Origin of the sequence: Paenibacillus sp. 79R4 (assembly GCF_013393165.1) — a bacterium.
Taxonomy (GTDB): Bacteria; Bacillota; Bacilli; order Paenibacillales; family Paenibacillaceae; genus Fontibacillus.
The window spans coordinates 1-55551 of sequence record NZ_QJOT01000025.1 but is presented as its reverse complement, the minus strand read 5'-3'; the positions used below and the strand labels follow the sequence as shown (position 1 = coordinate 55551).

General features: G+C 48.4%; 53 protein-coding genes. 44 read left to right on the top strand and 9 right to left on the bottom strand.

Annotation, left to right across the window (positions count from 1 at the left end; genetic code table 11):
- The 12 genes from DMN77_RS22650 to DMN77_RS24070 all read left to right on the top strand — a co-directional run.
- A partial coding sequence (locus DMN77_RS22650) for a DNA mismatch repair MutL family protein (protein WP_483874241.1) occupies nt 1-688 on the top strand: 688 nt, incomplete at its 5' end.
- A gap of 17 nt (nt 689-705) precedes the next feature.
- On the top strand, nt 706-1485 hold the full coding sequence (locus DMN77_RS22645) for a class I SAM-dependent methyltransferase (RefSeq protein WP_179016363.1): 780 nt from the start codon (nt 706-708) through the stop codon (nt 1483-1485).
- Nucleotides 1478-2449 (top strand): tRNA (adenosine(37)-N6)-dimethylallyltransferase MiaA, encoded by a 972-nt coding sequence (miaA, locus tag DMN77_RS22640; RefSeq protein ID WP_179016362.1) that lies wholly within the window; start codon nt 1478-1480, stop codon nt 2447-2449. Before DMN77_RS22645 ends, miaA begins: the two co-directional genes overlap by 8 nt.
- A 24-nt stretch (nt 2450-2473) precedes the next feature.
- On the top strand, nt 2474-2713 hold the full coding sequence (gene hfq / locus DMN77_RS22635) for an RNA chaperone Hfq (RefSeq protein ID WP_068781586.1): 240 nt from the start codon (nt 2474-2476) through the stop codon (nt 2711-2713).
- Nucleotides 2714-2890: 177 nt separating this feature from the next.
- Nucleotides 2891-5473: a PBP1A family penicillin-binding protein gene (locus DMN77_RS22630; protein WP_179016361.1), complete on the top strand. Its 2583-nt coding sequence runs from the start codon at nt 2891-2893 to the stop codon at nt 5471-5473.
- A 210-nt stretch (nt 5474-5683) separates the two neighbouring features.
- Nucleotides 5684-6244 carry a ribonuclease FAU-1 family protein gene (locus DMN77_RS22625; protein ID WP_068781585.1) on the top strand — a complete coding sequence of 187 codons (561 nt, stop codon included), beginning with the start codon at nt 5684-5686 and terminating at the stop codon, nt 6242-6244.
- Complete coding sequence (locus DMN77_RS22620; protein WP_256872549.1) at nt 6244-6921, top strand: YdcF family protein; 678 nt, start codon at nt 6244-6246, stop codon at nt 6919-6921. Before DMN77_RS22625 ends, DMN77_RS22620 begins: the two co-directional genes overlap by 1 nt.
- Before the next feature lie 247 nt (nt 6922-7168).
- Complete coding sequence (locus DMN77_RS22615) at nt 7169-8143, top strand: AAA family ATPase (RefSeq protein WP_179016360.1); 975 nt, start codon at nt 7169-7171, stop codon at nt 8141-8143.
- A gap of 303 nt (nt 8144-8446) precedes the next feature.
- A complete protein-coding gene (locus DMN77_RS22610) occupies nt 8447-9700 on the top strand; it encodes a methionine gamma-lyase family protein (RefSeq protein WP_179016359.1) in 1254 nt (417 codons plus the stop codon).
- 93 nt (nt 9701-9793) lie between these two features.
- Complete coding sequence (locus DMN77_RS22605) at nt 9794-10207, top strand: MerR family transcriptional regulator (RefSeq protein WP_068781581.1); 414 nt, start codon at nt 9794-9796, stop codon at nt 10205-10207.
- A gap of 18 nt (nt 10208-10225) precedes the next feature.
- Entirely contained in the window at nt 10226-11554 is a 1329-nt protein-coding gene (gene glnA, locus DMN77_RS22600) for a type I glutamate--ammonia ligase (RefSeq protein ID WP_068781580.1), read from the top strand.
- A 266-nt stretch (nt 11555-11820) separates the two neighbouring features.
- On the top strand, nt 11821-11946 hold the full coding sequence (locus DMN77_RS24070; RefSeq protein WP_256872548.1) for a hypothetical protein: 126 nt from the start codon (nt 11821-11823) through the stop codon (nt 11944-11946).
- 292 nt (nt 11947-12238) lie between these two features.
- On the opposite strand, the gene DMN77_RS24350 is transcribed toward DMN77_RS24070, so the two are convergent.
- From DMN77_RS24350 to lexA, 3 genes are all read right to left on the bottom strand, one after another.
- Complete coding sequence (locus DMN77_RS24350; protein WP_483874242.1) at nt 12239-12418, bottom strand: DUF6199 family natural product biosynthesis protein; 180 nt, start codon at nt 12416-12418, stop codon at nt 12239-12241.
- A gap of 537 nt (nt 12419-12955) precedes the next feature.
- Nucleotides 12956-13255, bottom strand: coding sequence for a DUF2642 domain-containing protein (locus tag DMN77_RS22595; protein WP_306294287.1), 300 nt, complete (start codon nt 13253-13255; stop codon nt 12956-12958).
- A 299-nt stretch (nt 13256-13554) separates the two neighbouring features.
- Nucleotides 13555-14178, bottom strand: a complete 624-nt coding sequence (gene lexA, locus DMN77_RS22590) for a transcriptional repressor LexA (protein WP_068781579.1) — start codon at nt 14176-14178, stop codon at nt 13555-13557.
- A gap of 350 nt (nt 14179-14528) precedes the next feature.
- Here lexA and DMN77_RS22585 point away from each other — a divergent pair, with 350 nt between their 5' ends.
- The 22 genes from DMN77_RS22585 to DMN77_RS22480 all read left to right on the top strand — a co-directional run bounded on the left by DMN77_RS22585 (nt 14529) and on the right by DMN77_RS22480 (nt 37500).
- Nucleotides 14529-14774: a LysM peptidoglycan-binding domain-containing protein gene (locus DMN77_RS22585; protein ID WP_372776443.1), complete on the top strand. Its 246-nt coding sequence runs from the start codon at nt 14529-14531 to the stop codon at nt 14772-14774.
- Nucleotides 14775-15025: 251 nt separating this feature from the next.
- A complete protein-coding gene (locus tag DMN77_RS22580) occupies nt 15026-15199 on the top strand; it encodes a DUF896 domain-containing protein (RefSeq protein ID WP_082790141.1) in 174 nt (57 codons plus the stop codon).
- A 120-nt stretch (nt 15200-15319) separates the two neighbouring features.
- Nucleotides 15320-15853, top strand: a complete 534-nt coding sequence (locus DMN77_RS22575) for a hypothetical protein (RefSeq protein ID WP_068781577.1) — start codon at nt 15320-15322, stop codon at nt 15851-15853.
- Nucleotides 15854-15917: 64 nt separating this feature from the next.
- On the top strand, nt 15918-16712 hold the full coding sequence (locus tag DMN77_RS22570) for an HAD family hydrolase (RefSeq protein WP_195714284.1): 795 nt from the start codon (nt 15918-15920) through the stop codon (nt 16710-16712).
- Between the two features lie 40 nt (nt 16713-16752).
- Entirely contained in the window at nt 16753-17163 is a 411-nt protein-coding gene (locus DMN77_RS22565) for a FixH family protein (protein ID WP_179016358.1), read from the top strand.
- Between the two features lie 453 nt (nt 17164-17616).
- Nucleotides 17617-21054 (top strand): methionine synthase, encoded by a 3438-nt coding sequence (gene metH, locus DMN77_RS22560; RefSeq protein WP_068781574.1) that lies wholly within the window; start codon nt 17617-17619, stop codon nt 21052-21054.
- Between the two features lie 80 nt (nt 21055-21134).
- Nucleotides 21135-22085 (top strand): ribonuclease Z, encoded by a 951-nt coding sequence (rnz, locus tag DMN77_RS22555; protein WP_068781573.1) that lies wholly within the window; start codon nt 21135-21137, stop codon nt 22083-22085.
- A 243-nt stretch (nt 22086-22328) separates the two neighbouring features.
- A complete protein-coding gene (locus tag DMN77_RS22550; protein WP_068781572.1) occupies nt 22329-23138 on the top strand; it encodes a TIGR01457 family HAD-type hydrolase in 810 nt (269 codons plus the stop codon).
- 113 nt (nt 23139-23251) lie between these two features.
- The gene (locus DMN77_RS22545; protein ID WP_179016357.1) at nt 23252-24070 is read left to right on the top strand and encodes an Fpg/Nei family DNA glycosylase; all 819 of its coding nucleotides are present in this window, start codon (nt 23252-23254) and stop codon (nt 24068-24070) included.
- Entirely contained in the window at nt 24060-24914 is an 855-nt protein-coding gene (locus DMN77_RS22540; RefSeq protein ID WP_068781570.1) for a deoxyribonuclease IV, read from the top strand. The genes DMN77_RS22545 and DMN77_RS22540 overlap by 11 nt, the downstream gene beginning before the upstream one ends.
- A gap of 31 nt (nt 24915-24945) precedes the next feature.
- Complete coding sequence (locus DMN77_RS22535) at nt 24946-25299, top strand: cyclic-phosphate processing receiver domain-containing protein (protein WP_068781569.1); 354 nt, start codon at nt 24946-24948, stop codon at nt 25297-25299.
- A gap of 15 nt (nt 25300-25314) precedes the next feature.
- A complete protein-coding gene (locus DMN77_RS22530; protein ID WP_218653098.1) occupies nt 25315-26385 on the top strand; it encodes an SAM-dependent methyltransferase in 1071 nt (356 codons plus the stop codon).
- Nucleotides 26386-26777: 392 nt separating this feature from the next.
- A complete protein-coding gene (locus DMN77_RS22525) occupies nt 26778-28286 on the top strand; it encodes a serine/threonine protein kinase (RefSeq protein WP_256872552.1) in 1509 nt (502 codons plus the stop codon).
- 21 nt (nt 28287-28307) lie between these two features.
- Nucleotides 28308-29204: an SAF domain-containing protein gene (locus tag DMN77_RS22520; protein ID WP_068781567.1), complete on the top strand. Its 897-nt coding sequence runs from the start codon at nt 28308-28310 to the stop codon at nt 29202-29204.
- Nucleotides 29205-29256: 52 nt separating this feature from the next.
- Complete coding sequence (locus DMN77_RS22515; RefSeq protein WP_068781566.1) at nt 29257-29970, top strand: hypothetical protein; 714 nt, start codon at nt 29257-29259, stop codon at nt 29968-29970.
- Nucleotides 29967-30791: a hypothetical protein gene (locus tag DMN77_RS22510; protein WP_068781565.1), complete on the top strand. Its 825-nt coding sequence runs from the start codon at nt 29967-29969 to the stop codon at nt 30789-30791. The genes DMN77_RS22515 and DMN77_RS22510 overlap by 4 nt, the downstream gene beginning before the upstream one ends.
- Before the next feature lie 2 nt (nt 30792-30793).
- Nucleotides 30794-32635 (top strand): ATPase, T2SS/T4P/T4SS family, encoded by a 1842-nt coding sequence (locus DMN77_RS22505; protein ID WP_179016355.1) that lies wholly within the window; start codon nt 30794-30796, stop codon nt 32633-32635.
- A complete protein-coding gene (locus tag DMN77_RS22500; protein ID WP_179016354.1) occupies nt 32625-34715 on the top strand; it encodes a hypothetical protein in 2091 nt (696 codons plus the stop codon). Before DMN77_RS22505 ends, DMN77_RS22500 begins: the two co-directional genes overlap by 11 nt.
- Nucleotides 34716-35089: 374 nt before the next feature.
- A complete protein-coding gene (locus DMN77_RS22495) occupies nt 35090-35575 on the top strand; it encodes an ABC transporter permease (protein WP_068781562.1) in 486 nt (161 codons plus the stop codon).
- On the top strand, nt 35575-35985 hold the full coding sequence (locus DMN77_RS22490; protein ID WP_179016353.1) for a hypothetical protein: 411 nt from the start codon (nt 35575-35577) through the stop codon (nt 35983-35985). Before DMN77_RS22495 ends, DMN77_RS22490 begins: the two co-directional genes overlap by 1 nt.
- Nucleotides 35982-36533 (top strand): DUF2059 domain-containing protein, encoded by a 552-nt coding sequence (locus DMN77_RS22485; RefSeq protein WP_179016352.1) that lies wholly within the window; start codon nt 35982-35984, stop codon nt 36531-36533. Before DMN77_RS22490 ends, DMN77_RS22485 begins: the two co-directional genes overlap by 4 nt.
- On the top strand, nt 36520-37500 hold the full coding sequence (locus tag DMN77_RS22480; protein WP_179016351.1) for a hypothetical protein: 981 nt from the start codon (nt 36520-36522) through the stop codon (nt 37498-37500). Before DMN77_RS22485 ends, DMN77_RS22480 begins: the two co-directional genes overlap by 14 nt.
- A 54-nt stretch (nt 37501-37554) precedes the next feature.
- Here the strand turns inward: DMN77_RS22480 and DMN77_RS22475 are convergent, their stop codons facing one another.
- The gene (locus DMN77_RS22475; RefSeq protein WP_068781558.1) at nt 37555-38304 is read right to left on the bottom strand and encodes an SDR family NAD(P)-dependent oxidoreductase; all 750 of its coding nucleotides are present in this window, start codon (nt 38302-38304) and stop codon (nt 37555-37557) included.
- A gap of 192 nt (nt 38305-38496) precedes the next feature.
- Here DMN77_RS22475 and DMN77_RS22470 point away from each other — a divergent pair, with 192 nt between their 5' ends.
- The 4 genes from DMN77_RS22470 (at nt 38497) to DMN77_RS22455 (ending at nt 43698) form a co-directional block, all read left to right on the top strand.
- The gene (locus DMN77_RS22470; RefSeq protein ID WP_068781557.1) at nt 38497-39378 is read left to right on the top strand and encodes a LysR family transcriptional regulator; all 882 of its coding nucleotides are present in this window, start codon (nt 38497-38499) and stop codon (nt 39376-39378) included.
- A gap of 218 nt (nt 39379-39596) precedes the next feature.
- Complete coding sequence (locus DMN77_RS22465) at nt 39597-41144, top strand: ABC-F family ATP-binding cassette domain-containing protein (protein ID WP_179016350.1); 1548 nt, start codon at nt 39597-39599, stop codon at nt 41142-41144.
- A 702-nt stretch (nt 41145-41846) separates the two neighbouring features.
- On the top strand, nt 41847-42869 hold the full coding sequence (locus tag DMN77_RS22460; protein ID WP_372776435.1) for a MoeB/ThiF family adenylyltransferase: 1023 nt from the start codon (nt 41847-41849) through the stop codon (nt 42867-42869).
- A 157-nt stretch (nt 42870-43026) separates the two neighbouring features.
- A complete protein-coding gene (locus DMN77_RS22455) occupies nt 43027-43698 on the top strand; it encodes a winged helix-turn-helix domain-containing protein (RefSeq protein WP_068781590.1) in 672 nt (223 codons plus the stop codon).
- Nucleotides 43699-43849: 151 nt separating this feature from the next.
- Here DMN77_RS22455 and DMN77_RS22450 read toward each other — a convergent pair whose 3' ends face one another.
- Nucleotides 43850-44371 carry a C40 family peptidase gene (locus DMN77_RS22450; RefSeq protein WP_068781554.1) on the bottom strand — a complete coding sequence of 174 codons (522 nt, stop codon included), beginning with the start codon at nt 44369-44371 and terminating at the stop codon, nt 43850-43852.
- A gap of 300 nt (nt 44372-44671) precedes the next feature.
- Complete coding sequence (locus tag DMN77_RS22445; RefSeq protein WP_179016349.1) at nt 44672-45313, bottom strand: thiamine diphosphokinase; 642 nt, start codon at nt 45311-45313, stop codon at nt 44672-44674.
- Nucleotides 45314-45455: 142 nt separating this feature from the next.
- Here DMN77_RS22445 and DMN77_RS22440 point away from each other — a divergent pair, with 142 nt between their 5' ends.
- Nucleotides 45456-46127, top strand: coding sequence for a trimeric intracellular cation channel family protein (locus tag DMN77_RS22440; protein WP_179016348.1), 672 nt, complete (start codon nt 45456-45458; stop codon nt 46125-46127).
- A 107-nt stretch (nt 46128-46234) separates the two neighbouring features.
- Here the strand turns inward: DMN77_RS22440 and DMN77_RS22435 are convergent, their stop codons facing one another.
- Nucleotides 46235-46963, bottom strand: a complete 729-nt coding sequence (locus DMN77_RS22435; RefSeq protein WP_068781551.1) for an alpha/beta hydrolase — start codon at nt 46961-46963, stop codon at nt 46235-46237.
- Nucleotides 46964-47206: 243 nt separating this feature from the next.
- On the opposite strand from DMN77_RS22435, the gene pdhA reads away from it, so the two are divergent.
- From pdhA to lpdA, 4 genes are all read left to right on the top strand, one after another.
- A complete protein-coding gene (gene pdhA / locus DMN77_RS22430) occupies nt 47207-48277 on the top strand; it encodes a pyruvate dehydrogenase (acetyl-transferring) E1 component subunit alpha (protein WP_068781550.1) in 1071 nt (356 codons plus the stop codon).
- Between the two features lie 68 nt (nt 48278-48345).
- On the top strand, nt 48346-49323 hold the full coding sequence (locus tag DMN77_RS22425) for an alpha-ketoacid dehydrogenase subunit beta (protein WP_068781549.1): 978 nt from the start codon (nt 48346-48348) through the stop codon (nt 49321-49323).
- A 30-nt stretch (nt 49324-49353) separates the two neighbouring features.
- Entirely contained in the window at nt 49354-50643 is a 1290-nt protein-coding gene (locus DMN77_RS22420; protein ID WP_068781548.1) for a dihydrolipoamide acetyltransferase family protein, read from the top strand.
- 4 nt (nt 50644-50647) lie between these two features.
- Nucleotides 50648-52066: a dihydrolipoyl dehydrogenase gene (gene lpdA, locus DMN77_RS22415; RefSeq protein ID WP_068781547.1), complete on the top strand. Its 1419-nt coding sequence runs from the start codon at nt 50648-50650 to the stop codon at nt 52064-52066.
- A gap of 76 nt (nt 52067-52142) precedes the next feature.
- Here the strand turns inward: lpdA and DMN77_RS22410 are convergent, their stop codons facing one another.
- Nucleotides 52143-52439 carry a hypothetical protein gene (locus tag DMN77_RS22410; protein ID WP_068781546.1) on the bottom strand — a complete coding sequence of 99 codons (297 nt, stop codon included), beginning with the start codon at nt 52437-52439 and terminating at the stop codon, nt 52143-52145.
- The gene (locus DMN77_RS22405; protein ID WP_068781545.1) at nt 52432-53010 is read right to left on the bottom strand and encodes a MarR family winged helix-turn-helix transcriptional regulator; all 579 of its coding nucleotides are present in this window, start codon (nt 53008-53010) and stop codon (nt 52432-52434) included. Before DMN77_RS22405 ends, DMN77_RS22410 begins: the two co-directional genes overlap by 8 nt.
- A 210-nt stretch (nt 53011-53220) precedes the next feature.
- Between DMN77_RS22405 and DMN77_RS22400 the strand changes: the two genes are divergently transcribed.
- Nucleotides 53221-55425 (top strand): penicillin-binding protein, encoded by a 2205-nt coding sequence (locus tag DMN77_RS22400; protein ID WP_179016347.1) that lies wholly within the window; start codon nt 53221-53223, stop codon nt 55423-55425.
- Nucleotides 55426-55551: the final 126 nt, after the last annotated feature.

The following is a 55551-nucleotide window of genomic DNA, read 5'->3' as shown; positions in this document are numbered from 1 at the left end:
CCCGGGCAGCTATGCCCCGGGCGGCCGGGGGCAGGCCGCGCCAGCGGCAAGCGGCGCGGCGCCGCAGGCACTATACGGCGCTCCGCAGGAGGCGCCGGAATTGCCGGCCTTCCCGGAGCTGGAGCTGATCGGTCAGCATCATGGCACTTACCTGATTGCACAAAATCAGGAAGGCCTGTACTTGATCGATCAACATGCCGCACACGAGCGTGTCAATTACGAATATTACTATGAGAAATTCGGGCATCCAGCGGATGCTTCCCAAGAGCTGCTGCTGCCGATTACCCTTGAATTTACGCCATCTGACAGTGAAAAGCTGAAGGAGAGATTATCCTGGTTCGAAAAGGTCGGGGTGATCCTAGAGCACTTTGGCGGGGGAACCTTCCGCGTCGTGTCACACCCGTACTGGTTCCCGGGCGGGGAAGAAGCTTCGATCATCGAGGAGATGGCGGAATGGGTGCTTAGCGAACGTGCGATCGACCTCTCCAAGCTGCGGGAGAAATCGTCCACCTTAGTATCCTGCAAGGCGTCGATTAAGGCGAATCAGAAGATTACGGCAGAAGAGGCAGATACTTTATTGCAGCGGCTTGCCGCCTGCAAGCAGCCTTATACTTGTCCGCACGGACGGCCGATCATTATTTCATTCTCGAATTATGATCTGGAGAAGTTGTTCAAGCGGGTTATGTGAACGGAGGAATTTATGTTTTGATTATAACAACAGGTGAACATAGCGCTGAGGAGTCGGTGCAGCGTGCGATGGCCCTCTCCAAGCAATCAGGGGCCAGATTTGTTCCGCGAAATCGGATGTCACTGACCAAATTGGCCGAGCGCTACGGAGATGACGATATTCTCGTTATTCTGGCAGGTGGTGCAAGACTGCATCGGACAGGGGCGGAGCCGCTCTCCTTCCATCCCAGCATGGCTTTCGTCCGGGGGAAGCGCCTTCTTCGCGGCGAGCCGGATGCGATGCTCGAAGCGGCTGGCGTACGCCCGGGCGATACAATTATTGATTGCACGGCTGGTCTGGGCGCTGATTCTTCGGTGTTCTCTCTGGGCGCGGGGCCTTCCGGGCGAGTTCTCGCCCTGGAAGATTCCTTACCTCTCTGGGCGCTCCTAACGGAAGGTCTTGCGTATTATGAGTCGAGCGTGGCTGACTATAACGCGGCGCTGCGGCGGATCGAGACCAGGCATGTCCATCACTTGCAGGCGCTTCGGGGGATGTCGGACAAGAGTGCGGATGTCGTCTATTTCGATCCTATGTTCCGCCATCCGATTATGGAATCGGCAGCGATCTCCCCGCTTCGTACTTTTGCCAACAATGAAGGGTTAAGTCAGGAGGCGGTCAAGGAAGCCTGCCGGGTTGCCCGCAGAAGCGTTGTGCTGAAAGAAAAGATGGGGAGCGAAGAGTTTGCAAGACTTGGCTTCCGGGAGGCCCGGCGCGCTCATACCAAAATTGTCTACGGAGTGATTTCACTTGATGATTAACGACAGACCGAACTTGCTTGTACTGGTCGGCCCGACAGCAGTCGGCAAGACGAAGCTGAGCATTGAGATTGCCAAGGCCTTCTCCTGTGAGATCATATCCGGTGATTCCATGCAAGTTTATCGTGGTATGGATATCGGTACCGCCAAAATACAGCCTTCTGAAATGGAAGGAATCCCCCACCATCTGATCGATGTGCTCAATCCGGATGAACCGTTCTCGGTAGCGCAGTTTCAGGATAGCTGCCGGCAACTGATTCCCGCGATTGGGGAGCGGGGCAAGCTGCCGTTCATTGTCGGGGGAACGGGCCTGTATGTGGAATCTGTCTGTTATGAGTATCAATTCACAGATACAGGCGGCGACGAAGGATTCCGCTCGCAGATGCAATGTATAGCAGATGAGGAAGGGAACGAAACGCTGCACGCCAGATTAGCAGCTGTCGATCCCAAATCTGCAGAGAAACTGCATCCTAATGATGTGCGCCGGGTAATCCGGGCTTTGGAAATATATCATCTGAGCGGGACAACTTTATCCTCGCAGTTGGAGTCACAGAATAAGCAGTCTCCATACAACTTATGCATCATCGGTTTGACAATGGACCGTCAAATGCTTTATAACCGTATTGAGCAGCGAATCGATGAGATGATGGAAGTCGGACTTGTAGATGAGGTCAGAAGCTTGCTTGGCCAAGGCTTCACCCGAAACCTTATTTCTATGCAGGGTTTGGGTTACAAGGAAATCCTCGAGCACTTGGAAGATGGGGTTCCCTTGGAGGATGCTGTGACCAAGCTGAAGCGGGATACGAGACGATTCGCGAAGAGACAGCTCTCCTGGTTTCGGCATATGAAGGACATATCCTGGGTGGATGTGACCGATCATAAAAATTTTTCCGGGAATTTAGAGGCTGTACGTGCTATAATAGCAGGAAAGTTTCAGTTAAATCTTGAATATAAATCTAAATACTAATTGATCCTATTGGGGGTACGACGAATGAACAAATCCATCAACATCCAAGATACATTTTTGAACCAGCTTCGCAAAGAGAGTATACCCGTAACCGTATTTTTGACGAACGGCTTCCAAATTCGCGGAACGATCAAAGCCTTTGATAATTTTACGATTGTCATTGACAGCGATGGACGCCAGCAAATGGTGTATAAGCATGCGATTTCTACCTTCCAGCCACAGCGCAATGTATCCCTGATGCAGGAGTCTGCGGGAGAGGTATAATTTGGAGTTTGAAACTTTTTGACCTTCAGTACGTTTAAAGGTATAGGACTAAGAGTGGAGCAACCTGATCAAAGGTTGTTCTTTTCTTTCCGACTAAGAATACTGGTCATTAGAGAAAAACAATCATCTGTCGATTTTGCTGTCAAGTGAGACTGGTATGAAGGGAGTCAGAGAAAAATGTCTACTAAGAGACCTTCCAGACTGGAAAGGAGCAGCAACCCGAGTCACAAGCCGGCCAAGCCGAAAGGAACAAAAAAGAGAAAACTTACGGCAAGACGGATTATGTGGACGTTATTTTTCACTGTAGCGATTGCCATTATATGCGCGATTGCGGGATATCTCTATATTACCGTCAACGGTGAGAGAATTCTGAGCGAAAATGAGGATAAGCTGTTTATTTATGAAACTTCGAAGGTATATGATCGCAATGGAAATATGATGGGCGAATTGTCGGTGGACCGCAGCGAGCCTGTAGACTCCGATAAAATCCCTGATCTTGTGAAAAAAGCATTCGTTGCTACAGAAGATAGACGTTTTTATGAACATAAAGGCGTTGACCTATGGTCCATCGGACGCGCTGCTGTGAAGGACGTCATGGCCCGTTCACTCGTTGAAGGGGGCAGTACGATTACGCAACAGCTGGCCAAGAACATGTTCTTGAGCCGCGACAAAACCTTCTTCCGTAAAGCAACCGAAATGTCAATTGCCATGGCATTGGAGAACCATAAGACGAAGGATGAGATTATTACACTCTATTTGAACCGGATTTTCTTCGGTCAGAAAGCGTATGGAATCAAGGCTGCGTCACAACGTTATTTCGGAGTCAGCAATCTGGAAGATTTGAAGCTGTGGCAGATTGCCTCCTTGGCGGCGATTCCGAAAGGCCCGTCCAAGTACAATCCGGTAGCCAATCCGGAACTGTCCAAGCAGCGCCGGGGTGTCGTGCTTGATCTGATGTTCGAGCAAGGTTATATTTCGGCCGAAGAACGCGATGAAGCAAAGGCTGTGGATTATGATTATGTTCCGCCGGTGAAAAACGAGAGCTATCTGGCTTTCAAGGATTATGTCATTAAGGAAGCCGAGGAGAAGTACGGGCTGACAGAAGACGATCTGAACCGCGGTGGATACAAAATTTATACAACGATGGATGCTCAGGCGCAAAAAGCGGTTGAAAAAGCATTCGACAACGATGATTTCTTTGAGAAAAGCAAGGATGATCAGCAGGTCCAGGCCTCGATCGTTATTATGAACCATCAAAATGGCAGCTTAATTGCTATGCTGGGCGGACGCGACTATCAGCGCAAAGGCTTCAGTCGCATTGAAAGCCGCAGACAGCCTGGTTCAGCCTTCAAACCGATCGTGTCCTATGGTCCTGCGCTGGAGTCCGGCAAGTTTAATGTGAACTCGCAGATCAGCAATGAGAAGCAGTGCTTCGGCGACTATTGCCCGCGCAACTTGCATGGTTATTCCAAGACGATCGATATGACCACGGCGTTGACCAAGTCCGAGAATATCCCGGCCGTATGGTTATTAAATCAGGTTGGAGTTAAGACAGGTGTGAAGTACGCCGAGGAAATGGGCATCAAGATGGATAAGAATGACACCAACCTGGCGATTGCGCTCGGCGGTCTTACGTATGGTACGAATACCATGGAAATGGCTGGAGCCTTCAGCGTGTATGCGAATGGCGGGGAGTATAACGCACCTTATTCCATCAAGCTGATTAAGGATCATGGCGGCAAGGATCTGTTCACTTACAATCCGCCGAAGTCAAAGCGGGTATTTAGCGAGACCACCGCTTATTACATGACGCAGATGCTGCAGAATGTTGTTAACGATGGGACGGGCCGACGTGCTAAAATCGATCGTCCGCTGGCCGGTAAGACAGGAACGACGCAGCATGGTATTCCAGGTCTGAAGAGCAGCAAGAACCGTGACGTCTGGTTTGTTGGTTACACCCCGGAATGGACAGCTGCAATTTGGGAGGGTTATGACAAACCGGATAAGGACCACCTGCTCAACGGCAGCAGTGGTCAAGCCGCGTCCTTGTTCGCGACGATCATGAAGGAAGCGCTCAAAGGTGTTCCAGTGAAGGACTTCCCTGTTCCTTCCAGCCTGGAGAAAACTCCGGAGCCGCCGCAGGAAGAAGTTCAAGTTACAGCACCTGGCGATTTGAACGGTTCCTACGATGAAGGAACAGGAACCGTTACCCTGAACTGGACGGGTGTGGATCAGCCTGGTGTGAACTATCGCATCTACAAGAGAGAGGCTGCGGCATCGGAATTTGTGCGCTATATGGATGTAGTCACCACGTCAGCCGAAGACCTGACTGTGACGCCAGGAACCGATTATGAGTATTATGTAACGGTCTACGATCCGTCGAGCGACGCCGAGAGTCAGCCGTCGAACATCGCTCAGGTCTCGGTTCCTGCTGAAGATAACGGTGGAGAGGGCGAAATTATTCCGCCTCCAGATGGCGGTAATACACCAAATCCTGGTGAAGGCGGCAACGGTGAAATAACGCCTCCACCTAATGGTGGGGGAACGGGGGAGTCCGGCAATGGCGGCACACAGCCTCCTGGCGGTGAAGGAACAGGACCAGGAAACGGTACCGGGACTGAGCCCGGCAATGGGGGCAACGATGGAAGTGAATCTACGGGGACTACCCCAGGTGATTCCAGCACCAATCCGCCAGGTACAGGTACCGACCAATCCGGCAATAGTACTGGCGTTCAGGACAGCGGTACCGGTGGAATGTAGACCGCCTCGGGTCTCAAGGATATTCCCAAAGATATAGATACACCGAGATGTGAAAAGGTTAGAAATAGGATTGCGATAGAACCCCGATGTTCTTACAAAAGCATCGGGGTTCTTTTGCGTATTTTTTTTGCGGTTTTTGCAGATTCGTTTTTGAGTGAACCCCTCAAATGTGGTAAGCTGAAAGTACATTGTGCCAGAGAGGTTTTGAACATGAAGCGAAAATTCGGAGATCGTGCGAACTGGCGCCGCGTGACCCAGCGCCAGTTCAAATCGAAGTATGTTGAAGGTGACACATTTACAGGTTATGCCACGTTTTATGGCATTAATGCCCTGCGGGACCCTCTTTGGAAGACGTATGGAGGTCATACCTTTCGCATTGCCGATAAGGGTTACACCTGGCTTCAATACTATCCTAAAGGAGCCCACTATGTAGTAACTGCGATGTTTGATGACCGTGGAAGCATTGTGGAATGGTATATCGACGTATGTAAAACCCAGGGTGTTACGGATCAGGGTGTCCCGTGGTTTGATGATTTGTACCTGGATATTGTTGTTCTGAAGAACGGCGAGGTGTTCTTGCTGGATGAAGATGAGTTGGATGATGCACTGAGCCGCGGTCTTATCAGCGTTAGAGACTATGATTTGGCGAAGGAGACGGCCCGCGATGTGATGAAACTGATTAAGAATCAAGCGTTCCCTTATTTTGCGATGTCGCTTGAGCATTACCGGACCGGCTACGTTCAATCTGATTCTAGCAATCCTGGAGGTTAATGATGGCTCAATACCGCACAAGCTCGCCGTATGTCGGGAACAGAAGAAGGGGCAAACGCAAATTCGTCTGGGTTCTGCGCATGGGGTTGACATGCATTCTTATCGGCATTTTATGGTCGGTTTATGCATTGGCTCAGATCGGCAGTGTATACAGGAATACGGCTGCGACGACTGCCGCTTCGGTGCCTGCAGATGTAGGTATTATACTTGGTGCAGCGATGTGGGGCGATCAGCCCAGTCCGGGACTGCAGGAGCGGCTTGAGCAAGGGATCGCTGCTTACAAGGCCGGCCGCTTCCACACGTTCATACTGACGGGTGGGCTGGACAAGCCGGACTACCGTTACACAGAAGCGGAAGGAATGGCGATCTACCTCGAGCAGCACGGTATTCCGAAGGAAGCGATTCTGCTTGAGAACAAAGCGACCAGCACCTATGAAAATTTAAAATTCAGCAAGGAGATTATGGAGGAGCAGGGGTTAACCTCGGCGGTGATTATTACCCACACTTTTCACGGCAACCGTTCTTATGAGATTGCGAAAGCGCTGGATTATTCCAACCCCAAGCTATCGCTTACAGAGACGCATGTGCTTAAGCGTGTTCCTACCATCTTGCGTGAAATTTTGGCTTATACGAAATGGAAGATAGATTCTGTATTGCTCGCTATTGGCTGGAAATGACAAAACTTCTAATATCGGACGGGGAAAGAGAATACATTTAAAGTGCGTGTTTAAAAAGTCAGACTTTCAGCACCGAGAAGGTTGGGTGAAGCTAGCGACTGAGGAGCGGAGCGTATGAAGTTTGTACGTAAGCAACAGAAGGCTCGGATGAATTCAAGCTTCGAGTGCTGCTTCGTGATCAAAGGGGACTTTTTAAACAACCTCAAAAATGTGTAAGCCCCTACCCTATAAAGAGGTGATCTACGCTATGTCAGGGCGAGTAATGGCCAGAAGTGGCCCTCCCGAGGAGAGGCCTTCAAGACAAATCAATATTGTTCTGCGCAACTCGGAGCCGCCGGTTGTCTCGCAGAGTGTTCCGGACAGTGAAGCTCATCCAACTGCCAAAGTTGTGCCGCAGAATAGTCTGTTTACAGATCTGCAGAAGGAATTGGACGGATTGGTGGGGTTGGATCATATTAAAGAATTGATGTATGAGATATTTGCACTCCTGCAAATCGCCTCAATGCGCTCAGAAGCTGGACTGCTGTCCGGGGCGCAGGTGTTCCATATGGTCTTCAAAGGCAATCCGGGAACCGGCAAGACGACCGTCGCCCGATTAGTGGCTAAATTTTTTCAGAAAATGGGTGTGCTTAGCAAAGGCCATCTGATCGAGGTCGAACGGGCAGACCTGGTAGGAGAATATATCGGGCATACGGCCCAGAAGACTCGCGATTTGGTCAAGAAGGCGATGGGCGGCATTCTGTTTGTGGATGAAGCCTATAGTTTGGCACGCGGCGGTGAGAAGGATTTTGGCAAGGAAGCTATTGATACATTGGTTAAAGCGATGGAAGATTCGAAGAACCAGTTCATTTTGATCCTTGCGGGGTATTGCGACGAGATGGATTTCTTTCTGGACACCAATCCGGGATTGCCTTCGCGCTTCCCGATTGTAATGGAGTTTCCGGACTACACGATCGATCAGTTGATTCAGATCGCGGAAGGTATGGCCAAGGAACGCGACTATATTTTGATGCCGCAGGCGATTGTTAAATTGAAACAGCATCTGCTGCGGGAGAAGATGGAAGGCGAGCATGTGTTCAGCAATGCCAGACATGTCCGCAATGTCATTGAGCGTGCGATTCGGCATCAGGCCGTGCGCATTCTGAATCAATATAGCGGTGGCTCGCCCGGTAAATTGGAGCTAATGACGATTCGCACCGAGGACTTGAAGCTTGATAAGTAATTTGCTTGAGCATTTATTTATGCAGCTGTTTCCTTCAAACTGAATGAGTTATTTTAAACATAGAAGTTAGATATCTCCAGGGGGAGGCAAAGTTCCAGTACAGTCTTGTTTGTTTAGGATATAGCTTTTTTTGTCTGGAATTGGTTGACCTGGATCTTGTGACGAGAAGTTGAACCTGTGGTTGACGCGGTTGGACGGCCGTTCCGCATTTTTGCCGGAGCGGTTGGCCGACAGTACCATAAGGTTCAGCTTTTCAAATGATGTGCAGCGAGAATGTGAGGGAATAAGGGAGAGAAAAGTTGGATGGCGGTATTTTCAGAAGACATAGTAACCAGGATGGAAGAGGCGGAACGTCAAGCTGAACAGCAGTTCCGTGTAATGGATCGTATTGTGGACAAAAATCAGTTCAAAGTGATCGAAGCTTTTCAGAAGCATCATGTGAGCGATTTTCATTTCGCAGGTTCGACCGGCTATGCTTATAACGACCGGGGGCGCGAAGTGCTTGACCTTGTCTATGCAGATGTGTTTGGCGCAGAGGCGGCGCTGGTTCGCCCGCATTTTGCTTCCGGTACGCATACTATTTCTACAGCGCTTTTTGGCGTGCTGCGTCCTGGGGATGGGCTGCTCTATATTACAGGCAAGCCTTATGATACGCTGCATAAGGTGATCGGCAAGCCTGGGGATGGAACGGGTTCTTTGCAGGATTTTGGAATCATGTATGACGATGTGGCATTGCGGGCTGACGGCATGGTCGATTGGGATATGGTGGCCGAGAAAATAACGCCCCAGACAAAGGTGATCGGTATCCAGCGCTCGCGTGGATATGATTGGCGAGATTCCTTCACCGTAGAGCAAATTGGCGAGATGGTAAAGCGCGTGAAGTCATTGTCCCCAAGCTGTATCGTTTTTGTCGATAACTGCTATGGAGAATTTACCGAGGAGCAGGAGCCAACAGAAGTAGGAGTCGATTTGATGGCAGGCTCACTGATCAAAAATCCCGGCGGTGGGCTGGCCGAGACCGGCGGATATATTTGCGGACGAGCTGAACTGGTGGAGCTGGCGGCGAATCGTTTGACTGCGCCGGGCATCGGCGGAGAAGTTGGTGCCATGCTGGGTACGACTCGGGGGATCTACCAGGGCTTGTTCCTGGCTCCAACAATCGTAGGACAAGCCGTTAAGGGAAGTATTCTGGCTGCAGCCTTATTCGAGAGAGTTGGCTTTGATAGTAAGCCACGCTGGAATGATCCGCGTACGGATCTGATCCAGGCGATCTCCTTCAGCAGCTCGGAGCATCTGATCGCTTTTGTTCAAGGCATTCAGCGGGCAGCAGCTGTTGACGGACATGTTGTGCCTGAGCCATGGGATATGCCGGGGTATGAACATCCGGTTATTATGGCGGCGGGAACGTTTATTCAAGGGGGAAGTCTCGAGTTATCCGCGGATGCGCCGATTCGTGAACCTTATATCGCTTATATGCAGGGCGGACTTACCTACTCCCACGTTAAGTTCGGTCTGTTGACCGCATTGCAGACGATGAAGGATCGTCATCTGCTATAAAATTCTTGTGAGTAAACCTGACACTACTATTGACATGTCAGAATAACTTACATATCATTAATTTATGATAATTAAACTGGAAGGTTGAGAGCGATGAGTGACGAAATTCGCAGAAATATGGCCTTGTTTCCGATTGGTATCGTGATGAAGCTTACGGATTTAACAGCTCGGCAAATTCGTTATTACGAACAGCATGAGTTGATTGTACCCGCGCGCACATCCGGGAACCAACGTCTGTTTTCCTTTAATGATGTGGAACGTCTGCTCGAGATTAAAGCCTTGATTGATAAGGGAGTTAATATTGCTGGTATTAAGCAGGTGATTGCTCCGGCTAATGGCGAATCTGAAGAAGCAACTGTAATGACGCGGGACACTGAAGAAAAACGCAAGGAAATACCGACTTCTGAGCTCTATCGCATGCTGAAGCAGGAATTGTTCACGAAGCAACGTCCTGGTCAGGTTTCATTAATCCAGGGGGAATTATCCCGCTATTTTAAATTAAAATAACTGTTGGGAGATGTTAGCGTGAGTTACACCAAGGAAGATATTCTGCGAATCGCCAAAGAAGAGAATGTCCGCTTTATCCGTCTGCAATTTACAGATTTGCTCGGAACGATTAAGAACGTAGAAATTCCGGTAAGCCAGTTGGAGAAAGCGCTGGACAACAAGATGATGTTCGACGGTTCATCCATTGAAGGTTATGTGCGGATCGAAGAATCTGACATGTATCTGGTTCCGGATTTGGAAACCTGGGTTATCTTTCCTTGGATTAGCGAGGATCGGATTGCCCGCTTAATCTGCGATGTGTACATGCCTGATGGTACGCCATTCGCCGGTGACCCGCGCAATATCCTGAAGCGTGTGCTGAAGGAAGCCGAAGAGCTGGGCTACACTTCGATGAATGTCGGCCCTGAGCCAGAATTCTTCCTGTTCAAGACGGATGAGAAGGGCAACCCCACTATGGAGTTGAATGACCAAGGGGGGTATTTCGACCTTGCACCGACGGACCTTGGTGAGAACTGCCGCCGTGAGATCGTGCTAACGCTTGAAGAAATGGGCTTTGAAATCGAAGCATCCCACCATGAGGTAGCTCCTGGCCAACACGAAATTGACTTCAAATATGCGAAGGCCATTAAAGCTGCTGACCAAATTCAAACCTTCAAATTGGTTGTTAAGACGATCGCTCGTCAGCATGGCTTGCATGCTACATTTATGCCGAAGCCGCTGTATGGCGTGAGTGGTTCCGGAATGCACTGTCACCAATCCCTGTTCAAGGGGAAGACAAATGCTTTCTATGATGAGAAGGATGAGCTTGGCCTGAGCCAGGACGCTCGCCATTACATGGCCGGTATTTTGACCCATGCGCGCGCTTTTGCCGCTGTAACTAACCCAACTGTGAACTCTTATAAACGTCTCGTGCCCGGTTATGAAGCACCATGTTATGTAGCCTGGTCCTCCAGCAACCGCAGCCCGATGATTCGTATTCCGGCTTCCCGCGGGATTAGTACTCGCGTTGAGGTCCGCAACCCTGACCCGGCTGCTAACCCATACCTTGCCCTTGCTGTAATGCTTAAGGCGGGTCTGGATGGCATCAAGAGAAAGCTGCCGCTTGTTCAACCGGTTGATCGTAACATCTATGTGATGTCTGATGAAGAGCGGATCGAAGAAGGTATTCCAAGCTTGCCAGTAGACCTCAAGGAAGCGATTGGTGAATTGGTGCGCAGCGACATCATGGCTGAAGCGCTTGGCGATCATGCGATGACCCACTTCTATGAATTGAAAGCCATCGAATGGGATATGTTCCGCATGCAAGTCCACCAATGGGAACGCGACCAATATATGACTTTGTACTAATCGAGGAATCCCTTGCGCCGTATGGCGTGGGGGATTTTTATAGTTGGGCGAAATATAAGCTGCAAGGCTGGATTCACAAAGTGCCCGGCAGATGTCCAACAAAGTGCCCAACAAATGCCTGACCTAACTACAAGCCGATAACTGTTGCCCATCCTAAAATGGTACAAGTATGTACTATATAGACGGAAAATAGGTGAATATGTCCAAACTGTTTATCAAAAGTTGAATAGGATAGGGTGTACTTTAAAACAAGGAGGTAAGCACACATGGGTGAAGTCGTTGGCGGTGTAGGTTGCGGCGGTGGATTCGGAGGAGGACTGTTTACATCAACAGCAGCAATTTTGGTGCTCTTCATTCTGCTTGTCATCATTACAAGGGCCTTCTTTATTTAATTGATTCGTTTTAGTTGCGTGACTACGGTGTCATTTGTAGCGCAATCGAAATCCGATGACACCGGGTCAATAGCTCCGCTGGCTTTATGCCGGCGGAGCTTATTTATTTTCTGATACAACTTGCTTTAGAAAGGACCGCGGCGGATATTGAATGTAAGATAATATTTAGTTACCTTCGCTTGATTGTACGCACAAAAGCCACGATTGAAAAAATCAGTGCAGTCAGACTGGAAGCAAAAACTAGAAATTTCACGTTTCTTACCCCATTATCGCGTAGTAGTATATAGTCACATCAAGAAAGATGCTGCACGCCTAAAATGATAATTATTACGCCCAACATGATAACTGCTTTTCCTGCAAACTTTACATATAAAATCCTTGCTTCACTGGGATCCCTGTCATCCCCGATTCTTTTAAACCACCAAGAATACGGATTTTTAATGGCATATATGCCTACGGCAATCGCGACGATACCTAATAATAGGCTAAAGTAAAATATATGATCACTCCTTATTAGCTCTTATTAGCGAATCATAAGTTTAAGTAAACCAAATGGTTCCATTTGATTTTTGGGGGAATTTAGGGTCATCCCCAATCGCTCTTGCGAACAACATCTCTGACTCTCGTCCTACGTATAATCCCCGGCAATATGTCCTTCAGAGCTAAAAAAATTTGGTTGAATCGTGTATAAATGAGTAAGAACGAACCAGATCGGCTTAATGCCTCTCACGGATACTACTTATTTGGGGATTATGTGATTTCCAGTGTCTTACAATAAATACGATAGCATAATAAAGAAGAGGGTCAAGTAGGCGGAGGCAACAAGGAACTGGTATGGTGTATTGAATACCTTTAGCCTGTCCCGGAACATAAATAATGTCCTTAGAACTTCCCGCAGGGAAGCCCAAGGACGGAGTTGTATTCTGATTTGCTGACCTTTTGAAGCATTTGGGTCAGACTCGCATGCTAGAAGGTGAGGATAGGAGGGGGAGATCCCCCTTATGTTCTATTAATCAGGCATAATCCAAACAATTTCGCAAATGCGAACAATAAACTTCTTATGTCTTTCTTCAAGCACGACATGGTCTGGTTTGACATCGATGAGGCATCCGTCAAGTCTGCCGCGGGTAGTTTCAAGAACGACAACATTCCCCTTAAGTGACATCAAACACTCGACGACGCAATGATCTACAGGGTGAACAACGATAGATTGAGGCATGTGATGCTTATAGGGCATGTTAGATGTATTGGGCATATTAGACATATTAGCCATTGTGGGCATTTGGTACATCATAGGATAATTGCTCAAAAAATTACCTCCCAATTTAATTTATAGGCCATTCTATGCTCATGCCTATAAAGCAACTGGGCAGCGGCCCAGTTACAAAATAAAATTTATTCAACGAGTTAGAAGCGGACTTTGCGTTAAAAGACGAATCGTAAAAAATGACAACATAAAAAGGCATCCCTGATGGGATGCCTTATGTCATCGTTGCAGCATAAACCGTTGATACTAGGCGCTTGCTGTCAATTTTGACGGATCGCTTCTATTTTCCCGCTCGATGGGGATTTGTTCAGACAGGCACAATCCATTGTATTACATGAAGATTAATGAAAATCCCGGAAGAGGCCGATGACTTTGCCGAGGATGCTTACATGCTTCAAACGCAGGGGCTCCATGGTCGAATTCTCCGGTTGAAGACGGATATGATCCTTTTCCTTGTAGAAGGTCTTGACCGTTGCTTCATCTTCCTCAGTCATCGCTACGACGATATCGCCGTTATTCGCGGTCTGCTGTTGTCTTACGATAACATAATCGCCATTATGAATTCCGGCTTCAATCATGCTCTCGCCGACAACGGATAACATGAAAATCTCGCCATCGTTCGCATAATGATTAGGCAGCGGAAAGTAATCCTCTATATTCTCGGTTGCCGTGATCGGCACGCCTGCTGTTACTTTGCCGACGACAGGAACGCGTGCCACCGAATGGGCGAACAGGCCGGCGCTTTCGGATTCCTCGCCAAGCAGCTCAATAGCTCTCGGTTTGGTAGGGTCGCGTCGAATGAATCCTTTCTTCTCCAGACGATCCAGATGTCCGTGTACCGTAGAGCTGGAGGCTAGTCCAACGGCTTCTCCAATTTCACGGACGGAGGGCGGATATCCTTTCGTTCGTACTTCGCTGCGAATAAATTCCAAGATTGCTTGCTGGCGGCTGGACACCTTAGACATAACCAATCAACTCCACTTAGTAACGTTTGGAAAAATTATAACATAGAACTGCCGTTCGTACAAACATAAGTTCTAACATATGCGTTTTTAATCCCGTTTTATAACTATCTGCCGAATAGAAGCCGTAAAATGCTGCAAAAAAAATAGAGAACGAATGTTCGAAAAAGTATTGAATCAAACAAATGTTCGTGTTATATTAATTTCAGTAATAAGAACACTTGTTTGGAGTGAGGAAAATGCTTAAATATAGCACTTATAAGAGTATTTATACGGAGCCAGTTCATAAATCTGCTATTTCGTCAGGGAGCCGGAGTGCCCATCTTTCTAGAACCGCTAAGAGAACGATGCTGGTGCTAGTACTGCTATTGTTAACCTGTACAGGAGTAGTCTCGGCTTTTGCCTCATCAAATGATAATGCGGATAAGAAACCGTTGGAGACAGTTATTGTGATGCCGGGTGATACGTTATGGGAGATTGCTTCCGAGCATAAACCCCAAGGCAAAGACATTAGAAAATATATAGATTCAATTAGACGTGTTAATGGAAAGCATGTAAGTTCGATACAAGCCGGAGAAGTGCTGGTTCTCCCTAATTGAGCTGCTGTAGGTTCGTTCTGACAAGTCCGCGAAATGAATGTCGATACTGTTTTACGATGAAGGAAAATTACTATATAATGAAGAGAGCTTGCACTAAAGGCGGCACTGCCTTGACAAGCTCTTTTTCTCATGTCAGAGTATGAATAATTGTTGCTTTGCATGAGTAGTAAATGCGGCTTGCATCTGAACCTTTCTATATTATGAGGATGAGAGCTGTAATCATAAAAGATTAACGACTTGGGGAGGGAATTATGGATATAGAATCTGTTGTTGCGCGAATCAATGAATTGGCCCGCAAACATAAATCTGTTGGATTAACCGAAGAAGAGATTCTGGAGAGAGCGAAGCTACGCGAGAGATATCTCGAGAATTTCCGGGCGAATTTCCGTCAAAGATTAGAACAAATCGAAATCGTCGATGAATAAGCCGGCCCCTGGGGCTGGCTATACATAACATGTGGCTTGCGACATGTACGGGGCTTGATGGGCTGGACAAGGCGTAGGCTTATCATGTTGATAGCGCTATTAATATGAGGAGGACAAAGTATGGGTTCATTTGACAGAAAAGTAGAACGCAATCAAAAAAGACTGAACCAAAAAGGGAAAGGGCCTACGATTACGACAGGCAAGGCATCCGATCCGCGGAGATCGCTGGGTGCAAGAGGGGAGGGCGACATTTTCCGGGGGCGAAATATCATCCTGCCGGGCGTGTTAGTGTTCATCGCCTTGTTGTATTCAACCGTTGGAATGATCGGTAATTCAGCAGATATGAGTACCTGGCTCTATTGGCTGACGATTGGGCTGTACTTACTGCTTGCCTTCACTTTGTTCATGAGAAGACCCTACCTACGGATTAACAAGAACTGGGTATATACAACCAAGTACAACCGCGATCGTATTCTGGAAGCGGGCAACATTAGCAAAATCAAAGTGAGCCGCAAGAAGATTATGATCGTGCCCAAGATCAAGGATGCGAACTGGGTATTCTATCGTACCCGCAATCAGTTTGATACGGCAGCTATGGGAGACCGCCTGGAGCAGTTCGCACATACTCATCATGTTCCGTTTGAGAGAGAATAAGAAATTTCCGGAGAGCGCATAGCAAGTGATGCATTTTGGCATGGGAGAGGGAGGAGTGGTCGAAGTGACCATAAAAGCGGTATGCTTTGATTTGGATGATACATTGCTCTGGGATGACCGGAGCGTAAAAGAGGCTTTCGAGGAGACCTGCCGCAAGGCTGAAGCAGTAACAGGCTGCAACCCGACAGAACTGGAAGCAGCTGTCCGCAGGGAAGCTAGGGAATTGTATGAATCCTATGAGACATTTTCTTTTACGAAAATGATCGGGATCAATCCATTTGAAGGGCTTTGGGCTAACTTCTCTGCTGGGGAACAGCCGGAGTTCCGTCAGCTTGAAGAGCTGGCACCGATCTATCGCAAGGAATCCTGGCATCGCGGCTTGCTTGCCCTAGGCATCGCTAACGAAGAATTAGCTGCCGAGCTTGCGGAAGGCTTTGCTGCAGAACGCCGGGGACGTGCTTATGTATATGAAGAGACGTTCCAAATTTTGCAGGAGCTCAAAGGGAAGGTTAAGCTGCTTCTATTAACGAATGGCTGCCCTGCCCTGCAGCAAGAGAAGCTGGATGGAGTGCCGGAACTATCCGGTTACTTCGATAAGATCATTATCTCCGGCAGCTTTGGCAAAGGCAAACCGGATTCCACGATTTTCAGGCATGCGCTTGAGCAATTAGGAACAGAGCCCGAAGAAACCTTAATGGTTGGGGACAAGCTCACGACCGATATTCGCGGAGCCCTTAGCGTTGGCATTAAAGCCGTTTGGATCAATCGGGATGAGAAGACCCGTAATGATGAGATTGTGCCGAATTATGAAATTTCTCACCTGTCCCAATTGCACCAGATTATGGACGAATTAGCTTAAAAGATCTCGTTGTTAAGATTCATGAGGAAAGGAAGATAGCATGCGGAGAAGAGGCTGGAGTGTTCTGTTATTCGCACTTGTTCTCATTGTGATTAGTGGTTGTGGAGATAAAAAATCCGACAATCATGCAGACAACATGGCTATGGAACCCATTCAGGTGGAACTTCAAGTGAATCCGACGGAGATTCAAGCAGGCGAGAAGGTTCGTTTTGAGGCCAAGGTTACGCAACAAGGGAAGACGGTAGATGACGCGAAAGAGGTTATGTTTGAGATCTGGAAGGACGGGGATCCCGAGGAACAGCATAGTAAAGTCACCGTTAAGAGCGCTGGAGAGGGAACCTACGTGCTGGAGAAGACCTTTAAAGAGGCGGGCAACTATCAAGTGATCTCCCATGTTACGGCCAGAGATCAGCATTCGATGCCATCGGAGAAATTTACAGTTCATGAGTAAAGCTAAGGATGCAAAATGTTGTATTTAAAGACTGCTCTTCATTACGAGGGGCAGTTTTTTTATGTCTTCATTGTGTTGCATATTTGTAAAGGCGGCCCCTCATTCCTTAGGGGATAGAGGGCCATATTAGTTCGGCACAGAACGAAGTGCAGAGGGAGAAGGCCGCGTTTTACTCATTCAAGCAAAACGCAGAGAATTACGAACGTTTTTAATTTCCTTACGAAATTTATTCGTGTTTCCAATTCTCATTAGCTTGATGCGATTACCTGTTCATTAAGTGACTTTTCATAGAGTTAAATATCTGCTGTGATGGGATGGCCGCGTTTGAGTCAACGCTTCAAATTCAGTGCTAAGGTCAGTCATGGCGCGCACTTTCCGATTTGCAATTGCATCTTTTCTTAATGGCAGACTTCTGATACACTAAAACTTAACGTTTTGCGGGAGGGATTGAACATGAGTAAACCAAGTCTAGAGTCCAGAATGAAAGAACGAATATTAATCCTCGATGGGGCTATGGGCACCATGATTCAGCAGAAGGACCTGTCACCGGCCGATTTTGGCGGGGAAGACCTGGACGGTTGTAATGAAATGCTTGTGCTCACCCGTCCGGATGTGATTCAGAACATTCATGAGCAATACTTGGAAGCGGGAGCCGATCTAATTGAGACAAATACATTTGGCGCCACCTCCATAGTCCTTGCCGAATACGGGCTGCAGGACCAAGCGCGCGAGATTAACCTGGCGGCTGCGCGTCTGGCGATTGCTGCGGCTGATAAATATAGCACGTCGGATCATCCGCGTTATGTTGTTGGTGCGCTTGGCCCCACGACAAAGACATTGTCGGTTACAGGTGGAGTAACTTTTGACGAACTGATAGACAGTTATGAAGAACAAGCGCTGGCACTCATCGAGGCGGGCGTCGATGTACTGCTGCTTGAGACATCACAGGATACGTTAAATGTAAAGGCGGGAAGCATCGGAATTACCCGAGCTTATGAGAAGTCCGGAATCAGACTGCCGCTGATGATATCTGGTACGATTGAGCCGATGGGAACGACCCTGGCTGGACAGAATATCGAAGCCTTCTATATCTCGCTGGAGCATTTGAAGCCGATCTCGATTGGACTCAACTGTGCAACAGGACCCGAATTCATGCGTGATCATATCAGAACTTTATCCGATATGGCCAGAACGGCGATAAGCTGCTATCCAAATGCCGGGCTGCCTGATGAGAATGGTAATTATCACGAATCACCGGATTCGCTGGCCCAGAAGCTGGCAGGTTTTGCTGAGCAAGGCTGGCTGAACATCGCAGGTGGCTGCTGTGGGACGACCCCGGCTCATATTGCTGCTATGGCGGATAAGATGAGCCGCTATGAACCGAGAGCGATTCGCGGCGAGCATCCGCCGGCATTATCCGGTATAGATCCCGTTTATGTTGAAGCGGACAACCGTCCGTATATGATTGGAGAGAGAACGAACGTCCTCGGATCGCGCAAGTTCAAACGCCTTATCGTCGAGGGCAAATATGAGGAGGCGTCGGAGATCGCCCGTGCTCAAGTGAAGAATGGAGCTCAGGTCATCGATGTCTGCGTCCAGGACCCGGATCGCGATGAAGCCCAGGATATACAGCTTTTCTTGGAGCTTGTAGCCAAGAAGGTGAAGGTGCCGCTGATGATCGATACGACGGATTCCAAGGTGCTGGATCTCGCTCTGACATACTGTCAGGGCAAGTCGATAATTAACTCCATTAATCTTGAAGATGGCGAAGAAAAATTCGAGAACGTAACTCCGCTGATTCACAAATATGGGGCAGCGGTTGTTGTTGGTACGATCGATGAGCAAGGACAAGCGATCACGAGGGAGGGCAAACTGGCAGTGGCCAAGCGTTCGCATGATTTGCTCGTGGGCAAGTATGGCCTTTCCGCGGAGGATATTATATTTGATCCATTGGTGTTTCCGGTCGGAACAGGAGATGAGCAATATATAGGCTCAGCTAAGGAGACGATCGAAGGCATTCGTCTAATTAAGCAGGAGCTGCCAGCTTGTCATACCGTGCTTGGAATCAGCAACGTCTCCTTCGGCTTGCCGGAAGCGGGACGTGAGGTGCTAAACTCCGTCTTTCTGTATGAATGTACGAAGGCAGGGCTCGATTATGCGATTGTGAATACCGAGAAGCTGGAACGTTATGCTTCCATTCCAGAGGAAGAACGTAAATTAGCTGAAGAGCTGATCTATAATACGAATGACGAGACTTTGGCTGCGTTTGTTGCTGCTTTCCGTAACAAGAAGGTAGAGAAGAAGGAGAAGGCGATAAATCTTTCTCTCGAGGAGCGGCTCGCTTCTTACGTAGTAGAAGGCACAAAAGAAGGACTGATTCCCGATCTGGAGGAAGCGTTGAATCGCTACAGCGCGCTTGAGGTCATCAACGGTCCGCTGATGGCAGGCATGGAAGAGGTCGGACGGCTATTCAACAACAACGAGCTTATCGTGGCGGAGGTGCTGCAGAGTGCTGAGGTCATGAAGGCGTCCGTAGCCTTCCTGGAGGACTTTATGGAGAAGAATGAGACATCTGTCAAAGGCAAGATCCTGCTGGCTACCGTGAAGGGCGATGTGCATGATATCGGTAAAAACCTGGTGGAAATCATTCTCTCCAATAACGGTTACAAAATCGTGAATTTGGGCATAAAAGTACCACCGGAGCGTATTATTGAAGCTTACCGCGAGGAGAAAGCCGATGCGATCGGGCTATCCGGTCTGCTCGTTAAGTCGGCGCAGCAGATGGTTGCTACCGCTCAAGATCTGCGCGGAGCAGGAATCGATGTGCCGATCATGGTTGGCGGAGCGGCGCTGACACGCAAATTCACAAGGACAAGGATTCGTCCCGAGTATAATGGACTTGTCGTTTATGCCAAGGATGCGATGGATGGGCTCGATCTGGCCAATAAGCTGATGGATAAGGAACAGCGTGAGAAGATGCGGCTGGACATGGAAGTGGAGAAAGAAGCGGATTCCAAGGTCGCCGAGAAGGCTCCGCTGCCACAGCTAACCCGGGTTGAACGCTCAAAAATATCGCTGGATGTGCCGGTATATCAGCCGCCTGATCTGGAACGTCATATTTTAAGAGATTATCCGATTCAGCACATTATTCCGTATATTAACATGCAAATGCTCTTAGGCCATCATTTGGGATTGCGGGGCTCGGTGGAGCAGCTGCTCGCCAAGAACGATCCGAAGGCCGTTCAATTGAAAGAGACGGTGGACGAGATACTGGCACATGCCGCCCGTGACGGTATTATTCGGGCGAATGCAATGTATCGCTTCTTCCCGGCACAATCATCAGGCAATGATATTATCGTGTACGCTCCGGAAGATCACAGTAAAGTTCTCAAAACCTTCAGCTTCCCAAGACAACAGGTTGAACCGTATTTATGCCTGGCGGATTTTCTCAAGCCTGTGGATAGTGGTATGATGGATTATGTAGGTTTCCTCGTCGTTACGGCTGGACAAGGTGTCCGTGAATTGTCAGAGAAATGGAAGGACAGCGGAGATTACTTGCGGTCGCATGCGCTGCAGGCCGTTGCTTTGGAGACGGCTGAAGCTCTTGCCGAACGGGTGCATCATATTATGCGCGATATTTGGGGCTTCCCGGATCCTCAGGATATGACGATGAAGCAGCGCCATGGAGCCAGATATCAAGGTATAAGAGTCTCCTTTGGATATCCGGCATGTCCGAATCTGGAGGATCAAGGCCCGTTATTCGAGCTGATGAAGCCGGAGGATATCGGCGTTGAGCTGACGGAAGGATTTATGATGGAGCCGGAGGCTTCCGTCTCTGCCATGGTATTTGCGCATCCTCAGGCTCAATACTTTAATGTAGATAAAGCCTAGATTGAATAGCGAGAACCCTCCGGTTTACGGAGGGTTCTCGGGCAATTTGAAGGGCTATAAGCCTTAAGGAGGTTAGATTCATGGAATTATATTTCATGGGCACAAATGCCGGGGTTCCGTCATTGGAGCGCAATGTAACATCGCTGGCGCTCCGCCTGTTTGATGAACGGCGCAGCTTCTGGTTATTTGATTGCGGAGAGGGGACCCAGCATCAAATACTTCGCTCGCCCCTCAAGCTTAGCAAGTTGGAGAAGATCTTCATTACGCATCTTCATGGTGATCATCTGTTCGGGCTGCCAGGGCTGGTCTCGAGCAGGGCCTATCAGGGAGGAAATACACCGTTGACCCTATATGGTCCGCCGGGGCTAAAGCAATATATAACGACCTCCCTGAATATTAGCGAATCAAGAATCGACTATCGACTTGATATCGTTGAACATGAAGGTGGGACAATCTTTGAGGATGAGACCTTTTGCATCGAGTCCGAACTGCTGGACCACCGGATTGCAAGCTATGGCTATCGGGTCATCGAGAGGGACCTCCCGGGCAAGCTTGATTCTGTAATACTTGCCAGTCACGGGATCAAGCCAGGTCCGCTATATGGCAAGCTGAAACGGGGGGAAAGCGTGGAGGCCCCAGATGGTGTTATCATAACGCCGGATGAAGTGTTGGGCAAACCTAAGCAAGGCAGAATCGTCACGATCCTTGGAGATACGCGCCCTTGTCAGGCTGTGATCCGTCTGTCAGAGGGAGCCGATGTTTTGGTTCATGAATCCACTTTTCTCGATGAATTAGCGCAGACAGCCCATGATTATCATCATAGCACCGCAAAGCAGGCTGCTAAAGCGGCGAAAGCCGCAGGCGCAAAGCAGCTCTATCTTACGCATTTCAGTTCAAGGTATAAATCCGAGGAACAGCTCCACCGTTTGCTTGTTGAAGCGAAGCATACCTTCGCAAATACCGAACTGGCAAGAGAGCATGTGACGTACCCGGTAGCACGAGCTGGTGAGGAAGAACAGGGTGGGAAATAATAGCCTTGATGAATTATTTTCCGGGAAAGCGCAGGATTTGACAGGCGATTGCAAAGTTTGCTAAATCCGGGAAACGGGATAGTTCCACTTCGATTTTGTTCGACGCGGCCAGACGGGATAACACGGTAGTTTGACAGGGGTACATCCCATTTACTGTTTATTTTGACAGCGAATTGTTCGGAAATTTGCTTGTCCTTTTGTTTTCCATGTACAATGATATTTGATACAGAGGAGGGTAAAACGATGAGCAAATTAACAGCCGGCTGGAAGGCTTATCTTATAGATTTAGATGGAACTTTATATCATGGAAACCGTATGATACTTGGAGCGGATCGATTGATATCAGATCTCCAGGCTGCTGATATCCCTTATCTGTTCGTAACGAACAATTCTTCACGGACACCGGCAGAAGTTGCAGCTCATTTACAGCAATTGGGAATCCCTGCCGACGAAGAACATGTATGCACTTCGGCCGTAGCTGCGGCACAGTACGTAGCTGAGCAATACCCGGGTAGTAAAGTAGCCCCGATTGGAGAGAATGGATTGCTGGAGGCTTTGCGTGAGGCGGGAATCACGTGTGATGAGCAGCATCCTGATGTAGTGATTCAGGGAATTGATCGTTCTTTTACATATGAGAAATTAACGAAGGCGGCTCGGACGATCGCGAGCGGTGCGCGTTATGTGCTGACTAATCCCGACCTGCAGTTGCCAGCACAGGATGGACTGATGCCAGGAGCAGGTACTATCGCTGCGGCGATTAAGGCGGCATCGGGTGTCGAACCGATCGTGATCGGCAAGCCGTCGGGAATCTTGATGAAATTCGCAATCGATCGGCTGGGCCTCCGCAATAAAGAGGTCGCAGTCATTGGCGATAATATGCTGACAGATATATCGGCCGGGGTCAATGCTGGCTGCGGTACGATACTGGTGCTGACTGGTGTAACCACAGAGCAAAATCTGGAACAGTATGTTGCCGGAACAGGGATTCAGCCCGATGTGATCTGTGGTGACCTCGATGAGGTTCGCAAGTTGGTGTGCGGAAGGGGCTTTTAAGGGCCAAAGCGAATTCAAGATTCGCTGTCGAGGAGGCCTACCGATTTGACCTTGTAGTCACAAGTGGATTCTCTGAACCACCTCTAAACATAAGAATGAAGGGAAGATGAGCCATGCCGGAACTGCCGGAAATGGAAAATTATAAAGTACAACTATCACAGCATATCTTAGACTTATCGATCACTGCCGTGACGGTTAACCGTGAGAAATCGATTAACGTAGAGGCGGAGGCTTTCCGCTCCGGGCTGCTGGGCAGACAAGTCGTGTTTGTGGAGCGGCGCGGGAAACATCTCTTGTTCCATCTGGACAACGGACGTCGTCTGCTGCTGCATCTGATGCTTGGCGGACTGATGTATCTGGGCTCATCCGAGGATCGTCCGAAGCGGACTACCCAGATAGAGATTACCTTCGGCCCTGACCTTGTGCTATATTTCATGGGATTAAGGCTGGGGTATCTACATATCCTCAGTGCCAAGGAAGCGGAAGAAGCGCTGGCTCATCTGGGACCGGAGCCACTCGGACGGAGAATGAACGAAGAGAAATTTATCAGCCTTCTACAGCATCGTCGCAGCAGTCTGAAGACCGCTTTGGTGAATCAGGATATTATCGCGGGGATCGGTAACTGTTATGCGGATGAAATCGCATTTGCGACTGGACTGCGGCCGTCAGCCAAGCTGCAAAACTTTGATACAGCAGATTTCTCGCGTCTGTACCATGCGATGTGTGAGGTGTTGGTTAAGGCGACTGAAGCCGGAGGTTATATGGAAATGCCCGTATTTAAGGGGGATACCTTGACAGGCGGTTCCAATGATATCTGTGAGGTATACGATCGGGGCGGGGAGACTTGTTCCCGCTGCGGAGATCAGATCGTAAAGACAGAAATGGGCGGGCGTAAAGTGTTCTACAGCCCGGGTTGTCAGCATGATCGATGAGATTAAAGTAGGCGGACATTTCAGCATTCGTTACGGATACTCCGGTGCTGCAAAGACAGCGCTGCAGATGGGAGCAGGGGCTTTTCAGTATTTTCCCAAAAATCCAAGGGGTCTGTCGGTCAAGTCTTTCGATGCACGAGATGCTGAGGCTTGCCGCCAGCTTTGTCTCACAAATCATATTGTGTCCGTGGCCCACACGCCCTACCCGAGCAATTTGGCGGCTGACCCGGGCAACGGAGACGGACTATTTCAAAGGGTGGCGGAATCGCTGCGGAACGATCTGGAGATCGCTGAAGCCTGCGGTTCTATCGGAATAGTAGTTCATTTTGGCACAAATAAGGCTGGAAACCCCTTACAAAATTATCAAAATATTATACAATGTATAAATAAAGTGCTTGCAAATTGGCCAGGCCAGGCCAAGCTGCTCATCGAGAACCAGGCGGGGGACCATGGGGACATGGGAATGACGCTGGAAGAGATGGTTCAGATTCGCAAGCTATGTGATTCTCCCGAGCAGATTGGGTTCTGTCTTGATACCTGTCACGCCTTTGCTGCGGGAATGTGGATGGGGGAGAAAGATGATGAATTTGCGGCTAAGGCTCAGCGGCTTGGATACTGGGAAGCTCTCTCGGTCGTTCATCTGAATGATTCCAGGTACCCGCTTCATTCTCGGAAGGACCGCCATGCCAGAGTCGGGCAAGGATTTATAGGAGAATCAGGTTTCAGACGGTTACTGCAGATGGATGCCATCCGGCATGTACCGTTTATTTTAGAGACCGCTACTGGAGCGGATGGAACGTATAGAGAGGATATGGAGCTGATAAGGCGGTGGGCCGAGAGTTAGTGCTGGAATAACAGCGGAAAGGAAGAATAACGTGATTCATGTATATATGGACGATTTTCGACGATGTCCAAAAGGGTTTACATTAGCTCGCTCGGTGGAGGAGTGCATTGAGCTGCTGCGATTGACTGAAGTTGATATTTTATCGCTGGACCATGATATGGGCCCGGACGAGAAAACAGGTACCGAAGTGGCGGTTGCGATTGCCAGGGAAGGCCTGTATCCCCGTGAAATCTATTTACACACTTCAAGCATGTGCGGTAAGAAGAGCATGTACGAAATTTTATATCAAAATAAACCGGAGCACGTCGTGCTGCATAACTGCCCGATTCCGTTCGAGCGACTGGATGCTATTGCGCGTCAGGAAGAACAGCGTGCTGGAAAGTAAGAGAGGTTGCACAACTTGAATATTCATATAGATAATACAGATGAGGCGCAGACCATCACATCGGCGCGATATGTGTGTACAGCGAATCATGGATTCGCTCCGTATGCACAAGAGGAGCTGCGCAGATTATTTGGTTCGGTTAAGAGTGCTGTACTTGTCCCAGGAGAAGTTCTGCTGGTCACTCTGCCCCAAGAGCCACAACAAATTGAGCGACAGTTTGCTGAGGTGCAGCCGTTATTTTTGCGTCATATGTTTCCGGTAGGCTGGCAATGGATGATGAACGAAGAGAATTCAGACCAAGCCTGGGAAAATGATCTTGTTCAATACCTTTTAGAGGATGAGCGGTTAACAGGAGCAAAGGTCGCTATTCAGCCCCGGAAAGCCGAGAGTGCATTATGGCAGGGGAGTGCGGTGTCGCTCAAAGACATGCTTCAGACGCGATTGGATGAACTTGGAGCTGAGTTTGTGGTGAGGGATGCGGATTGGATCATATCTGTATTCATCAGCAAGGATCAGGTCCTGGCGGGAATCTCAACGCCACAGCAGAATTTATCGGACTGGAATGGCGGAGCGATTCGCTTCCAGCGCGAGGAAGGGCAGATTTCACGGGCGAAGTTCAAGCTGCTGGAAGCAGAAGCGGTTTTCAATATTAACTTTTCAGCTTTTCATGAAGCGCTTGATATCGGGGCAGCTCCAGGGGGCTGGTCTTCGTTCCTGTTGGAGCGAGGTCTCAAGGTAACGGCGGTTGATCCGGCAAAAATGCATCCATCGATATTGGCTTCACCGCAGCTGACTCATATCCGTAAAAATGCAGACAGCGTTAAATTTCGCGATGGAGAGTTCGATTTGCTCGTATGCGACATGAGCTGGAATCCGAAGCAGACCGCCAAAATGGTCATTGATCTGCTGTATGCGCTTGTTCCGGGCGGAACGGCAGTGGTTACTGTCAAGCTGATGAGCAAGAAGCCCATGGCGCTTATTCAGGAAGTGATATCCCTGTTTGAGGCGGCGCAAATGCAAGTCCAGCGTGCTAAACAGCTGTTCCATAATCGTGATGAAATCACTCTGTATATGATTAAATATTAATGCCGTGAATTTTTTGGTGTACGAGTTTACAAGACCGGTTTTTAGCACCGACAAGGTTGAATGAAGCTAGCGCATGAGGAGCGGAGCGTTCGTTTGGGTTCGTGAACACCTGAGGTATTTCCAAAGGATGACATTGCAAGCATCTGCTTAGGTCAGGCTGAATTCAAGATTTGATTTCAAATAAGCTCTCAGTATTACTTTGGGATCAATTTCGGACTTTTTGGACTTTCTGCAAAAAAAGAGTTTGATTTCTCGCAAGTATGTGCTATACTGATTCCAAAATTATACATTAATAACAATAGGGAAAGCATCCCGTTTAGTCTCGGTTAATCTGAGCTGAACGTGATTGCTTTCCCTTTTTGTGTTGCAAAGGAGGTTATTGCTTGCCGCATATGGCGTTGCTTGCTGAAGGAGATGTAATAGCGGGACGATACCGGATCGAGCGTTTGATCGGACAGGGCGGCATGAGCCACGTTTATCTGGCTGCGGATTTGAAGCTTTCAGGGAAGCTTTGGGCAATCAAGGAGATGGCGGCCCATATGCCAAGGGAGCTGCAATTGGAGGAAGAAGCAGCCCTTCTGATCGCGATGAATCACCATCGCCTGCCGCGGATCGTTGACTTCTGGTCCAGTGATTCGGAAGGCCGTTCTTATCTTGTCATGGACTACATCGCTGGGGTTCATCTGGACCAGCATGTGCAGAGGCTGGGCCGAGGCTTCAAGCCGGAAATGCTGATCGGGATTGGAGTGCAGATTTGCGAAGGCTTGCATTATTTGCACAGTCGCAAGCCGCCGATTATTCATCGCGATCTGAAGCCTTCAAATTTGTTGATCGATGGGAAGGGGGAGATCCGCTTTGTAGATTTCGGCATCGCCCGCAAATTTAAGCCCGATGGACTTGAGGATACGATCAAGCTGGGGACGATTGGATTCGCAGCTCCGGAGCAATACGGGGGCCGGCAGAGTGATGGAAGGGCGGACTTGTATTCTTTAGGTGCGATACTGCTATATTTGGGCACTCATTGCAAATATACGGAATGCACGTCAGAGGCCATGACCCTGCTTGCCAAGCGTGGATTTTCTCAGCTTGCTCCTGCGATTGAGAAATTGCTGCACAGCCTCCCGGAAGAGCGTTTCCAGACAGCGCAGGAAGCGGGCGCTGCGTTAAGCAAGCTGCTCGAACGTTCGCAAGCTGGAAGTGCTGGAGTCAGGGGAGGAGTGCGGGTGGGGGGAGCTGGGGCGGCTGCTTCTGGCCGTTCAATTGTAATAGCGGTGATGGGAGCGGGTCCGGGGGTCGGAACGACGCATACAGCGGTTTCACTTGCTCATTCGTTGGCCAGATATTCGAGAAGGGTCGCTGTACTTGAGCTGGACTCCCGGGCAACGGCGTTCGAACGGATTTTTCACAGGCTGGGGGTGGAGGGGGGACATTCCAGACAGCTTCCCCATCGACGCGCTCGGATTGAAGGCGTTGATTATCTAAGGGCCAGCTCGCGGGTTGAGATGCTTGATCTGTTTGCGGAGGACTATACCTATATTATTTGTGATCTGGGTTCCAGCAGGCGCAAGGATCTGCTTGAGGAATTTATCAGGGCGGATTTGGCGATTTTGGTAGGTTCAGCAGTTGCTTGGAGGATAGATGAAATGGAACTGTTCTCCGCCGATGCTTCTGGTCAGATCAAACGATCCCCGGTATACTGCCTTCCGTTTGCGGGGGGACCAGACGTTAACAGGCTGCAGAAATTATTGAATACGAAGCTCGTCTTTGCACTGCCAGCCGTAAGTAATCCATTTGTTCCTGGACAGGCGATGGAGATGGCATTGCTGCAGGCATGCAGTGAAGTGTTGCCTCAAGGCATCCGCCCAGTCAAACGCGGATTCTGGTTGTCGGGCAAGAAGTAATCAAGAGGAGGTGAGAATCTAGTGATTAGGAAACGAACAAGGCAATTGATTTATGCGGGCTTGGTTGGTGCAGGCATCGTCGGGGTTGCCTTCACAGGGTATGCTGTCCATGCTTCCAGCCGATTGGAGCAAATGCGGACATCTCTCATGAAGCAGTATGAGGGTGAGATATCTGCCTTAAAGCAGGCTTCCGGTGACGTTGTCGCCGGCTGGACTTTATTGCGGGAAATCCCGGCTGGCGAACGCATTGCAAGGCAGGATCTGGCGTCGATTGTTCTACCCGTGAACAGCGTTCCGGGCGATTGGTTACATGCCTCCGAAGATATCGTCGGCAAGAGCCCCAAAATTACGGTCGCCCCCAATACGCTGCTTACCGGCTCTTTGTTGTTTGAGGAAGGGGCCGTTGCTGACGATCTTCGTTATCGTGAGATGGGTTTTATTCAGCTGCCGGGTGAACTGAAGCAGAAGGATGTCGTCGATATTCGGATTCAGTTCCCGACCGGACAGGATTACATCCTGCTGTCCAAGAAACGGGTTGAATCGCTCGCTCCAGGCGTAGTGAACTCGATCCTCAATGAGGAGGAGATTCTGCTGTTGTCCAGCGGGATCGTAGATGCTTATTTGCATAAGGCCTCCATTTATGCGCTTAAGTATGTGGAGCCATATTTGCAGCGGGAAGCCATACCGACCTATCCGCCGAGCGACGCCGTGCTTCAGGTGATCCGCAAGGATCCGAACATCATAGATTTGGCGGAACATGCGCTAACAGCTTCGATAAGAGCAGGGTTGGAAGGAGACTTGGCTTCGGTGACGTCGCAGCATGCGGCTGAATTTATCAATCAGAAATCTTCAGCAGCATCTGTTCGTAGCTCACGAGAGGGAAGCGATTCATTTGCGCTTGATGCTGGGAAGGAATAGCCGGTAATCGGGTGAGTTGATGAGATGTCCAGGTTTATTGGGAGGGAATCGGATGAAACGTTGGTTATTTGCCGGTGTGAGTGATAAGCGGGAGCTTATTCTCTACATTTGCAAGCTGCTCACTGCGGCCGGACAGCGTGTGTTGCTTGTAGATCGAACGGCCGGGAGCAAATATCAATATCTTGCCCGTAATAGAGAGGGCACTTTACCACGAATCGAGTTCTGCGGCTTTGATATCACAAATCGAGAGATGCAAGCTTCGGAAGCGGGAGCGGAATTACCGGAAGCCATCTATACTGGGGACGAGAGCTACGACTTTGTACTGTATGATTTTGAGCTGGATCAGCCACAGGCAGGACTCCGCTCACAAGTGGATCAGATCCTATGGGTGACCACCTTTGATTACTATGAGGTGGAACGAAGTGCGGACTGGTTCAGACAGTGGCTTAGCTCGGACCCTGAACTTGCGGGGGTTTTTGTTCATCCTGTTCTGATAAGAACGGTGGAGAGTTACTTAACCGCAAATTACATGATGGGTCTGGCCGAGGATTTGCCGATAGAGTGGAATACAGACGTTGCGTGCATTGCCTGGAGTGAGTTTAATACGGCCATCCATTATGAGAACGGGCATGAGCATAAGCTTCATATCGACAAAATCACCCGCTCTTATAGAAGAGCCCTGATCTCTCTAATCTTACAGCTGACCGGATGGACCAGAAGCGAGGCAAACAGGGCTATGCGCAGTGCAAGAAGGAGGGCCATATGAGCCGAATTGTTGTTTGGGATTACAGTTATAACGGTGCTGCGGATATTGCCGCTGCCATCGCCATTGCTGCTTCGCTCTACCAGAGACGTCGCATACTGATCATTAATGAAGATGAGCCAGGTCAGGGAATAGAGCGTGGCTTTCCGGTCTATGACGAAACAGCCGTTAGAGATGGCTCAGAGATTACAGAAACCGGGACGGAAGCCCTGCTGCGGCTGCTTATGAATCGGCGCCTATCGCGATATAACTTAGCGGATTATACTAGACCGCTGATTAACAGCCGTCTTGACCTCATTCCCGGTACAAGGGGAGGGCTGGGCAAGCAGACAGCCGCTGTGCTGCAGCAGTTATATGGGGCTGCAGAGGAGGTGTATGAACTTGTGTTCCTGCATCGCAGCAGCATAACACTGCCTGTTGCCGAAACGGAGGCGGCGCTGCTGTTGCCTGTGCTGCAGCAGAATCGAACCGAACTGGATCCGTTTTTTGCATATTACCGTTCTTGCTCTGAGGCAGCGAAGAACAAGGTAAAAGGTATCATTCTCCGCCATTACGATCGTCAGGCCAAATGGAATATTGCAAATATCAAACGGTATTACGGCTGTGAAATTCCGCTGTACGGCATCGCTTATGATACCGGGTTCGCAGATGCTTGGAATGAGCATGACCTGCTCCGGTATTTCCGCCGGATACAGCTGCTTGGCCGAATGAGGGCAAGGCGCGGGACCCTGCTGGAAGCTTTTCAGCAGATTGGTGGCGCAATGGCCGCTGCGTCAGACACATATATGCCCCTGATATCCTTATCTGACGACAAGGGGGCCTAGCCATGGATCGACTTGCGAACGGAATTGGAATAGGCTTGATCATGCTGCTTGCGCTCCTGCTTGTCTGGCTTAAGGCCAGGGCGGTATCTGAACAAACCTTTGCGAGCCGGGTAACCCATGAACGCTATAGCATGCCCGATCTTATTGCTTATGTGAAGTTTCAACTGCATGAATTAAGCCGCAACAAGATTAATCAGTGGGGGATGGGTGAGGAGGCTTGGCTCCGTAAAGTAAAAGCGAGAACAGAGTTGCGCCAAGCGTTGCGGGGGTGTACTTATGGGGACCGTAGCGACAAGCGATTCGTTCAAACCTATATCCGCGATTTGCTGCTTGAAGGATACGGGGTTACGGAGGAGAGCATTGAGCAAATTATTCCTTTTCAACAGCCCGTCAGGCTGACTCATCAGGATCGGTTCGAGATCATTTTCTATCTTTATCGCCAAAGATACGGTGACGATGCGCTGTCGGTGCTGATTGAGCAATATGAACTCGACGAACCGAAGCGGATGAATGAAGAAGAGAAGGGATATATGTACGAAATCAGCGTCGAGGAAATGGATTACTGCTTCGGCAGGGAATACCGACAGCTTAGCTTTGAAGAGAAGCTGGATCTCGTTGTTCAGCGGGTCTATCAGTCGTATAAAGGTTTTTCTGTTATCGACAGTATACTAGAGCAGCGAATTGATGGAGTAAGCGGCGGAGTAAGTGGAATATCCGAATCGGTTCAGTGGGGTTGTGAACAGGATGAAGTAAACGGAGCCGGAATTGGGACGGTTCCCGGTGTTCCATTGGACGAAGATGGGCGGGAAGTCTCCCGGGTATGGGAGAGCGTGTGGATCTTTTATAAAGGCAAGAGCATCAGGCTTCCTTTCTTATCCTTCGGCAGCGAGTTTGAGCTCAGGAGGATCTGCCAAAATATATATAAATACAATTTGCCGGGTCAATTGTCGGAGGCCAGCGGATTTAAAGTGAATGATATGAAGGATGGTTCCCGGGTTGTCGTGGTCCGGCCTCCGTTTGCAGAGACATGGGCTTTCTTCGTCCGTAAATTCGATACCCAAGGAGCGGCGCTCGAGCAATTAATACAGGGCTATGGTGCAGATATACCTATTCAGCTTCTGAAATATTTAATGAAGGGGAGTCGAATTACTTCAATTACGGGATCACAGGGCTCAGGCAAAACGACGCTGTTAATGGCGCTGGTTAAACACATTTATGCGTCTTACACACTGCGGGTCCAGGAAATGTCCTTCGAGTTGAATCTGCGAAAGCTGTATAGCGCCCGAAATATACTCAGCTTCCGGGAGACCGAATATGTAAGCGGACAGGCTGGCCTCGACTTGCAGAAGAAGACGGACGGGACGGTGCATATTCTTGGCGAAGTCGCATCGGATGAGGTTGCATCCTGGATGATTCAAATGGCACAGGTAGCCAGTCTTTTTACCGTGTTCACGCATCATGCCAAGACCTTCGCTGACCTGATCGATTCATTAAGGAACTCATTGTTGAAGACAGGAGTCTTTCGGGATGAACGGGTTGCCGAACTACAGGTCGCCGGGGTTATCGACTTTGACATCCATTTGCGCAGAGATATTCATGGCCATCGCTATATTGAAAGAATTACTGAGTGCAGCCGCCGGAGTGACGGCGGGGCTGATATAGATACCGGGGAGCGAACCTATCAGGCGAGGACGATAGTTGAATATATCGATGGCGGATACCGCGCTGTTCAACCGATTACAGATCGTTGCCGTAATGAAATGCAGCGTGAAATGATGCCGGAAGACGCCCGCCGCTTCGAGCAATTTCTGTCTCAGTATTGGGGGGAGCAGATTGGAGCTTAAATCGGTCTTGTTGTGGGTCGCGTTTATATCATTTCTATTATTTGGCGGCATCTATTTGATCGCTTTTGAGATTCGCAGGCGTGAGGAGAAGAAGGCAGGAGAGCTCGGAGTGAAAGCGGCTGCGCCGTCAGGGTTCTTAAGCGGATTGAAGACAGTTGTGGCGACTTTGCTGTTGCGATCCTATGCCATATCGATGAAAATACCGCCTTTGCGGTTATATGTGCTTAAGGTTCGCGGCCGTATTTCATTGCTGCAGACGTCGGATGAATTTGAATTAAGGCGGCAGGTGATGAAGCTCGTATATTTGCTGCTGGGTATATCCGGGACGGGAATTATCGCTTTGACTCTGATGCATCCGAACATGTTGTTCTTCCTCACTGTCATCATTACCGTTGCCGTTATTCATGGGCTGATGCTTGAAGCTTATGTAGCAAGGCTGGAAAAGAAGCTGCTGCTGCAAATGCTGCGGTGGTTCACTGCGGTTAGACATGCCTACCATGCTCATGAAATGGTAGCGGATGCGATCGATGAAGCGAATGATAGCTTGAGTGAGGAAATCGTCAGACATGGGGAACGGATTTATGAAGCTCTGACTTCGGCTGAACCGGATAAAGAGCTTGACCGTTATTATGAGACGGCGCCGACTCGCTTCCTGAAAGGATTTGCTTCGATCTCCCGGCTGATCATGGAATACGGAGACCGCAAGGATGCACAGCAGGGATCGCTTTATTTGCGCGGGATTTCCAGCCTGACCGGGGAGATTCAACTAGAGCTGATGCGTCGGAGCAAGCTTGATTATTTACTAAAAGGGCTCAGCCTGATTGCATTAGCTCCTATATTCTTCACGAAGCCCATTGAGCTTTGGGCACGGCGGAACTTTCCCCTGATGGACCAGTTTTATTTGAGCAAGCTCGGCATCTCTATTCATATCGGTCTATTCATTATTATACTGCTGAGCTATATCCTTCTGCAGAAATTAAAAAGCGAGGAAGCTACAGCCTATCGCGCCGGCTCGGATGTTTCCTCCTGGGAGGCGAAGGCTTATCGCTGGAAGATAGCAAGAATGATCGTAAGCTGGTTCTGTCCGCCACCTGGCTCAGTGCGTTATGACCGCATCGCCGATTTGCTTAAGGATACGAATCAGACTCTGCGCGTTGAATTGCTGCAGGTTAGGCGAACTGCTATTTTTGTTGGATGTCTGCTCGTTATAGGCTGTTCGATTAGCTGGACGCATTGGAAGAGCCGGGAATGGATTATCGCTGAGCCGCCGACAAGCTACGTATTTCTCGGCTCCCTCTCGAAAGAAGAAGCGAAGGATGCCAGAGAGATGGCCGAGTTGGATCGGCAGGTGCTGCGGAGTCCAGGAATGTCTGTGGCAGCGAATGATGAAGCAATCGCTCAAATCGTGACTTCGGCAGCAAAGGAGCTCGGTTTGAAGCTGGATGAAGGCAAGACGATTGCGATTGCGCAGCGCATTATGGACAAGCTGGCTCGCTATCAGGCTGAATATTGGAAGTGGTGGGAGGTCATGCTTGCCTTCATATTACCTTTGCTCGGATATTACAGTCCGATCTGGACGCTTCGATTCCAGCGCAGATTAAGGCTGACAGATATGAGACATGAGGTGTATCAGTTCCAGACGATGATTATGATCTTAAGAGAGTTCGAACGGATCTCGGTGGAAGCAATATTGGAATGGCTATACAGCTATGCCCTTATTTTTAGAGCTCCGATCGAGAAATGCCTGGCTCATTACAGTGCAGGAGCTCAGGAGGCTCTTCTGGGATTAAAGGATGAGACCGCCTTGGAAGAGTTCCAGCGTTTAATCGAGCACTTGATTCAGGCGGAGGAGAAAATACCGGTTCGAAAAGCGTTTGATGATCTACAGAGCGAGATGGGCTTTCAGTTTGAGCGAAGACGGCTGGAATATGAAAAGGATTTGGATAGGAAGGCCGAAATGGGCCGGATGATCGGTTTTGCACCGATGTACTCACTGATTTTTGCTTATTTGGTCGTTCCACTCATTTGGATGAGCTTCAAGCAGATGGATGTCTACTTTCAACAAATTCAAAATTTATGAAGCTAGTTCGAAAAGTCCGCCCGCTCTATTCATGGATGGGCGACCGCCGACCGCCGGCCGCGATTCTAAGGCAGGTTTTCTATCGATATGGGAATTGGCTGATAACGTATAAATTCTATATCTAACATGAAGCAAATCAAGAAGTAATTCGGCATCGGATCTTGAATTCATTTGGTCCTAAGCAAAATGTTTCCGAAGTCGTTCTGGAAACATCTCAAGTGCTTACCGAACCAACTACAAGCCTTTGCTTCCGAAGACGGGTTCTGCGAAAACGTGCAGCTCTGCTTCTCAGACTCTGGCGTCACCCAACCTTCCCGGTGCTGAAAATCGCACTTTTGTAACGATATCTATAACTTATTAGGAGGAATAAAAGTATGAATAACGCTTCATCCGCATTAAAGGTAGCGGCAGGAATCTTCCTGACGATTGCATTAATTACAATAGTTGTTGTCTTGTTCGTCTCGGCGCAAGAGGCGACAAAGACGGCGCAGAACAATTTCTCCGACATTCAGACTGAGCTGTCTCAGGCCTCTTTTACAGTGTACGATGATACAACGGTTAGCGGTTCACAGGTTACGAATGCGCTTCGTAAATTTAAGGAACGCGACCAATTTGGAATTCAGGTGCTTACCGGCAAGAACCACCAAGGGGAATGGTACGGCCATACTCTGAATATTATCGGCAACGCAGATGATTATGGTTCTGTCATCAATAGGAGCAATGCAGACATTAGCAACTCGTGGAATGAGAAATTAAATGAATATGTGAACCCAAGCGGTAAATTCAAGGCCCGGGTTGTCAAGGATCAATCCAATGTTGTGCGCGGCTTGATCTTTACGCAGACGACAGTAACCCCTTAATGTTCCGTACGCTCAAAGATATGATGTGGCTGCTCTGTTCCACTGTAATTTGCATAGCCGCGCTTATATATACTTTGGATCACAGCGAGCAACAAGCCCTGGTATTGGAAGGGGTGGTTCCCTTTATACAGAATCAGAAGGTCAGTGTAAATACACAGACCTGGACGGATCAAACGCAACGAAAGCAAAACATATACACTGGAGCACAGATTTTATATGGTTTGGCAGATTGGCTGGATGATGGACTAGGTCTTCAGGTCGAAGGAACCTCCATATCAAGAACGGATGATATTTTACTGCTGACTGTCATCAAGCAGGATCACAGTTATTACTGTGATGCCGAATATGATGAACTGGGCCAACTACGTAATCTTTCTTTTCAATGTGTTCCAGGAGGCGTTGCTCCGTGAGTAATCCACTGTCCAAAATAGTCGCGGCGTTGCTTGCAGTTGCCCTTATTGTACTTTTCCCGGCCGTTCAGGCTGCCGAGCGTGCAGAAAATATGGCAGTACTGACCGCTTACAATGCGATGGTTCAGTTTACAGATGCTGTGCGAAATAAAGGTTACTTGTCCGCCGTCATGTACGAAGACTTCGTGCGTGAGTTGGCTGTCTCCGGTCAGGTCTATGAGGTGGAGCTGGAGCACAAACATAAGAAATATCATCCTGAATATGATGACCCAGCGGATGGGGATACGTTCCAGGAACAATTCAGTGTAATCTATGATTCATACTATACGGAAGAACTGCTTGGTCGGTTATTTCCTGACTCAGGGGCAATGGATGAGACCGACAGGCTGTACAAGCTGGAAACAGGCGATTTCTTCTCGGTTGCTCTGACGAAGCGGTCGAAATCCCCATACCAGGTGCTGGTCGGATTCCTGCTGACCTCTTCCGCAGCTGGCAAAGGTGCGCAGAGGCTATATTATGGAGGGATGGTTCTGAATGAAGATTACTGATTGGGCCATCATCTTCGTGCTCATCGTTGGTCCATTTCTTGAGGCTTTATCTCTAAATTCCATGGATTTGCAGGAGGTCAACCGCCTGCAGCTCCGCTATACCACTGCGCTTCGCACGGCGGTACAGGATGCGGGAAGCGTGTTGAACCGTAATGAGCTGCAGCAATTCGAGGTGGGCTACAGTTCGGATAAGTATATGCGGACGGATAAAGAACTGGCCTTGTCCGTCCTTCTACAGTCGCTTGCAATCAATTTTGGCATAGCAGACGATTCGCTGGTTCAGGCCGCATTAATGAAATATATTCCCGCGGTCGTAGTCATCGATTATGATGGCTATTGGATTTATGCGCTGGATGAATTCAGCAGTGCAAATGGAGAGCCCAGGCTGGAACATCGCTGGCACCCGAAGAGGCCCTATGTATACACGGATAGCGCTGGGAACAGCGCCGCGTTTAGCTTGGATTCTTATATTCGGGTTATTTCTTCCACTACTGGCGAGGAGATGCGGGGATGGTTGGAAGATCTTGCTCCTGCAACTGCGATTCCGCTACTGCAGGATGCGGAAGTATTCGAGCAAGTAAGACGTTCCACCATCGTACGTCAGATCGAAGAGGATTTGCAGCAAGTGATCGCTGAGCATAATGAATTTACCGCCAGATTAGGCTTTACCTACACCTTTACGCTGCCGACAATCCCCAAGGAGGAATGGAATAATACATTGGACGATGTCGGAGTTATTGCTTTTCTGCAGGGGATTCCTATAGGGAATCATTACTATAATAACTTTGCCCTTGGCGGCGGCAGGCTGCGAAAAACGGAAAGGCTTGAAGGCGGAGTCGATCCAACAACGGGGATCAAATATTATTATTTCGCAAAGTGTGAGCTTCCCTACAATACTGAAGAGGTGTTTGCCCGCAAACAGGAAGCGGCTGCACGAGGTTATTATGAAGCGATTTGCAGGCGATAATAGAACAGGCGCCACTCGGATAAGAGTGTGCGCCTGTTTGCGTAGTATGCTATGTTATTTAAAGGAAGCATATCCTTCATCGGCCATAACGACGCTGCCGTTAATAGCGCTTGCGTTTGGTGTGGAGAGGAGGTATACCGTATCCGCGATTTGTTCAGGCATAGTCAGCTTATTGCCCATTACTTTGGACTTCATTGCATCAACCAGGCCTTGATCCTTATAGCCTTGGATGATAGGTGTATCTACGGCCCCTGGGGCTACAGCAACAACGCGGATGCCATGAGGAGCGAGTTCAAGAGCTGCAGATTTCGTCATCATAATGACGGCGCCCTTGCTGGCATGATAGGCGAAGGTACCTGGAGAAGCCAGAAATCCAAATACAGAGGCGGTATTGATAATGACACCGTGGATTCCCATTTCTCTCATTTTCTTGCCAGCGGCGATAATCCCATGGGCTACCCCATGCTGGTTTACATTAATGACAGCATGATAGTCTTCCAGCTTCTGGTCCAGAACGGGGGTCAGACGGCCAATCCCGGCGTTATTGAACATTATGTCAATCCGGCCATAGGTTTTAACGGCTTGGTCAACTAGAGCTTCGACATCTTCATATTTCGATACATCGGTTTTTACGAAAATAGCTTCTCCGCCATTTGTCTTGATCTGATCGACGACTGCTTGTCCGGCTTGTTCATTAAAGTCAGCAACGACAACGCGGTCTCCTTCAGCGGCGAACTTCAATGCGGTTGATTTGCCGATTCCACTTGCACTACCTGTAATAACTGCAACTCTCTTAGTATCCATATGAAAACTCCACCTTTCTTGAAGTTGTAATTTATCTTCGAGCTCATTGTAACAAATGTCATTGTTTAATAAAATTTATATATATTTATCTGCAATTAAATATTACTTAATAATTACTATTCAAAAAGCTAGGATTTCCCTACCCCCAAAAGGGCTTTCTGACTACCACAAATTGTGAGAGGCGGGTTGTAAATGAATCTGGAGCAGCTAGAGTATATCGTAGATGTGGCCAAGACGAAATCGCTAACTAAAACGGCGCAGCATGCGCATGTTACTTTGTCTGCTGTCAGTCAATCCATTTCTATGCTTGAGTCTGAACTGGATGTTGTATTGTTCCATCGCTCCCGCGGAATCGGGGCGGTTCCAACGGCTGAGGGGCAGGCATTGATCGAGATTGCGGGCGAAATCATGAATCTTGTGAAGCGTCTGAAGGAGGAAGCGGGCAATTATAGCGAGCGATTAAGCGGGGAGTTGTTCATCGGGACCATCCCTGGACCCATGCACTTGTTAATGGAGTTGATCGCGGATTTCAAAATCGATTATCCGGATGTGAAAATACAGATCATTGAGAAGGGACCGAAAGATATTCTTGATGAACTGCACAATAATCAGATCGATATCGGATTTATCGCGTTGAATGAGAAGCAGATCAATCACACTAAAACACTGCGTTTCGAACGAACCTTTACGGGTAAAATGGTTGTTGGGGTTCGAGCTGATTCTCCGTTGGCTTTGCGCAAGTCCATTCATCCCCGGGAATTGCTGAAATATACGCTCGTGTTATACGACGACGAATATATCAGATCCTACATCACAGAGTTCGTGGCCAAGTTCGGGGAGCTTGATGTTTTGTTCATTTCCAACAATGTTCCGGCGATTCAGAAGGCTGTGTTAGGTGGTCTGGCGTTGACAGTCGGTCTGGATTACTCGTTCAAACATCAAGAGCTGCCTGAGAATATTGTGCCGATTGAGCTGGAGAATCACTATCCGGTATATTATGGCTGGGTAAGTTCGACTCAGAATCAGACCAATCCGATCATTAAGCGGTTCATCCAACGGTTGAAGCATGCCTGATGCAGACTGTTTTCGGTCTGGTTATTTCGATATAACATTGCATGAATTGCTAGGTTACGAACGATCGTTTGTTATGCTACAATAAATTCTTGAATGTCCGCAATCGGACGGAGCGATGATGAGGATATTTAAAGAGGGTATTTTCGGGCAACACTGTCTACGGACAACAACGGATTAAATAATAATGAATTATATGATAAAGGGGTTATTCAGTTTCTATGAGCTTATTGACAGTCGAGAATGTATCTCATAATTTTGGGGATCGCACATTATTTAAGGATGTATCCTTTCGTCTGCTAGCCGGAGAGCATGTAGGTCTGGTCGGGGCGAACGGAGTTGGAAAGTCTACATTAATGAACATCTTGACCGGACAGCAATTGAGGGATTCGGGCAAGGTGGAATGGACGCCGAAGGTTCGCTATGGTTACCTGGATCAGCATTCCAAATTAACGCCAGGAAAGACTGTGCGTGATGTGCTGAAGGATGCTTTTCTGCCGCTGCTTGAATTGGAGAAGGAAATGATGGAGATCACCGAGAAAATGGGTGAAGCCACTCCAGAGGAGCTGGAAGAGCTGCTCCTGCAGATGGGAGATATTCAGGAGCAGCTTGAAATCGGTGATTTCTATCTGATCGATGTGAAGGTTGAAGAGATGGCTAACGGGCTTGGTCTATCGGCGATCGGTTTGGATCGCGATGTATCTGCGCTAAGCGGGGGTCAGCGTACCAAGGTGCTGCTTGCCAAGCTGCTGCTGGAGAAACCTAATGTGTTGCTGCTTGACGAACCTACGAACTATCTGGATGTAGAGCATATTCAGTGGCTTACTAACTATTTGCAGAATTACCCGTATGCCTTCATTCTAATCTCGCATGATACCGAGTTTATGAACCAGGTGGTCAATGTCATCTATCATCTGGAGTTTGCCAAGCTGACTCGCTATACTGCGAACTATAGCAAATTCCTGGATATGGCGGACATCAGCAAAAATCAACATATAGATGCGTATGAGAAGCAGCAGGAATTTATTAAAAAACAGGAAGATTTCATCCAGCGCAACAAAGCTAGATATTCGACTTCTGGACGGGCCAAGAGCCGTGAGAAGCAGCTTGATCGTCTGGAACGGATCGACAAGCCGGAGGAAGCGGCTAAGCCTACCTTTAACTTTAAGGAATCCAGGGCCAGTGGGAAGACGGTATTTGAAGGCATAGACTTTGAAATCGGCTATAGTCATCCGCTGCTGCCCAAAATGTCGATGACGATTGAACGCGGAGAAAAAATCGCTATCGTCGGCTGTAACGGGGTAGGGAAATCAACCCTGCTTAAGACGATTTTAGGTGTGATTCCGCCAGTTAGCGGAAAGACATATCAAGGGGATTTTCTGTTCCCGGCTTATTTTGAACAAGAGGTGCGTCCCGGCAATTCAACGCCTATTGATGATGTGTGGAACGAGTTTCCGCATCTGAACCAGCATGAGGTGCGTGCGCATCTGGCCCGCTGCGGTCTGAAGAATGATCATATTACAAGGCAACTCCGGGCGCTGAGCGGTGGCGAGCAAGCCAAAGTACGGCTCTGCAAGCTGATGATGCGCGAGACGAACTGGATTCTGTTCGACGAACCGACGAACCACCTGGACGTTGTAGCCAAGGAAGAATTGAAGCGCGCGCTCCAGGAATTCAAGGGCACCGTGTTGCTCGTCTCTCACGAACCTGACTTCTACGAAGATTGGGTTACGAAGGTACGGGACGTTGAAGCGTGGTCTAACAAGTAAGTCTTCTCTAACGAAACGTGGTATCGCTAATTAGGCCCAAAAGGGCTGATAAAACATGTAACGAAACTGGGTAACGTTATTGTGGCAAGTTGAAGGGAAAAAGTCGCGATTTTGCTTGAATAGCGATATAGTGTTTCGTTAGAAATTACACACCGCTGTTTTTGCGGAAATAACGTTCTGTAGTTTCGTTAGGTTTCTGTGCGCCGCTGTTTGGTGGGAATATCGACTGTAGTTTCTTTAGGTTTCTGTGCGCCGCCTGTTTGTTGGGAGTATCGATCGGTAATTCCGTTGTTCCGTTGGATTTCTTGCTTAGTCTCTCTAACGAAACGTGGTATCGCTAATTAGGCCCAAAAGGGCTGATAAAAAATGTAACGAAACTGGGTAACGTTATTGCGGCAAGTTGAAGGGAAAAAGCCGTGATTTTGCTCGAATAGCGATATAGTGTTTCGTTAGAAATTACACACCGCTGTTTTTGCGGAAATAACGTTCTGTAGTTTCGTTAGGTTTCTGTGCGCCGCTATTTTGCGGAACACGCTCCATAGTTCCGTTAGGTTTCTGTGAGCCGCTGCTCAGTGGAATTAACGCTCCATAGTTTCGTTAGATTTCTGTGCATCGCTGCTCAGTGGAAATAACGCCCCGGAGTTTCGTTAGAGATCATGATAGAGCGGATTCGCAGGAATCCGGGAAAAAGGGGGAGTTCCGGTGGAGGATCGGTATTCGAGGCAGAAGCTGTTCCGGCCTATAGGAATAGAGGGTCAGCAGAAGATCCTTGACGCCAAGGTACTCATTATTGGGGCGGGAGCGCTTGGGACGGGCCTGGCCGAGTCGTTGGCCCGCTCCGGGATCGGCCATCTGGTGATAGCGGATCGCGATTATGTCGAATGGAGCAATCTTCAGCGCCAGCAGCTGTTCACTGAGGAGGACGCTGCTTCCCGCAAACCGAAGGCCGTAGCGGTGAAGGAGCGGCTTTCCGCCATCAATTCCGAGGTGCAGATCGAAGCGCATGGGCTTGATGTTACGAAGGAAGAGCTGGAGGGGCTGCTTCCCGGTGTTCAGCTCATTCTGGATGCGACGGATAACTTCGATATCCGGCTGCTCATCAATGATATCTCGCAGAAATACCGTATTCCGTGGATTTACGGCGCCTGTGTCGGCAGCTATGGGATGACCTATACAATCCTCCCGGGGGCGACTCCATGTCTGAACTGCCTGCTTGAGATGGTACCGATCGGAGGAGATACATGTGATACGGTTGGCGTTATCCCTTCTGCGGTGCAAATTGTCATTGCGCACCAGGCTACAGAAGCTATCAAGCTCCTGACCGGTCAGGAGGACGCTTTGCGCCGAACGCTGCTGACCTTTGATCTGTGGAAGAATGAGCAGCTGGCGATCAAAGTGGATTCGGCCCGGCGCAGCGACTGTGCTTCTTGCGGTGAAGCGGCGAATTATCCGTATTTATCTGCTGCCGGCACAAGAAAGACAGAGGTGTTGTGCGGCAGAGATACTGTTCAGATCCGTCCTGCGCAGCCCAGGAAAGTGGATTTGCCTGAACTGGCACAGAAATTGGGAAGACTCGATGAAGGATTGGTTGAATTGAATCCTTATCTGCTGTCCTTTTCTGTCGGGGAACATAGAATTGTCTTGTTTGCAGATGGAAGGGCGCTTATTCACGGGACAAAAGAACCGGCTGAAGCCAAAACTATCTATGACCGTTATTTCGGTTAAGGACTGATAACATAAGTTTTCATTTTAATGGCCATTCCTGACTTATACGGGAATGGTTTGTTTATTTTTTGACCACTTTAATAATACGTTATGATTCAAGGCGAACAGAACAGCCTCTTATTTAATAAGGTGGATGGTTCGGAAGGCAGGGGACAATATGAAGGCTAGCTTGCTATTGATCTCAGAGGATAATCATGGGGGAATGAAGTGGCAAAATGACCTGAAGGGAGCAGGATTCAAGGTTCAATTAGTCTTTGATTCGGAGCAACTGGATCGGGAAATCGTCGGAGAGGCGGCAGAGGTGATCTTAATTGCGGGTGAGCTGCCTTTTGTTCTCAAGATGATGACCAGACTAGGTGATGAACCGGCATTTCCGGTTATCGTCCTACAGCGCTCGCCGAAGACAGCGGATACCGTAATGGCATTCCAATATGGCGCGAATGAGGTTGTCAGCGAAAATATAGCCATCGAAGAGCTTAATGCGCGAATCGTCAGCCTAATCCGATTATTTCGCCGCATAATGGATGGTCATTCAGATGAGCTGTCCTTCGAGGATTTACGAATGGAGTTGAAGAGCCGCAAAGTGTTCCGGGCAGGTGAATTGATTCGGCTGACACCGAAAGAGTATGAACTGCTGAGGCATTTGCTCAAAAGAGTAGGAGAGGTCTGCCAAAGAGAGGCGATCCTGCAGGAGGTATGGGGCTATGATTTTGCTACCGGCACGAATGTAGTTGACGTGTATATTAGACATTTGCGCAAGAAGATCGACAAGGGCCGGCCGCGTAAATTGATCCATACCGTGAGAGGAACGGGTTATATGATACAATGAGGGCTGCTCCCTGGCCATATGGCACAGCGGGAGCAGCCCTCGGTTATTGTTAGGGTGATATTGTTAGGGTTTATGCAAGGTTTGGGTGATCAGTTATAAGAAATTGCAAGATTGATAAGGCACTAACTAAACTTGATATTGTTATTGAGTACTAAAGTACACGACGCGCTTTCAGATAAGTCTTCTTCCAGTTGCCGGAGTTCAGATCGGAGATCGTTACGCCTGGTTTGCCGTAAGTGTGCAGGATTTTACCGTTGCCCATATAAACGGCGACATGAGTAACGTTCTTGCCGGTAGCGCGGCTTCCGCTGGAGAAGAATACAAGGTCTCCAGCCTTCAGGTTGCTCTTGGATACGGCTTTGCCGACCTTGGCTTGAGCAGCAGAGGTGCGTGGCAGAGTTACGCCATATTTTTTGAAAATATGCTTCATGAAGGAAGAGCAGTCGAATACTTTTGTAGTAGAAGTAGAAGCGCCGAATTTATAAGGGGTTCCCATAAAGGTCTTGCCATAGTTGACGACTTGCGTTCCCTTGGATGCTGCGGTAGCTTCAGCCGTTGTATTCGAAGACGATGCCGAAGCGGCGTCAACGCCTGTGACCATGAATCCGCCAAATCCGATTGTAGATGCAAGGCCGACAGCCAAAAGTTTTTTGGATATGCTGTTCATTTTCATGTTGTAGTTACCTCCAAATGACTATAAATAGATTTAGTAGTTTGGGTTAACCGAATCTAGTTAACCGGCTCGAGATAAACTATAACAGAACTTTAATCCCCTAATAATTGGAATGGGGTTGCTTAAACTGGATACACCAAGGATTTGAGGGCGATTATTAAAATATGATTAAAGTTACAAAATATTAATTTCTTGACAGATTCATAGTCTTGAAAACAATGAAAAAACCTTGGTTCTCCAAGGTTTTTATACAATAGCATATCCGATTTTCAAAAGTTACAATTTTGTATTAATTGCATTTCAGTCTTTACTTTGAATAATCAATAACAGGCCGCTGGCAACGGAAATCGTTCCTGTCTTGTCTTCCAGGCGGTTGCTTACAGCGAGGGATTGACCCATTATTAATGTGGCATTATGTAATGGATATTGAAAGCCTGTCAAATCAATGCCTGTTACCTCGGGAGTGACGGGCAATAAAGAGACATAGGTGAAGCCCTGGTCCTGAATTGCAATAGTTGAATCGGTTAAGGTTACATAATTGTTGTGATCCCGAATGGCGCATGGAATATGGTGCTCCAGGCCTTTAACTAACAGGTGAATATTAGCCAGTGTATGGTCGAGTCTCGAACCGGTAACACCGAACAGGACAATCTGTTCCGGCCGCTGCTCTACGGCGATATCGAAGGCAAGCTCCGTATCGGTCAGATCTTTGTTAATTGCATCGCAAGCCAGCATTTGCTCACTGTGTCCAGTGATGTTCTCCAATTCAATCGGACTTACAGAATCGAAGTCGCCGACAGAGTAATGGGGCCTGATACCATGATCGACGAGGAATAAAGCTCCCCGGTCCGCACCAATGATCAGATCATCTGAATGGATTTCTTCTATAAAAGAGGGATCGATCGATCCTCCGGCAAAAATAAGTACACGTTGTGCTGCCATCCCTACTCTTCCTTTCTATATCACGCTTTGCGCCTTTGTTCAGTATAAGTTAAATTTATCCCTTGCACAATTAATGGAAGCGAGTCTACAATGGATTAAGCAATGAGATGAGACGTGAAGGAAGGGCAGTGACGTACGGGGCATGGAACTATTTGAAATATTCAGCGTTATAGGCACGGTTGCCTTTGCGTTGTCTGGCGCTTATGTGGCGATGGAAGAGGAGTACGACATTCTTGGAGTACTTGTATTAGGTTTAGTTACGGCTTTTGGCGGAGGAATCGTCCGCAATATCGTCATCGGTGTCCCGGTTACCATGTTATGGTCCCAGGGAGGACTTCTTCTACTGGCAATTATATCGATTGTTATCGCGTTTATCCTGCCTTTATCGTGGATTCACCACTGGAAGAAGACAGAGGCCTGGTTCGATGCCATCGGACTGGCGGCATTTGCTATTCAAGGAGCGCTCTATGCGACAGGTATGAAGCATCCGATTCTGGCCGTGGTTGTCGCCGCGATGCTAACAGGGATCGGAGGCGGGATTATCCGCGATCTGTTGGCCGGACGCAAGCCGCTTGTATTGCGGGAGGAGATTTATGCAGTCTGGTCTATTGTCGCTGGACTTGTCATCGGGCTTGGCATTGCCAAGTCGACCGTAAGCTTGCTGGTGTTATTTATCCTGGTGGTCTCCTTCCGGATGCTGTCCGTCTATTATAAATGGAAGCTGCCGCGCCGTTCGCTAAAGTATGGAACTGTAGCAAATAATCCTCCGGTGAATCAGGATAACAAGAACGATCAGACGAAGGCGCAAATGTAGCATAATGTACTATTATAAAGTATAGAAATGAAACTCAATAAAGACAGAGCGAGCTGCAAGGGTTGATCGTTGATCCCCCGCGGCCCGCTCTTATTTTATATCGCTTATTATTTTAGAAAATACATCAATGCCTCAGGCAGCTCTTTCTGCCAAAATCCCCATAAATGCTGGCCATCCTTCTCGAAATATTTCACCTTGGCGCCTCGTTCTTCAAGCAGCTTCTTCGCTTCGCGATTCAACTCCACGAAATTATAGGTTCCAAATGAATTGGTAAACTTGTCTTCTTGTAAACCGATAATCATATATAGGGAAAGATAGGATAAATCCTGTTCGGCGGCAATCAATTTCAAGGATGGTTCATAGTATGCTCCGGACATGCTGATGATTTTGGAAAACAGTGTGCGGTTTTTCATAGCGATATGTAAAGATACAGAACCGCCGAGCGAGTCTCCAGCGAGAATGCGCTCTTGTGCTGTACGGCGAACGGGATAATTGCGTTCTACAAAGGGAATAATTTCTTCAATAAAGCATGCGGTATAAGCCTCAAACCGATCTCCTTCCGGAGAATATTCCGCGGTACGAACGGAGGTGTCTACTTCTACGCCAACGATAATAAACGGATCCACATCTTCATCTAAAATCAGCTGATTTGCGGTTGTGGCTATGCGTCCGAAGTTAAAAAACTCTTCGCCATCCTGGCAGTAAACCACCGGATAACTGATCACTTCATTATAGCCAGGGGGCAGGTAGATCCGCAGAGATCGTTTCTCTCCCAGATGCTTACTATCGATTTCTTCTTTAATAATGGTTCGTTTCAGATAGCGCGAATCTGTCATTTTGCAGGTACACTCCTTTTGCTTTGCAGATGTATTTAAGTTAACATAACCATTAGGACAAGTGTTACATACATCCGCAAATCTTGATTTCTGTTACATAAATTTGATTAAGCTGTTATACAAACAAAAATAATTATTTTAGTTATTTAAGCGCATTTCCTTTGACTTAACGACTAAAACAGTTGTATAATAATTCTATAACAGAGATCAATGATATTCAAATCTTTTGTCGAGGTGAAAAAAATGAGCAAGATTCCTTATGAAGTATATACGGAGGACGTCGAAGCTTTGTCCGTGTTGTCGCCTGACGGTGAAATTATAAACAAAGCAAAAGCTCCTGACTTAACCGATGATCAATTGAAAGAACTTATGTATCGCATGGTATTTACCCGTACTTGGGACGATCGTGCAGTAAACCTGGGCCGTCAAGGACGCCTGGGCTTCTATGCGCCTGTTTCCGGTCAAGAAGCTACAATGGTAGGTAGTGAATTCGCACTGGAGAAGGAAGATTTCGTCTGCCCTGGCTACCGCGACATGCCGCAGCTTGTATGGCACGGACTTCCTCTTTATCAAGCCTTTTTGTATTCCCGTGGACATCAACATGGTGGACAAATTCCTGAGGGCGTAAATGTATTAATGCCGCAAATCATCATCGGTGCTCAAGTGCTTCATGCAATGGGTATTGCGATGGGCTTCAAATTGAAGCAGCAGAAGCATGTAGCTATCACTTATACGGGTGACGGCGGTTCTTCCGAAGGCGACTTCTATGAAGCGCTGAACTATGCTGGAGTATTCAATCTTCCGGTTATTTTCTTCGTGCAAAATAACGGCTATGCTATTACAACTCCTTTCGCTAAGCAAACCGCAGCTAAGTCGATCGCTCACAAAGCGGTTGCTGCAGGCATCCGCGGTATCAAAGTTGACGGTATGGACGTATTTGCTGTAATTAGCGCTGTACGTGAAGCTGCCGATCGCGCTCGCAATGGAGAGGGAGCAACGCTGATCGAAGCCGTTACTTACCGTTTCCGTCCGCACTCCTTGTCTGACGATACTTCCAAATATCGTACGAAGGAAGAAGAAGGGCAATGGAACGAGAAGGATCCAATTGCTCGTCTTGCTAAGTATTTGGAGAAGAAGGGCCTTTGGACTGATGAAGATACAGCTCGTGTCAAGGATGAAGCTAAGGCTAAAGTAAATGAGCAAATCAAGAAAGCTGAACAAACCGAGAAGATGACAGTTTCCGGCTTGATCGACAGCATGTTCGAGACAACTCCTAAACATTTGGAAGCTCAGAAGGCTGAGTTTCAAAAATAATTAATATTAACCCGCAAGGGATAAAAGCTGATTGGTTGTTCTAGTTCTAGTGAGGAGGAAATGAAGCAATGGCACAAATGAATATGAAAGAAGCAATTCGCGATGCGATGCGCGTAGAGATGAAACGGGATCCAAACGTACTTATTTTCGGCGAAGACGTTGGCCATGCCGGCGGCGTATTCCGTGTAACAGAAGGTTTGCAGCAAGAATTCGGAGATCAGCGTGTGATCGATACTCCGCTTGCTGAATCGGCTATCGGCGGTATGGCGGTAGGCCTTGGCGTTCAAGGCTTCCGCCCGATCGCGGAGATTCAATTCGTAGGTTTTATCTTTGAAGCGCTTGACCAAATTCTTGTTCAAGCTGCACGTATGCGTTACCGTTCCGGCGGCCGTTATCATTCGCCGATCGTGTTCCGCACTCCTTTTGGCGGTGGGGTAAAAGCAGCAGAGCTGCACACAGACTCCCTTGAAGGCCTGATCGCACAAACTCCAGGTATTAAATTGGTCATTCCTTCGAATCCTTATGATGCCAAAGGTTTGCTGATCTCGGCGATCCGTGACAATGATCCGGTTTTCTTCATGGAGCATTTGAACCTGTACCATGCGTTCCGTGATGAAGTTCCTGAAGGTGAATACACAGTAGAGCTTGGCAAGGCTAATGTAGTTCGTGAAGGCTCCGATGTAACGATTCTTTCTTATGGCTTGATGGTTCATACAGCGGTTAAAGCTGCTGAAGAGCTTGAGAAGAACGGCATCAAAGCTGAAGTGATTGATCTGCGTACCTTGGTACCGCTCGATATCGATACGATTCTTGCTTCTGTGAAGAAGACGAACCGCGTTATCATTGTTCAGGAAGCTCAAAAATCCGCTGGTATCGCTGCAGAAGTCATCGCTCAAATCAATGAGCATGCTATTCTGCATTTGGAAGCTCCTGTGCTTCGCGTATCTGCTCCGGATACTGTATATCCGTTCGCTCAAATCGAAGATCAATGGCTTCCAACACCTGCCCGTATTATCGAAGGTGTTCATAAAGTACTCGAATTTTAATTAAAACGTAAGTTATAGGAGGTCCTCCAGGTGGCAAAATTTGAATATCGGTTCCCAGAGCTTGGTGAAGGGTTGCATGAAGGCGAAATTATTAAAATGCACATCAAGCCTGGCGACAAAGTAACTGACGAAGACATTATCATGGAAGTACAAAACGACAAGGCTGTCGTTGAAGTTCCTTGTCCGGTAGAAGGAACAGTTCAAGAAGTGTTCGGTACGGACGGCGCTATTTTCCGCGTAGGTCAAGTGGTTGCTATTATCGATGCAACTGGCGATATTCCTGAGCAAGATACTCCGGCTGAAGAAGAAGCGGCACCAGCTCCGGCGCCAGCGGCTGAAGCAGCACCAGCCCCTGCGGCAGCTCCGGCAGCAGCAGAAGCTCCGGCAGCACCTAACCGTGAAGTGTTGGCAACTCCAAGCGTACGCAAATTCGCTCGTGAGCAAGGCATTGATATCACGCAAGTCACGGGCACAGGCAAAGCTGGCAAGATCACTCGCGAAGACGTTGAAGCGTTCAAGAACGGTGGCGCAGCTCCGGCAGCACCAGCAGCTTCCGCAGATGCGGGTCAAGCAGCCGAAGCGGCAGCCCCTGCAGCAGCGGCAGTATCAACTCCGGCTGGCGAAGAAGAACGCGTTCCATTCAAGGGGATTCGTAAGGCGATCGCTAATGCGATGGTTAAATCGGCTTACACAGCTCCGCACGTTACAATTATGGACGAAGTGGACGTAACGGATCTGGTTGAATTCCGCAAACGTATGAAGCCAGTAGCTGAGAAGAAGGGCATCAAGGTTACTTACCTGCCATTTATCGTGAAGGCACTTGTTGCAGCTTCCCGTAAATTCCCGGCTCTGAACGCTACAATTGATGAAGCCAACAATGAAATTGTATATAAGAAACACTATGACATCGGTATTGCTACCGATACAGACAACGGCTTGATCGTTCCTGTAATCAAGGAAGCTGATCGCAAGAGCATCTGGATGATCGCTGAAGCTATTACTGATCTGGCAACTCGCGGTCGTGAAGGCAAATTGTCCGCTGCGGAAATGAAGGGCAGCACGATCTCGATCACAAATATCGGCTCCGCCGGCGGTATGTTCTTCACTCCAATCATCAACTACCCTGAAGTTGCTATTCTGGGTACAGGCCGTATTACAGAGAAGCCGGTTGTCAAGAACGGAGAGATCGTTGTTGCTCCGGTAATGGCTCTGTCTCTCAGCTTCGACCATCGTCTGATCGACGGTGCAACAGCTCAAAACTTTATGAACTACATCAAACAACTGCTTGGCAACCCTGAGCTGCTTGTTATGGAGGTGTAACAACATGGTAGTAGGAGACGCTTCAATCGATATCGATACACTAGTTGTAGGTGCTGGTCCTGGTGGATATGTGGCGGCAATTCGTGCCGCCCAGCTCGGCCAAAAGGTCATCATCGCTGATAAATCGGAACTCGGCGGTGTGTGCTTGAACCGCGGCTGTATTCCTTCCAAAGCGCTGATCGCGGCTGCTCACTCTTATGAGTCCGCTAAGCATGCTGACGTATTTGGTGTAACTGCTGAGAATGTAACCGTAGACTTCGCCAAGACACAGGAATTCAAGAACAGCGTTGTTAACAAAATGACTCAAGGTGTTACGGGTCTGCTCAAAGGCAACAAGGTCGAAGTGTTCAAAGGCGAAATCATGTTTATCAATGATTCGGAAGCTCGCGCATTTAACGATCATGAATCTTTGCGCTATCGCTTCAAGCACTGTATCCTGGCAACAGGCTCCCGTCCAATCGAATTGAAGCCATTCCCATTCGGCGGACGTATCCTGTCCTCGACAGAAGCTTTGAACCTGCAAGAAATCCCTGGCAGCCTTGTCGTTATCGGCGGCGGCGTTATTGGTGCCGAGCTGGGTCAAATGTTCTCGAAGTTCGGTACGAAGGTAACGATCATTGAAGGCACGGATGCAATCCTTCCTGGCCTTGATAAGGATATGACTCGTCTCGTGGCGAAGGGCATGGAGAAGACAGGCATTGAAATTGTAACGAATGCTATGGCTGAAGGTGCTGAGCAAACGGATAAGAGTGTTACGGTTAAATACTCTGTGAATGGTGAAGCCAAAGAAGTTACCGCAGACTACCTGCTTGTCACAGTGGGCCGTCGTCCTAATACCGATGGCGATCTTGGTCTTGATCTGGCTAACATCGAATTAACGGATCGCGGTATGGTGAAAGTAGACCATCAAGGTCGCAGTGTAAGCAATCCTAAAGTATTCGCGATCGGCGACATCGTTCCGGGTCTTGCACTGGCTCATAAAGCTTCGTACGAAGGTAAAGTGGCTGCGGAAGCTATCTCTGGCTTGCCATCTGTCATTGACTACAAAGGCATGCCGGCTGTCGTATTCTCGGATCCTGAATGCGCAAGCGTGGGCTACACCGAAAAAGAAGCTAAGGAAAAAGGCTTCAAGGTTAAAGCCGGCAAATTCCCGTTTGCCGCTAACGGACGTGCAACTTCCGTAAATGCTCCTGATGGCTTCATCAAGATTGTAGCTAATGAAGAGAACAACGTTGTACTGGGCGCACAAATCGTCGGCATCGAAGCTTCCAACCTCATCGCTGAGCTTGGTCTTGCGGTTGAAATGGGTGCAACGCTTGAGGATATCTCTTTGACAGTTCATGCTCACCCAACCCTTGGTGAGATCGTTATGGAAACGGCTGAACTTGTAGAAGGCCATCCAATTCATATGGTTTCTCGTTAAGGCAAGGTTTTAACCATTTATCAACTCAAAATCCTATAGCAGGATTTCTCCTAAGCTTATTGTTAAGGCAAGACCATTAGGGTCTTGCCTTTTTTTTGCTGAAAATAAGCTGAAGCATGCTGCAAGTTATACTTACTGCGCCAAGCCAAAACAGCCAATGGACGGCGGTTAAGTATGAAGAGACGATGAGCAGCAGTGCGATGGTGATAGATACATAATAATCAACGCTGCTGGGTTTCTTCCGAATGAGATTTTTTGTTTTTGAAGCAGCTTCTTGGACTTTACTGCTTGCATAATCCGTTTTTTCCTTAATTTGATTCGCGGCTTCTTTTACTTTTTGCTGAGGCGTTCTATTCATATAGATTTTATTCATGATTCATTCCTCCATATCGCCGTCTGGCGAATTCAGATAACACCCTTTCCAGAGCGTCGGCTGTAATCAACGGGGCCGTCTTATCGGTTTCCAGATTCGCATTCTGCTCAAATCCATCCAGTTCCTCACCATCAAAGCGATATAATTTCTGCAATAACCTCCAGAAGGATTCAATTTCGTCTGAGGTGAAGTCATGGAACATATCCGCCAGAAAGTAAGTGGACCTCTCGGAGCAGGCAATTAACGCTTGTTTACCTTTAGGTGTAATTTCAACATTGATAGAGCGTTTATCCGATGGGTTTGGTACCGTCTGAACATAACCCTTGTTCGCTAAGCTTGTAATTAGCTTGTTCGCCGTCTGCTTAGAGGTACCCAGCTTTTTGGCGATATTCATTAATGTGGTATCTACGACAGGTAAGTGGGCGATAGCAATCAGCGCCATATGCTGCCGCGAAGTTAATATTTCCAGCGTCTCATCTCCCCGTATTTGGACCTTATTAACTACCGAAAATAATGTGGCATAGCTCTGCTGCATGAAATGCAGCTCCTGCAATAAGCGGTTGATATCCATAAGAGGCTCCTTTAAAAATTAGTAACCATGTTGACTATATTAGAATACCTCATTGATAACGATAAGTCAACATGTTGACTATATTTGTAATATACCGTCGTCTACTCTTAATTCATGAAACATGAATAACTTGTTTGATTCTGGAATGTTATGAAATATAATGTATTCTAACAAGACTCTATCTAATAATCTTATATCGCGAGGTTACCCATGATTAGAAGATTAAGATTACGGACATTAGTAATAGGCGGATGTATCACCTTTTTCTTTGTCGTATTGATGATAAGGGTATTCTGGTTACAGGTGATGGAGACGGAATTCTGGACGGCGTATGCGGAGCAGCAATGGTCCAGAAAGCAAACCCTGTACGCAACCCGGGGGACGATTACGGATCGCAACGGCGAGGTTCTGGCGATGATGGCCCCTGCTTATACGGTATCCGTGAATCCGAAGCTGATTCATAGTCTGGGCTTGCAGGAGGAAGTGGCTGAAGGTCTTAGTGAGGCGCTTGGCAAGAACAAAGCCGACCTCATCAAGCTAGTAAATGCGAAAAATAAAGAGGGCAGCTTCTATGTACAGCGCGAGGTGCGTTATGAAGGCTACAGGATCGATCAGGCTCTGAGGGATCAAGTCGAGCTCTTGGCCCGGAAGCTGAAGGACAAGCATGGGCTGGATGATGTAGGCATCTACCTGACCAAGGAGCAGAAACGTTTTTATCCTTGGAAGAGTCTGGCTGCCCATGTGCTGGGTTATGTGGATCGTGACGGGATTGCCATATCCGGTCTGGAGTCATTATACGACGAGGAATTAAAGGGGCAGGACGGCTCTTTTGAATATAAAAGCGATGGCCGGGGAATTACGGTTACAAGGGCGGATGAGATATTCAATCCAGCCAAAAACGGCATGAATATCGAACTGACGATCGACCATACGATCCAATATTATATTGAAGAAGCGATGAAGGAAGCTTTCGATGAGCTGAAGCCGATTAGCATGACCGTAATTGCCGCAGATCCGAAGACGATGGAAATATTGGGCATGGCAAATCTGCCTACCTATAATCCGAATGAATACTGGCTGGAGGATGATCTGGGCAATTTCTACAATCATGCGATCAAGTCGGTGTATGAGCCAGGTTCGACCTTCAAGATCGTCACCTTAGCAGGGGCGGTACAAGAGGATTTATTCGATCCGAAGGCCAGATATATGTCGGGAAGCATCCGGGTGCCAGGTCAAACCTTGCATGATATTAAGCGTTTGGGCTGGGGGGAGATCGACTATCTGGAAGGAGTTATGCGCTCGAGTAATGTGGCCTTCGTTAAGCTCGGCTATGAAATGCTCGGACCAGAGCGATTGAAGCAGTATGTGGATCATTTCGGATTCGGGCAGAAGACAGGCATCGAACTGCCTGGTGAAGCGGCGGGTGTAGTAAGCCCGGAACAGCCATCCGAATATGCCACTATGTCATACGGGCATGGCAAACTGATGGTTACACCCCTGCAACAGCTGGCAGCAGTAGGCGCTGTGGCCAACGGGGGCATGCTGCTTAAGCCTCATATCATTAAATCGATCACCGATCCCCAATCTGGAGAAGTCACCAAGACTCAGCCAGAGCCTGTTCGTCAAGTGATCTCCGCGGACAAAGCCAAGGAGGTCGGGGAATATCTGGAGCAGGTTGTATCTAACAGTGAATACGGAACCGGGCGTCGAGCTTATATTGATGGCTACCGCGTTGCCGGCAAGACGGGTACAGCCGTTAAGCCTTTCAAGGGGCAATACGATTATACCAAGCAGGTCGTGTCTTTTATCGGATATGCGCCGGTCGATGACCCTAAGGTCGTGATGCTGGTTCTGATCGATGAACCAATGGACTCGGATCTGGGCGGGGGCAAGGCAGCAGCCCCGATATTCAAGAAAATTATGAACCAGATGCTCCAGTATATGGGCGTGCGGAAGACCATTACAGAGCCTGGGGACGATGGGGTTGGCGAGAAAACAGCAATGCTTAGGACTCCCGATTTAAGCAAACTAACTTTACAGCAGGCATTAACCGAGCTTCGCGATACGGACATCCCTTATGCCTTACTGGGGAACGGGAAGGAGCTTGTCTCGCAATTTCCGAAACCGGGAAGCTTATTGGTGAAGGGACAGCAAATATATCTTCTGACGGAGGCCGTAGACCATATCCAAATTCCCGATCTCAAGGGCCATTCGCTTCGCGATGCGCTGGAATTGTTATCCGTGCTGAATATTTATGTTACCTTTGAGGGAGAAGGCTTTGTCGTCTCACAGTCGGTCTTGGAAGACAGCGTGAATAAGCAGGTGAAGCTTGTGCTTGAACCCCCGGGCGGAGTGCGCAGCGAGAGTGAGGAAGATGAGGAAGCGATCGAGGCAGAGAGTGAAGATACGGGGTAAGGGCGGGCCGTGAGGCTCGCTCTTCTGTTATTATGGCTTAAGCCAGTTGAGCTCGCGAAGCGTGCGAAACAGAAAACCACCTGCTATGCGGGTGGTGTAGTCCATGCTTATAGCAAAAAACCACCT

What these genes read in the sequence shown, in the direction of transcription:
- miaA (WP_179016362.1), top strand. Translation starts at nt 1,478, where the DNA reads ATGATTAACGACAGACCGAACTTGCTTGTACTGGTCGGCCCGACAGCA.
- hfq (WP_068781586.1), top strand. Translation starts at nt 2,474, where the DNA reads ATGAACAAATCCATCAACATCCAAGATACATTTTTGAACCAGCTTCGC.
- DMN77_RS22630 (WP_179016361.1), top strand. Translation starts at nt 2,891, where the DNA reads ATGTCTACTAAGAGACCTTCCAGACTGGAAAGGAGCAGCAACCCGAGT.
- DMN77_RS22625 (WP_068781585.1), top strand. Translation starts at nt 5,684, where the DNA reads ATGAAGCGAAAATTCGGAGATCGTGCGAACTGGCGCCGCGTGACCCAG.
- DMN77_RS22620 (WP_256872549.1), top strand. Translation starts at nt 6,244, where the DNA reads ATGATGGCTCAATACCGCACAAGCTCGCCGTATGTCGGGAACAGAAGA.
- DMN77_RS22615 (WP_179016360.1), top strand. Translation starts at nt 7,169, where the DNA reads ATGTCAGGGCGAGTAATGGCCAGAAGTGGCCCTCCCGAGGAGAGGCCT.
- DMN77_RS22610 (WP_179016359.1), top strand. Translation starts at nt 8,447, where the DNA reads ATGGCGGTATTTTCAGAAGACATAGTAACCAGGATGGAAGAGGCGGAA.
- DMN77_RS22605 (WP_068781581.1), top strand. Translation starts at nt 9,794, where the DNA reads ATGAGTGACGAAATTCGCAGAAATATGGCCTTGTTTCCGATTGGTATC.
- DMN77_RS24070 (WP_256872548.1), top strand. Translation starts at nt 11,821, where the DNA reads ATGGGTGAAGTCGTTGGCGGTGTAGGTTGCGGCGGTGGATTCGGAGGA.
- lexA (WP_068781579.1), bottom strand. Translation starts at nt 14,178, where the DNA reads ATGTCTAAGGTGTCCAGCCGCCAGCAAGCAATCTTGGAATTTATTCGC.
- DMN77_RS22580 (WP_082790141.1), top strand. Translation starts at nt 15,026, where the DNA reads ATGGATATAGAATCTGTTGTTGCGCGAATCAATGAATTGGCCCGCAAA.
- DMN77_RS22575 (WP_068781577.1), top strand. Translation starts at nt 15,320, where the DNA reads ATGGGTTCATTTGACAGAAAAGTAGAACGCAATCAAAAAAGACTGAAC.
- DMN77_RS22565 (WP_179016358.1), top strand. Translation starts at nt 16,753, where the DNA reads ATGCGGAGAAGAGGCTGGAGTGTTCTGTTATTCGCACTTGTTCTCATT.
- metH (WP_068781574.1), top strand. Translation starts at nt 17,617, where the DNA reads ATGAGTAAACCAAGTCTAGAGTCCAGAATGAAAGAACGAATATTAATC.
- rnz (WP_068781573.1), top strand. Translation starts at nt 21,135, where the DNA reads ATGGAATTATATTTCATGGGCACAAATGCCGGGGTTCCGTCATTGGAG.
- DMN77_RS22550 (WP_068781572.1), top strand. Translation starts at nt 22,329, where the DNA reads ATGAGCAAATTAACAGCCGGCTGGAAGGCTTATCTTATAGATTTAGAT.
- DMN77_RS22545 (WP_179016357.1), top strand. Translation starts at nt 23,252, where the DNA reads ATGCCGGAACTGCCGGAAATGGAAAATTATAAAGTACAACTATCACAG.
- DMN77_RS22540 (WP_068781570.1), top strand. Translation starts at nt 24,060, where the DNA reads ATGATCGATGAGATTAAAGTAGGCGGACATTTCAGCATTCGTTACGGA.
- DMN77_RS22525 (WP_256872552.1), top strand. Translation starts at nt 26,778, where the DNA reads ATGGCGTTGCTTGCTGAAGGAGATGTAATAGCGGGACGATACCGGATC.
- DMN77_RS22515 (WP_068781566.1), top strand. Translation starts at nt 29,257, where the DNA reads ATGAAACGTTGGTTATTTGCCGGTGTGAGTGATAAGCGGGAGCTTATT.
- DMN77_RS22510 (WP_068781565.1), top strand. Translation starts at nt 29,967, where the DNA reads ATGAGCCGAATTGTTGTTTGGGATTACAGTTATAACGGTGCTGCGGAT.
- DMN77_RS22505 (WP_179016355.1), top strand. Translation starts at nt 30,794, where the DNA reads ATGGATCGACTTGCGAACGGAATTGGAATAGGCTTGATCATGCTGCTT.
- DMN77_RS22495 (WP_068781562.1), top strand. Translation starts at nt 35,090, where the DNA reads ATGAATAACGCTTCATCCGCATTAAAGGTAGCGGCAGGAATCTTCCTG.
- DMN77_RS22490 (WP_179016353.1), top strand. Translation starts at nt 35,575, where the DNA reads ATGTTCCGTACGCTCAAAGATATGATGTGGCTGCTCTGTTCCACTGTA.
- DMN77_RS22480 (WP_179016351.1), top strand. Translation starts at nt 36,520, where the DNA reads ATGAAGATTACTGATTGGGCCATCATCTTCGTGCTCATCGTTGGTCCA.
- DMN77_RS22475 (WP_068781558.1), bottom strand. Translation starts at nt 38,304, where the DNA reads ATGGATACTAAGAGAGTTGCAGTTATTACAGGTAGTGCAAGTGGAATC.
- DMN77_RS22470 (WP_068781557.1), top strand. Translation starts at nt 38,497, where the DNA reads ATGAATCTGGAGCAGCTAGAGTATATCGTAGATGTGGCCAAGACGAAA.
- DMN77_RS22465 (WP_179016350.1), top strand. Translation starts at nt 39,597, where the DNA reads ATGAGCTTATTGACAGTCGAGAATGTATCTCATAATTTTGGGGATCGC.
- DMN77_RS22455 (WP_068781590.1), top strand. Translation starts at nt 43,027, where the DNA reads ATGAAGGCTAGCTTGCTATTGATCTCAGAGGATAATCATGGGGGAATG.
- DMN77_RS22450 (WP_068781554.1), bottom strand. Translation starts at nt 44,371, where the DNA reads ATGAAAATGAACAGCATATCCAAAAAACTTTTGGCTGTCGGCCTTGCA.
- DMN77_RS22445 (WP_179016349.1), bottom strand. Translation starts at nt 45,313, where the DNA reads ATGGCAGCACAACGTGTACTTATTTTTGCCGGAGGATCGATCGATCCC.
- DMN77_RS22440 (WP_179016348.1), top strand. Translation starts at nt 45,456, where the DNA reads ATGGAACTATTTGAAATATTCAGCGTTATAGGCACGGTTGCCTTTGCG.
- DMN77_RS22435 (WP_068781551.1), bottom strand. Translation starts at nt 46,963, where the DNA reads ATGACAGATTCGCGCTATCTGAAACGAACCATTATTAAAGAAGAAATC.
- pdhA (WP_068781550.1), top strand. Translation starts at nt 47,207, where the DNA reads ATGAGCAAGATTCCTTATGAAGTATATACGGAGGACGTCGAAGCTTTG.
- DMN77_RS22425 (WP_068781549.1), top strand. Translation starts at nt 48,346, where the DNA reads ATGGCACAAATGAATATGAAAGAAGCAATTCGCGATGCGATGCGCGTA.
- lpdA (WP_068781547.1), top strand. Translation starts at nt 50,648, where the DNA reads ATGGTAGTAGGAGACGCTTCAATCGATATCGATACACTAGTTGTAGGT.
- DMN77_RS22410 (WP_068781546.1), bottom strand. Translation starts at nt 52,439, where the DNA reads ATGAATAAAATCTATATGAATAGAACGCCTCAGCAAAAAGTAAAAGAA.
- DMN77_RS22405 (WP_068781545.1), bottom strand. Translation starts at nt 53,010, where the DNA reads ATGGATATCAACCGCTTATTGCAGGAGCTGCATTTCATGCAGCAGAGC.
- DMN77_RS22400 (WP_179016347.1), top strand. Translation starts at nt 53,221, where the DNA reads ATGATTAGAAGATTAAGATTACGGACATTAGTAATAGGCGGATGTATC.